We start from the raw sequence: 54,898 nt of genomic DNA on the forward strand, positions 1-54,898 counted from the left end.
CCGTTGACCACCTTCACCGTGGCGACCGTGGCGGTCAGGGCGATGATCAGCAGGTTCTTCTGCGTGTTCAGGGCGTTGAAGGCGCCGGCGGTCAGGCGGATGACGTCGCCGATCTTGAAGCCGTCGGTCAGGTACGAGCCGGCCGAGCGGGTCAGGGTCCAGTTCTGGCCCGAGGCGGCGACGCTGATCGTGGCGCCGGTGGCCGAGACGCCGGCCGTCATGTCCTTGCGCAGCAGAGAACCCAGCAGGGCGCCGTAGGTGCCCGGCGACAGCAGGCCGTCGATCTTGCCGGCCGGCTTGACCACGCCCAGGCCGACGCCCGTCGACTGCTGGTGGCTGACGATCTCGTTGCTTTCGAACGTATCCGGCGGGGCCTGGAACACCGAACTGGTGCGGCGCACGACCTGGCCGCCTGCACCCGCGGCGGCGGCGCCGAGGCCGGTCTGTTTCTTGTAGACGGTCTTCTTGTTGATGCCCTGGGCGACGGCCATGGGGATCTTCTCCTGGGAAGTTATCGGAATGGGTGGAGGGCTGGACGAAGTCCCAAAAGTCGCTTGGGCCGTCCCTTCGGGCGGAGACCGCCGTCAGCTGGTGATCGTGGCCAGGAACGGGACCTGGACGGGCATGACGTAGCGGTCGCCCTCCAGGATCGCGGCCAGGATGAGAGGGGTGCGGGCGACGGTCGTGGTCAGACCATCGGCGGTGAAGGCCGCGCCGCGATAGAAGGTCGAGCGCAGCAGCTCGACGCGGACGGTGATGTCCGCCATGCCCGCGCCCTGCGGCCAGCAAAGCGAGACGACGAACATGCCGCCCTGCTGGAAGCCTCGGCCGTACTCGGTGTTGACCGGCTCGGCGAAGATCATCGACACGCGCTGGTACGGCGCTCCGGCCGTCGGCGTGTAGGCCGTGTTCTCCCAGGCCGTGGCCAGGGGCGGACTCATCGCGGCCAGCGCCGTCTCCAGCGCCGCGCGGATCTTCGGCACGCTCATCGGCGGCTCGCCGAAGTCGGGAACGGCGGGATCGAGGCGCGCGAAGGCGATCCGAGAGCCGAACGGCTCCCGGTGGCGGGATCGAGGATCATGTCTGGGTTCCCGAACAGGCGAGACGAGAAACCCGTCCCTCGAAGGGCAGGACGGGTTCGAAAGCGACCGGCCAGGCGGCTCAAGTCGAGCGCCGGATCCGAAAGAGATCGAGGGTTTGAATTTCAGTCTCCGGAGGTCGATGGGGTCGCCAAGGACACATCTCCGAGAATGATCAGATTAGACCCTCTACCTTCCCGGCGGTCAATCATTTTGTTCACTAAACGTTCTTATTCTTGCGGTCACGGGCGATCTGCTTGGCCAGCGCCACGACAAGGTCCAGAGCCTGGGTTAGGACTTCGCGATTACGTGTGAAGACGCGGCCCGCGCCCCAGGCCGACAGGCTGGTCCCCTCCCCCGCCACCGCGCGCAGCAAGCGTAGCGCCATGGGCTTGTCGGCCAGCGCCATGGCCACGGCGCGGTCAGCGCGAGCCACGAAGTCCAGCATGCGCGCGCGCCGCAGCCGGGCGGCGACGAAGCGGTCGTTGTCGTGGCCGCCCCTATGGCCGGGCTCCAGGCTGGCGATGCGCAGGTCGCGACCTCGGGCCTCGAAGCCGGCGCGGTACAGCAGGCCGACGGCGTAGTGGGCGTCGGTGATGTGGCCGCCCTGGCGCAGGCCGCGCAGGCCGTCACGGCTGGAGATCCGCACGGGCCCAGCGACCGCCGCTTCGGGGATCTCCACGGTCTCGCCCCGCGCGGAGGCCAGGGTCAGGCTCTCGACCAAGCCGGCGGCGACCTCGGCCTGTTCGGTCCGGGCCAGTTGGGCGTCGGCGATCCGCAGCATGGCTTCGCGCGCCGCCTGGCGGGTGGCCGGACTGATAGCCAGAGCCGCCGCGCGGTCGGCGCGGGCTAGGTCGGCCAGCTCGGTCGAGGTCAGCCCCTCGGGCCGAATGACTTGCACGGAAATGGTGCGTCCCCTTCTTTCCTTCGGATGTGGTCAGCGCCCGGAGCGGACGCCGCGTCGGTTCTGGGCCAGGGCGTGGCGGCGGGCTTCGCCGGCGCAGACCTGGGTGACGACGTCGTGGCCGTCGCTCTCGGCCAGCATCCGGCCGGCGGCGCGGATGATCGCGCACAGCATCGGCTTGCGCGGTCCGCAGTCGCGGACGGCCCGGTCAATGGCGCCCTCGGCGACCTCGTCGTGCAGGCCGCTCACCCGCCCTGCTCCTCCAGGACGGCGCGGCCGGCGATGGTCAGGCTGATCCGGCAAGGACGCCCGCCCAGGCGCTCGACCAGGCCCGAGAGGCGCGCGGCCTGGGCGCGGTCGCTGCCGGCCGACAGGCTGACGGCCATCTCGTCGGCCAGGTCGGCCAGGGTCAGCGGCCCGTCGGCCAGGGCCTCCAGCACGGCCAGCACCTTGGACGGAACGACGGGCTCTTCTGGCAGGACGCCGAACAGGCGGGTGCGGATCGCCTCGGACAGCGCGTAGCGGTCGGGGCGCGGATCGCCCATCAGCAGGCCGGTGAGAATGGCGCGCGGCGGCCGGCGATCGGCCTCGGTGCGGCGGGCCGTATAGACATGAAAGGTCGCATGACCGGCCGGACCGGTCCCGTGGATCGGAATCATCTGGAGCTTCCTGCGGCTGAGCCGATGGATGGGAATTTCGGGGAGATCCCGCCCGGCTCGCGTCGCCAGGGCGGAACTCTCGGAATATCCAATTTGTACCAAATACAAATTTGCATGGCAAGCAAATTTTGTGTTTAATGGCCGGACATTCCCCATTCGCTCCCTCGTGGGATTTGCATGACACCCGACCGGCAGGCCAAGGCGAAGCGACGCGGCAAGACCTTCATCCGCGCCTGGCGCAAGCATCGCGACATGAACCTGGAACAGGCCGTCGAACGCCTGGAGCTCGAGGTCGGCTATCCGTATTCGGTGGCCCAGCTCTCGCGCGTCGAGCGCGGCGAGACCGGTTATTCCCAAGACGTGCTGGAAGCCCTGGCGACCATCTATCGCTGCGAGCCAGCCGACCTGATCATGCGCGATCCGGAGGCCTCCGAGGGGATCTGGTCGATCTGGGACCAGCTCCAGCCCGTGCAGCGGATCCAGCTCGTCGAGATAGGACAAACCCTCAAGAAGGTAGGATAATTCCCGTTCAATCCAGCGCCAGGATCTCGCCCTGGCGCTCGATCAGCCTGGGCTTTCCCCACAGACCCGACAGCGGCTCGCCGCGCACGCGATACAGCGCCACACCCGACGAGCGCCGAGCCAGGACCTCCATCTCGCGCCGCGCGTCCTCCTCGAAATAGCACTCCCTGACCTCGGTCGGCATGAGCGTTCCACCCCGCCTTCCGAAGGCCTGCACGCAGAAACGCGTCACCGCGAACACGACAACCTCCGCCTTCAACGCGACCACCTTGCACGCCTCCTGCGCGTGAGTCGATCGGTCGCGACGGCGCATGCGTCCGAGTCTGACGCATGTCAATATTTGCACAAGATGCAAATCCTGAAGGCGAGCTTGGTTTTGCATGAAACGCAAACATCGGCCCAGCCCAGCCCCACGCTTTACGCGCGAACGGCGGCGATATACAACTATGAGAAGTTATATCGCTCGATACACGAATAGAGAGCCTCGCCGCATCCGCACCCCATCCCCGTTGGAGGACAGACGATGAGCAAATGGCATCCCGTGGTCCTGAAGCTGCAGAAACTGATCAAGGACAACGGCTGGGAGGCGCGGTTCGAGAAGGCCGTCGCCCAGGCCCGCGCATGGAACATCCCCGAGCTGTCCGACCTCAAGGACCTCGAGAGCTACTACGTCTACATCAACGACTTTCTGCGCTGGGTCCCCAGCGAGAACGATCCAGGGCGCGAGGTCTACAACAAGCTCTGCAAGTTCTATTTCGTGCTCGACCAGGACGCGGTGAAGGACCTGCAAAACAAGGTCGTCCCCCACGACAAGGCCCCGCCCCTGACGCCGCTGTCGGCCTGGCTGGTGGAATACGCCGACGCCCTGGGCGCCTTCCTCGACACGCCGGAATCCCTGACGCCGGCCTCGCTGGAGACCTTTCGCAAGTCGCCGAACTACAATCTGGGCGACTACATCGAGCCGCACGGCGGTTGGAAGACCTTCAACCAGTTCTTCGCCCGCAACTTCAAACCGGGCTACCGGCCCGTGGCCGCGATCGCCGACCAAAGCGTCGTCGTCTCACCCGCCGACTCCACCTTCGCCGGCCAGTGGGAGATCCGCACCGACAGCCACGTCACGGTGAAGAACCTGCACTGGAAGATCGAGGAGCTGATGCAGGGCAGTCCCTACAAGGACCGCTTCAGGAACGGCCTCTTCATGCACGCCTTCCTGGGCCCCAACGACTATCACCGCCAGCACGCGCCGATCGGCGGCACGGTGCTGGAGTCCCGCGCCATCCCCGGTCAGGTCTATCTGGAGGTGGTGGCCGAGAAGGTCGCCGGCGACGCCAACGGCGTGCACAGGCTCAAGCCCGTCCGCGCCTTCGACGCTCCGGACGCGGCCGGCTACCAGTTCGCCCAGGCCCGCGGCCTGATCGTGCTGGACACCCCCATCGGCCTGGTCGCCGTGCTGCCGATCGGCATGTGCCAAGTCTCGTCGGTTATCGTCACCGCCGAGGTCGGCGTCACCGTCCGCAAGGGCGAGGAACTGGCCTACTTCCAGTTCGGCGGCTCGGACATCATCGTGCTGTTCGAGGCCAAAAGTAACATCAGCTTCACCGCCCAGCCGAACGTCCACTACAAGATCGGCACGAAGATCGGGGATGCTTATCCGGTTGTGTAAGCCCCCCCGGAGGCGGTGGTGGTAGGCCTGGAGGGACTCGAACCCCCAACCAGACCGTTATGAGCGGTCGGCTCTAACCATTGAGCTACAGGCCCGCGCGAATACGTGTGAGCGTACGCGAGAGCCGGCGGATTAGCATGAGCCGAACGCGGCTTAAAGCTCCGGTTCAGGTTGGGGCTGTCACCAAGGAACCATAGCGGTTCGGCGACGCTTCCTGCGCCAGACCGCCTTGGAGAAAAAAGATGACGCACATCGCTCGCCGCCCCGCCCGCGCCCTGGCCGCCCTGGCCGCCCCCGCCCTGGTCGGCGCCCTGCTGCTGGGCGCGGCCGCGCCGGCGCTGGCGCAGACCGACGCGGCCTTCAAGGCCACGACCTTCAACCTGTCGGCCTATGGCGAGACCCGCGTGGCCCCGGACATGGCCACCATCAACCTGGGCGTCCAGACCGACGCGCCGACCGCCGCCGAGGCCCTGAAGGCCAACGGCGCGCGCATGAACCAGGTGATGGCCGCGCTGAAGAAGGCCGGGATCGCCGAGCGCGACATCCAGACCTCGAACCTGAACCTGAACGCCCAGTACGCCTACGAGCAGAACCAGCCGCCCAAGCTGACCGGCTACCAGGCCTCGAACCAGGTGACGATCACGGTGCGCGACCTGGCCAAGCTGGGCGCGAGCGTCGACGCCACGGTCAATGCCGGCGCCAACACCGTCAACGGCATCAGCTTCGGCCTGGCGGACCCGCGCGCCGCCGAGGACGCCGCCCGCCTGGAAGCCGTGAAGGCCCTGCAGGCCAAGGCCGCGCTCTACGCCCGGGCCACCGGCTACAAGGACATGCGCCTGGTCAATCTGAACGAGGGCGGCGGCTACACCCCCGCTCCGCCGCCCGTGCCGATGATGGCCTTCGCGTCGAAGCGCGAGGCGGCGGACTCGACCAGCATCGCCGGCGGCGAACTGAAGGTCCGGATCGACGTCAACGCCACGTACGAAATGATGAAGTAGCGTCGGCCGAACCGATCTGAAAAAGCCGCCGCCGGGAGAGCCCGGCGGCGGCTTCGTCGTTTCAGGGCCTAGAAGCCGGCCTTCTCGAAGGCCCGCTCGACGCGATCCTTGATCTCGAGGCCCGGCAGGGCGCGATCGCCCTCCATGACCGCGACATAGGTCAGGCCGCGCGACGGCTTGCCCTCGCCGGTCGGCACCGGACCGAGGGTCCAGCCCACCGTGGCGCCGGGGGCCGAGCCGCTGGGGCAGCTGAGGAAACGCGCCGGTTTGCCGATGCTGGCCTTGAGCAGCGTCTCGGCCGTCGTCTGGCCGCCCCCGCAGTCGGGCAGGTTGCGCGAGCAGGTGATATAGCCGCCCCCGCGCCAGACCAGCTTGCCCTTGGCGTCGGCGATCACCACGCAGGTCGAGGGCGAGCCGATCGACTTGCCGACCGCCTGGGTCAGGACGCCTTCATCCACGCCTTGCGGCAGTTTCGGGGCGCAGGCCGCCAGGCCCAGGAAGGCGGGCGCCGTGACGGCCAGGACCGCGAGCGCGACCCGGCGCATCAGGCCGCCTTCTTGATGTGGTTGCCTTCTTCCAGCAGCACGACGGTGGGGGCGTAGTTACGCGCCTCCTCGGCCGGCAGCTGGCAGTAGGTGACGACGATGACGAGGTCGTTCTTCTGCACCAGGCGGGCGGCGGCGCCGTTGACGCCGATCACCTTCGAGCCGCGCGGGGCCTCGATGGCGTAGGTGGTGAAGCGCGCGCCGTTGGTGATGTTCAGCACGTCGACCTGCTCGTTCGGCAGGATGCCCGAGGCGTCCAGCAGGTCGCGGTCGATGGCGATCGAACCTTCGTAGTCGAGATCGGCCTGGGTCACCGTGGCGCGGTGCAACTTGGCCTTCAGCATGGTCAGCAGCATGGCTGGGATATCTATCCCTTTGAATGTGTTGGAGACTTCCGGGCCGCCACACACAAGGCCCGTCGATCAGGTTCCGCCATATAACACGAACCCGGACCCGTTCAATCGCACCGCAACATCGGGCCGATGTCAGAGCTTGTAGGCGCCTTCCTCGATCTTGGCGAACAGCGCCTTGGTGATCTTCGCATAGCCCTTGCCCGGAGCGCGGAAGTACAGCGGATCCTTGGTCTTGGTCGGGTCGAAGCCGTCATTGACCAGGTCGATCTTGCGGTACTTGAAGGTGCCGGTGGTCTCGATCGCCTGCTGCAGCCGCACGAAGATCGGACGGGCGTAGCTGGGCAGGTGCTCGTCGACGTACTTGCTCAGGGCGGCGATGTCGAAGCCCTCGTCGGTGACCAGCGAGACCATGCCGGCCTTGCCGTCCAGGTCGCCGATCTTCACGCCATAGACATTGACCTCCTGCACGCCCTCGAGGCCGGCGATGCGTTCGGCCACCTCGCTGGTGGCGACGTTCTCGCCCTTCCAGCGGAAGGTGTCGCCGATGCGGTCGACGAAATAGATGTAGCCGTCGCCGTCGATCTTCATCAGGTCGCCGGTGCGGAACCAGGCGTCGTTCTTCTCGAAGACGTCGTGCAGCACCTTCTTCTCGGTGGCGGCCTTGTCAGCGTAACCGACATAGTTCGAGCGCGCGTCGCCGGCGATGTGGCCGATGCACTCGCCCACCTCGCCCGGCGCGACCTCGACGCAGCAGCCGTTCACGCCGCGGATGGGCATCTCGGCCTCGACGTCGAACTTCACGATGCGGATGTTGAACTTCTTCCGCAGATAGCTCGGGATCCGGCCGATCGCGCCGCGCTTGCCGTCGAAGTTGAACAGCGAGACGTTGCCCTCGGTCGCACCGTAGAACTCCAGCACCTCGCCGACCTTGAAGCGGTCCAGCATGTCGTCCCAGACGTCCGGACGCAGGCCGTTGCCGAAGATCAGGCGGATCTTGTGGGCGCGCTCCAGCTCGTGTTCCGGCTGGTTGGCCAGGTAGCGGCACAGCTCGCCGATATAGACGAACATCGTGCAGTTCTCGTTGACGACGTCCGGCCAGAAGTGGGTCGCCGAGAACTTCTTGCGCAGCACGATCGAGCCGCCGTTCAGCAGGCCCGCGCCCAGGGCGCAGAGGCCGCCGGTGGCGTGGTACAGCGGCAGGGTCACGTAGATGCGGTCGTTCTGGTTGGCGCCGGTCGAGCCGGCGAAGCCGCGCATGTACAGCTGGGCGCGCATGTGGGTGATGCGCGCGGCCTTGGGCAGGCCGGTGGTGCCGCTGGTGAAGATGAACAGCGCCGTGTCGCGGGCGGTGATGCCGTTGCGGGCCGTCTCGCGGTCCGGACGCAGCTGGCTGCAGCTCTTCAGCGCCTTGACCAGGTCGCGCTGCTCGCCATGGGCCGGGCCCAGCACCCACTGGTGCATATGGCGGTCCAGTTGGCCCTTCACGTCCTCGAAACAGGGCGAGGTCTCTGGGTCGACGATGCAGTGCAGGGCCTGGGAGATGTTCAGGCAGTGGGCCAGCGCCGCGCCGGTCAGCTGGTTGTTGATCAGGGCCGTGGCCACGCCGACCTTGGTCAGGCCGTACCAGATGGCCAGGTATTCCAGGCGATTGGGCATGAACAGCGCCACGGTCTGGCCGCGCGTCAGCCCCTGCCCCTTGGCCCAGTGGGCGTAGCGGTTGGCGATCGCGTCCAGCTCGGCGTAGCTGATCGTCTTGCCTTCGAAGGTGATGGCCGGGCGGTCGCGCCACTTGTCGACCGCGGCCTCCAGGTCGTCGCAAATCAGGTTGGCGCTGTCGGGAGCAATGGATTTCACACGCTTGAGCGTCCGGGACAGTCCCTTCAGGAACTTGATCTCCCGCCGGATCTTCTGACGCAAACGCATGTATGGCTCTCCCTTCAAACAACCATTGGAGAGCGCCGAGCGGCCGGTCAAGCCAGTGTGTGCCGCAATGCAGCACCTATCGTCGTTCGATCAGATCGCGGGTGTCGAGGGCCGGTCGGAGATGCTGAAACGCACCTCACCGCGCCTTACGTCCAGGGCAACCGACTTGAATTTCTGCAGGACGTCCGTCCCCACCAGGATGGCCGGCTCGCCGCCCAGCCCCCAGAAGTCGAAGGTGTGGATCGGTCCCATGACGACCGGGATCCATCGGATCAGCAGGCCGCCGATCCGCAGGCTGGACAGCACCGCCACCGTGCAGGGCAGCATCTCGCCGGTGACGCTGCGCAGGTTCAGGTTCACCGTCTCGCCGACAATGGCCTTGCCTTTGCGCGCGGCTTCCAGAAGGGCCAGGTTGCCGATCGTCGTGGTCGAGCCGCTGTCGATGAAGGTCAGCAGCGCGCCGCCGGGCATGTAGGCGTCGATCAGGGTCAGGCCGTTGCGCTTGGTGCGGGCGGGCGCGATGAAGGTCAGGGAGCCGGGCGGCTCCAAGGCCGCGCCCACGACCATGCGGCCCCGGGCGTAGTCCAGGGTCAGGCTGCTGCGCCCCAGCCAGTCCAGCCCCAGAAGCCCCCGCGCGCCCAGGGTCGCCTCGGGCACCACCGAGACGGCCAGGTCGCGCTGCTCGCGATCCCCGGCCTTCAGGGAGGCGACACCGACCCGATCGACCACGGCCGAGCCGGCCACATGGTGCAGGACCGTCTGCCCCCGTCGCTCCAGCCCCAGGTCGTCGGCCAGTTCACGCGAAATCACCGAGCTGTTGGCGCCCGTATCGACCATGAAGGGGAACGGCCCCGCGCCGTTGACGTAGGTCTGGACGGTCAGGCGACGAGCCTCATCGAGGAAGCGCAACCGCTCGCTGGATGGAACGGGGTCGGGCGTGGTCAGCGCCATGGCCAGGCCAGGCGCGACGGCCAGACCGGCCGCCAGGCTGAAGGCGCGCCGACGCGAGATCGGTCCATGGCCCATCGCGCTTCCTCCGTTCCCGGAGAACGCTATACCCGTGGGTCAAACGGCGCCACTCGGCGCAAGTTTAGGATGAGCGTCGGAGCCGGCGGGGCCGGCTCCGGTTCTCGCGTCAGCCGGCGGCCAGACGACGCTGGTCGTCGCGGGCGGCCTTCAGCTTCTCGGCCACCAGGAAGGCCAGCTCCAGCGCCTGCTCGCCGTTCAGGCGCGGGTCGCAGTGCGTGTGGTAGCGGTCGGCGAGATCCGTCTCCGAGACCGCGCGGGCGCCGCCCAGGCATTCGGTGACGTTCTGGCCGGTCATCTCCAGGTGGACGCCGCCCGGATGCACGCCTTCGGCCTGGGCGATCTCCACGAAGCTCTTCACTTCCGAGAGGATGCGGTCGAACGGGCGGGTCTTGTAGCCGGTCGAGGCCTTCAGGGTGTTGCCGTGCATCGGGTCCGTGGCCCAGACCACCGAGCGGCCAGCGGCCTTGGTCGCCTTCATCAGGCGCGGCAGGCGGTCGGCGATCTTGTCCGAGCCGAAGCGGCCGTACAGGGTCAGGCGGCCCGGCTCGTTGTTGGGATTCAGGACGTCGATCAGACGCAGCAGGTCGTCGCCCTCCATGGTCGGACCGCACTTGAGGCCGATCGGGTTCTTCACGCCCTTCATGAACTCGATGTGCGCGCCGTCCAGCTGACGGGTGCGCTCACCGATCCACAGCAGGTGGGCGCTGGTGTCGTACCAGTCGCCCGAGGTGCTATCGACGCGGGTCATGGCCTCCTCGAAGCCCAGCAGCAGGGCCTCGTGGCTGGTGAAGAACTCGACCTGGTGCATGCCCGGATGGCTCTGGGGCGTGACGCCGATCGCGGCCATGAAGGCCAGGCTCTCGGTGATCTTGTCGGATAGCTCGCGATAGCGCGCGCCCTGCGGGCTGTCGCCGACGAAGCCCAGGGTCCAGCGATGGATGTTGTGGAGATCGGCATAGCCGCCACTGGCGAAGGCGCGCAGCAGGTTCAGGGTCGCGGCCGACTGGCCATAGGCCTTCAGCAGGCGGTCCGGATCCGGCACGCGCTCCTCGGAGGTGAAGTCCATGCCGTTGATGATGTCGCCGCGATAGGACGGCAGCGTCGTCCCGTCGATCGTCTCGACCGGCTCCGAGCGCGGCTTGGCGAACTGGCCGGCGATGCGGCCCACCTTCACCACCGGCTTGCCGCCGGCGAAGGTCAGCACCACCGCCATCTGCAGGATCAGGCGGAAGGTGTCGCGGATGTTGTCCGCGTGGAATTCCTTGAAGCTCTCGGCGCAGTCGCCGCCTTGCAGCAGGAAAGCCCGGCCCTCGGCCACCTCGCCCAGCAGGCTCTTCAGCCGGCGCGCCTCGCCCGCGAAGACCAGCGGCGGCATCTGGCGAAGCGTCTGCTCAACCCGTTCCACGGCGCCCATGTCCGGATAGTCGGTGGGCATGTGCTTGGCGGGTTTGGCTCTCCAGGTCGCGGGGGTCCAGCGGGTGGTCATGACAGGCTCGATAACTGAAAGGGCGGCGTAGATACCGCGAATGGAACAAAAAGGCAAAATCATGCGGCTGAACACCGCCGATCAGCCGAGACGGGAAAGTCGTTGTCGCGCTAACGGGCCGGCACGCTCGATTTTTGCGCGATGCCGCAGGCGATGACGGCGATGGCGCCCAGCGCCAGCCACCACTCCTGCCAGACGCCGAAGCTCAGTCCGCCGATGACGACATAGGCGACCAGGCTGCCGGTCGCCATGGCGCCGTCGCGGCGGTCGATCTCGGTCCAGCCCAGGATCCGGTACAGGATCCAGGCGAAAAAGGCCGCCGCCATGGCCGCGCCCAGCGCGCCCAGTTCCAGCCACAGCTGCAGGGCGGCGTTGTGGGTGTGCAGCGGAATGGCGTCGCCGAACGTGCGGGAGGCGTCGATCCCCCAGCCGCGCAGGGCGTGCTCGACGATCTGGTTGGCCGCGAAAGCCCAGATGTTCAGGCGATGATCCCAGGACGGCGGGGCCATTGCGTGCAGCCAGCCGAAGAAGCCCGAGCGCACGCCCCACAGCACCACCATCGGCGCGAAGATGAACAGCGCCGAGACCAGCGGGATCAGGGCGCGGACGAACGGCTTGCCGATGAATCGCGCGCCCAGCCATGTCAGGCCGCCCAGCATCAGGGCCGCGATCGGCGCGTCCGCGCCGCTCAGGTGCGCCGCGACGAGCGTCATCAGGGCGATCGCGGCGATCACCAGATTGCGGCCTCGGAACTTCCAGTCGTCCAGCAGGCGCGCGCAGGGCCAGAACAGCAGCACCAGCACATAGGTCCCCGAGGCGATCTTCACGATCGCCTGGTCTGGCCGGATGGTCTCGCCGGTGACCTTGTGAAGGACCATGTAGATCGACGCCTTCAGCGTCGCGTCCAGGCAGGTGACGACGGCGAGCACCATCATGCCCACCAGCATCACCCTGCCCGCCAGGCGGGCCGAGCGCCGCGACATCTCGCCCAGCGCCGCGACAGCGGTTCCGTACAGCGCCAGCTGCATCAGCAGCTTCAGGGCGGTGAACTTGTCGACGTTCTTCTTGAGGTCCGCCAGGTGAGGCGCCGCCGGGCTCCAGCTCAGGCTGGCCAGCGCCCACAGCACCAGCAGCAGCAGGGCGAACATCGGCAGCAGCGGCGGCCGCGAACGGGCCAGGCGCGGCGCGGCCAGCAGGCCGACCAGGCTGACCAGCCCCGCGAACCACAGCGGGATCGCGTAGCCGATCAGCGGGGTCATCACCATCATGAAGACGGCGAGCCCGCCCAGCCAGCGCGTGCGCCGCTCCGAGGCCGCCGGCGAGACGACCGCCTGCGTCATCCCACCCCGCCGACTTCGACCGGGACGTATTTCTCGCGCATCGTCACCAGCTCCTCGGCCAGGGTCGGGTGAACAGCGCAGGTGGAATCCCACTGCGGCTTGGTCACGCCCATCTTCACGGCGATGGCGGCCATCTGGATGATCTCGGGCGAGTCCGGCCCGACGACGTGGACGCCGACCACCTTCTGGTCGTCGGCCTTGACCACCAGCTTGATCAGGCACCGCTCCTGGCCGCCGTAGAAGGTGATCTTCATCGGACGGAACACCGAGCGGTAGATGTCGACCGTCCCGAACGCGTGGCGCGCCTCGGCCTCGGTCATGCCCACCGCGCCCACCGGCGGCTGCGAGAACACCGCCGAAGCAACCATGTCGTGATCGAAGCTGGTCGGGTTGCCATAGAACTCGGTCTGCGCGAAGGCCGCGCCCTCGCGGATCGCCACCGGCGTCAGGTTGATGCGGTCGGTGACGTCGCCGACGGCCCAGATGCTGGCCACGTTGGTCTTGGAATACTCATCGACCGCGATCGCGCCGCGCTCGTTCAGCTTCACGCCGGCCTTCTCCAGACCCAGGCCCTGGACGTAGGGCTCGCGGCCCGTGGCGAACATCACCGCCTCGGTCTCGAAGGTCAGGTCGCTGGTCAGGGTGCTGAGCAGCGTGCCGTCCTCCTGCTTCTCGATGCTGGTGTGCGAACAGCCCAGCACCACCTTGACGCCGCGCTTGCCCAGTTCGTCGGCCAGGTGCGAGCGCACGTCGTCGTCGAAGCCGCGCAGGATGTTGGCGCCGCGATAGAGCAGCGTCGTCTGCACGCCCAGGCCCGCGAAGATGCCGGCGAACTCGACGGCGATGTAGCCGCCGCCGACGATCATGATGCTCTTCGGCAGCTTGGGCAGGTGGAAGGCTTCGTCCGAGGTGATGCCGAGCTCGGCGCCCGGGAAGTCAGGCTTCACGGGGCGACCGCCCGTGGCGATCAGGATCTTCTTGGCCGTGTAGGTCCCGGCGTCCTTGCTACCGTCCTTGGGCAGGACCTCGACGGTGTGGGCGTCGACGATCTGGGCGCGGCCGTGCAGCAGGTTCGCCCCGGCCTTCTGGAGGTTGGTGACGTAGATGCCCGACAGGCGGGCGATCTCGACGTCCTTGTCGTGGATGAAGCCCTTCCAGTCGAACTTGGCCTCGCCGATCGTCCAGCCGTAGCCCTTGGCGGTCTTGAGGTGGCTGGTGACCTCGCTGGCGTAGACCATGAACTTCTTGGGCACGCAGCCGCGGATCACGCAGGTGCCGCCGACCCGATACTCCTCGGCCACGGCGACCTTGGCGCCGCTCATGGCCGCCAGCCGCGCCGCCCGCACGCCGCCCGAACCGGCGCCGATGACGAAGAGATCGAAGTCGTAGTCAGCCACGATGGCCTCCGGGAAACTCTAGCTTTGTGCGGCTCTATGTAGGACGTCAGGGAACGTGGCGCACCACACCCTGATCGGTGCCGATCAGGGCTTCGTCGGCCAGGTCCAGAAACAGGCCATGGTCGACCACGCCGGTGATGCTCTTCAAGGCCGTGGCCAGGGCCGCCGGCTCGTCGATGCGGCCCGAGGCCATGTCGTAGATCAGGTTGCCGCCATCGGTGACCACCACGCCGCGTTCGGCCGTGCGCAGGCGCGGCGGCGGCAGGTCGAACTCGGCGGCGATGTCGGCCAGTCGCCAGCTGGTGTGGACGTGGCCGAAGCGGACCACCTCGATCGGCAGCGGAAACTTGCCCAGGGCCTCGACCTTCTTGGCGGCGTCGGCGATGACGACGCAGCGGCTGGAGGCCTCCCAGACCAGCTTCTCGCGCAGCAGGGCCGCGCCGCCGCCCTTGATCAGGGAGAGGCCCGGCCCGACCTCGTCGGCGCCGTCGACGGTCAGGTCGATGGTCTTGACGTCGTCCAGCGCCGCCAGCGGGATGCCCAGTTCGCGCGCCAGGGCGGCGGTGGCGTCCGAGGTCGGCACGCCCCGGATGTCGCTCAGGTTGCGGGCGGCCAGCGCCTTGACGAACCAGGCGGCCGTCGAGCCGGTGCCCAGGCCCACCACCATGCCGTTCTCGACGAGCTCGGCGGCGGCTTCGCCCGAGATGCGCTTCTGATCGTCGGCGCTCATGTCTTCTTCCCGTCCTTCTTGGCTTGCTTGAGGGCGCGGAACTTGGTCGCCCACCCCGCCTTCGTGGTCTGTTCCGGACGTGACAGGGCCAGGGCCCCGTCCTCGACGTCCTTGGTGATCACCGAGCCCGAGCCGGTCATCGCCCCGTCGCCCACCCGCACGGGCGCGACCAGGGCGCTGTTGGAGCCGATGAAGGCGCCCTTGCCGACGTGGGTCTCGAACTTCTCGAAGCCATCGTAGTTGCAGAAGATCGTGCCGGCCCCGATGTTGGCCTTCTCGCCCACCGAGCCGTCGCCCAGGTAGCTGAGGTGGTTGGCCTTGGCGCCCGCGCCGACCTTGACCTTCTTCACTTCCACGAAGTTGCCGATGTGAGCCTCGGGACCGATCTCCGCGCCCGGACGCAGGCGGGCATAGGGCCCGATCAGCGCGCCCTCGCCCACCGTCGCGCCTTCCAGGTGGCTGAAGGCCTTGATCACGGCGCCGGCCTCGACGGTGACGCCCGGACCGAAGACCACGAACTGTTCGACCACCGCGCCGCCAGCGACCTTGGTGTCCCACGACAGGTGGATGGTGTCGGGCGCGGGCATGGTGACGCCCTCGACCATCAGGGCCTTGCGGCGCGCGCCCTGCCAGACGGCCTCGGCGGCGGCCAGCTCGCCTTGCGAATTGACGCCCTGCACCGAGGGCTCGGGCGCGAAGGCCGCGCGGGTCGAGAGCTTGCGGTCGTGGGCCAGGCCAACGACGTCGGTGAGGTAGTACTCGCCCTTGCTGTTGTCGTTGCGGACATCGGCCAGCAGGCTGAACAACGTGGCGCGGTCGGCGGCCAGCACGCCGGAATTGCAGTGCTTGACCTGCTTGGTCGCCAGGTCCGCGTCCTTCTCCTCGACGATGCGCAAGAGCACGTGGCCGGGCGCCAGGATCAGGCGGCCGTAGCCAGTGGGGTTGGCGGCCTCGAAGCCCAGCACGGCGACATCGGCGCCGTTGGCCCTCTGCTCGAACAGCGGCGCGATCACCGGCGCGGTGGTCAGCGGGCAATCGGCGTAGGTGACGACCACGTCGCCGTCGAAATCGGCCAGGGCGTCGCGGGCCGCCAGCACGGCGTGGCCGGTGCCCAGGGGCGGATCCTGGACGACCGTCGCGTTCGGGCCCAGGCGCTTGCGGGCGCTCTCGCCCACTTGCGGGCTGTGCGCGCCGACCACCACGATGATCCGCTCGCAGCCCAGCCCCTCGGCCGCGTCGATCGCGTGGTCCAGCAGGGTGCGGCCAGCCAGCCTGTGCAGCACCTTGGGGGTCGGCGACTTCATCCGCGTGCCCTGGCCAGCGGCCAGGATCACGGCGGCGCGAGGGCGGGTGGGCTTGGTGGCGGGTTCAGTCATATCCGGACGACTCCCTGGAGTGCGTTACGCGTTGCATTAGCCGTGCAATTGGCCGAAACGCCAGTCCCATGAGCCAGCTTCATGACCTGAACGGGGCGACCATCGCCTTCGACCTCGACGGCACCCTGGTCGACACCGCCCCAGACCTGGTTGGGGCGCTGAACACCATCCTCGCCCAGGAATCCCTGCCGCCCCTCCCGTTCGACGAGGTGCGGCTGATGGTCGGCCGCGGCGCCCGCGCCCTGCTGGAGCGGGGCTTCGCCGCCGCCGGCTCGCCGCTGGACGCCGAGCGCGCGCCGCCGCTGGTCGAGCGCTTCATCGCCCACTACCTGACCCGCATCGCCGACGAGAGCGCCCCCTTCCCCGGCGTGGTAGAGGTCCTGACCGACCTGAAGGCCGCCGGCGCGCGGCTGGTGGTCTGCACCAACAAGCTGACCAACCTTTCGGACGCCCTGCTGGAGGCGGTGGGGCTGCTGCCCTTCTTCGACGCGGTGATCGGGGCCGACAGCGCGCCCGCCGCCAAGCCGGACGGTCGCCACGTCGCCGCCGCCGTCGCGGCCGTGGGCGGCGACGTCGGGCGCGCGGTGATGATCGGCGACAGCATCAACGACGCCCTCGGCGCCCGCAACGCCGGGGTGCCCAGCGTGCTGGTCTCGTTCGGCTACACGGAGGAGCCGGTCGAGACGCTGGGGGCCGATCTGGTCATCCACAGCTTTTTGGACGTGCCGGAGGCCTGCATCTCGCTTTTGACCTCTTGCCCCGCGCCGAACACCGGGCTATAGGCCCCCTCCTCTCGCGGATCGGTCCCTCGCGGCCCGAACCGACAAGGCGGATGCTTAGCTCAGCGGGAGAGCACCTCGTTCACACCGAGGGGGTCGCAGGTTCAATCCCTGCAGCATCCACCATCTTCCTCCCACGGATTTGACGAACCGACACGCGCGCGACCACCACGCGGCGCGAAGCTTGGCGCGTGAGCCGGATGCGGGACGTCTCGTCTTAGCCCGACGCGCCCGCCTCAAGCGGCGCTGAAATCCGAGAGAATGGTCGAGGTCGCGCGATCGGCGGCGGGTTCGAAGCGGAGCGAGGCGTCGCTGTCGCGGCCCTGCCTGAACTCGCGGGGCGACTGGCCGTACTGCTCGCGGAAGGCGCGGCTGAAGTGAGCCGAGCCGTTGAAGCCCCAGCGGAAGCAGATCTCCGAGATCGACAGCCGCGCATGCTGCGGGCTGGCCAGGTCGATGCGGCAGCGCTCCAGGCGCCGCAGCCGCAGATAGCGGCTGAACGTCTCATTGGCCGAGGCGAACAGCTTCTGCACGTAGCGGGGCGAGACCCCCTCCTCGTTGGCGACGCGACGCAGCGACAGCTCCGGATCGGGCAACAGGGTCTCGATGGTCTGGCACAGCCGCTGCAGGTGCGAGGTGGGCGTGGCGGCGTCCAAAGCGTCGGCGTTGGCCGCGCCCTGCTCGATCAGGCACTGGGCCAGGAACTCGGTCAGGGCCAGATCCACCGGCCGCAACTGGTCGACCGACAGGTTCTCCAGCTCCTCGGCCGTGCCTCGCAGCAGGTCCGACAGAATGCGCGGCACGCCCTTGGAGCCTTCGAGCCAGCCGACCCGCAGGTTGAACGGCTTGATCAGGCGGTGGTCCAAGGCCACGCGCGGCGCGCGGACGAACAGCAGGCGCGAGCGGGTGTCCAGCCGCAGGGCGGCCGCCTGTCCGGTCGGCCCGAAGGCGATGTCGCCGGTCGCGACGCCGACGGCCAGATCGTCGGTGACCAGGGTCGCCTCGCCGTGCAGCAGCACCGCCAGCCACACGGCCGCCGGCTGCCCCGAGAGACGACCCGAGATGGTCTGGGCCCCGGCCTCGACCAGGGCGAACTCGATCCCCAAAGGCGAGGTCAGACAGATGACCGAGGCCGCGGCCGGCTCGCCGTCCGACAGCCCCTCGATCGGCAGGCCCAGGCGTCCCATCGCCTCGCGCCAGGCCTCGGCGCGTTCGGCGCGGGGGTGGCTTTCGGTGCTGAACGACCAGGCCTTCATCGCCTTACTCCTTGAGCTTGGGGAAGATGTCGCGCGGGATCCTGACGTGGCAGCCCTGGGTGCCGTCGACCACCTGGGTGACGCCGAAGTCGGCGGCCACGCTCATCAGCGAATAGGCGTCGTTCCTGGACAGCCCCACCTGATCGCTGAGCAGGCTCAGCATCTTGGTCGAGGCGTCGCGCATGGCCAGGTTCAGGTCCTCGTTGAAGCCGTGGACGATCCACCACTTGGGCGTCTCCAGCAGCGGGCCAGGCGTTTGGATGTCCTTGCGCAGCACGATCTGCATCAGGACGTTCAGCGAGGACTCGATGGCCGTGCCCGACAGCTCGCCGTCGCCCTGGCTGACGTGGGGGTCGCCAATCGAGAACAGGCCGCCGTCGACCTGCACGGTGTAATACATCGTGGCGCCTGCCCCGATGCGCCAGTTGTCGATGTTGCCGCCGTGCTCGCCCGGCGGGATGGTGCTGACGCGGCCATCGACGGCGGGCGCCACGCCGGCGGTGCCCAGGTGCGGACGCGCTGGAATCCGCACGCCCTTCAGGGCGGGCTGGCGGTCGCATTCCGGGCAGTGGGTGATCGTGCCCGGGATCAGGTACTTGCCCTCGAAGTCGTAGGCATAGAGGGCGCTGGCGGTGTTGGTGTTCGGGTCCAGCTCGTAGATGGTCACCCGCTCCTTCTCGCCGAACTCCTTGTAGAGATAGCCCCAGTTGGCCGCGAGGTTGGAGCCGTAGTTGTTGCGCGGGACCATGCGCAGGTAGCGCACTTCCAGCACGTCGCCAGGCTTGGCGCCCTCGACAAAGATTGGCCCGGTCATGATGTGGACGCCGGGGTTGCGGTCCTCCTCGGGGATCTCCTTGAAGATCCGGGTGACGCCCTCGTCCATCATCAGCTCGGGCGCGTCGCCGGCGTGGTGGGTGATGGCCTCGGCCTGGATCAGGTCCCCGCTCTTGACCCGCAAGGCGGGCGGCGTCGACGGGTCGAAATAGCCCCAGTGAACGGTCTGGGGTGTGGCCTTCAGCGTGTGCAGGGCGCCGGGAACGACGTCGGGGCGGGTCTGGCCGGGTTCGCAGATGAAGGGCATCGGGTCCTCAGACGCTGGCCAAACGGGGGGTGGAGAGCGTGACCGAGGTCATGCTCAGCGAGCCGTGCTCGATATGGTCGGGGGCGAAGGTCGGGGCGTCACCGGGCAGGCGCGCGCCCAGCACGTACAGCAGCGGCCAGTAGTGGTCCGGCGTCGGCACCGAGCGGCTGGCGTCCTGGCCCTGGCTCTGGAAGTCGACGGCCCGCTGTGGGGCGTCCTCGACGATGGCGGTCTTGATGTAGTCGTTGAAGCGCTGCGACCAGTCGTAGGGCGCGCAGTTCCTGTCACCCCAGTCCATGGCCGGCAGGTTGTGGACGATGTTGCCGGTGCCGACGATCAGCACGCCCTCGTCGCGCAGAGGCGCCAGGCGCTGGCCAATCTCGAAGTGCCAGGCCGGCGGCTTGGTGGCGTCCATGCTGAGCTGGACCACCGGCACGTCGGCTTCGGGAAAGGCCTTGCCCAGCACCGACCATGTCCCGTGGTCCAGACCCCAGCCGCCCTCGTCTAGGGCCACGGGCGTGGGGCTGAGGATCTCGCGCACCCGCGCCGCCAGTTCAGGCGAGCCGGGCGCGGGGTACTGCTGGTCGAACAGCGCCTTGGGAAACGACGCCCCGAAGTCGTGGATGGTGCGCGGCCTAGTCATGGCCGTCACCGCGATCCCGCGCGTCAGCCAGTGCGCCGAGACGCAGAGGATCGCCTTGGGCTTGCCGACGGCGTCGCCCATGGCCTTCCAGGTCCGGGTGGTGTCGTTGGTCTCCAGCGCGATCATCGGGCTGCCGTGACCGAAGAAGATGACGGGCAGGCGGCTCATGCGGCGGCCTCCGAATTGGCGGGCGCCGGCGCGCCACCGGTCTTTAGCGCCGCCCAGGCCTTCTGGTAGCGCGGCGTGAGCCAGCGATTGAACTGCACCTGCGCGCCTTCCTGCCAGGAGTAGCGCCCCCGGATGGCGAAGCGCGAGCGCAGGCCCTGCTGGACCAGCTCGTCGACATGCATGTCCTGGGCGATGATCTTTCCGGCCGAGGTCATGATCATCTCGAGCCGCTCCTCGAAGCCGGAGGTCTCGGTCGCGCCAGGGGCCACCAGGATGCCGGTGTCCTGCTCCATGGTCTCGGGGCCGGTGGGCCGCAGGATCAGGTAGATGACCATGTCGCTGGTCATCACCAGCGACAGCGTCGGCGGGATATTGGCGAAGGTCGCGCGGTTGCGGTCTTCCTCGGTCAGGTTCGGAAACAGCGGCAGCACCGCCTTCTGGGTCGGGTTGAAGCTGGCGTCGGCGTGCAGGGTGCCGTTGTAGCGCAGGAAGCCGGCGGAGCCCTCCTCGGCCTCGGGGAAGCTGCACAGCTCGCTGGGAATGAAGTCGTGCAGCGGTCCGCGATGCAGCTTGCTGGCGTGGTAGCCGTCGTTGTTGTTCTCGAACATCACCTTCCAGTTCCAGGCGAACTGGCCGGTCATCGGCGGCGACAGGCCGTCGGCGTTGGCGAGGTCGTAGTTGGCCACGGCCGCCTCGACCGCCGTCAGGCGCGGCGCCAGCGGCGCGGCCTCGGCGTCGAAGTTGATGAAGATGAAGCCCAGCCAGATCTCGACCTTGAAGGTCGGCAGCTTCACGGCCTTCTTGTCGAAGTCGCAGGTGCGCTCCATGGCCGGGGCGTTCACCAGGTCGCCGTTCAGCGAATAGACCCAGTGGTGATACGGGCAGACGAAGCCGCGCGCGTTGCCCCTGCCCTCGGCCACCAGCATGGCGCGGTGCTGGCACACGGCCGACATCGCCTTGATCTGGTTGTCGCGGTTGCGGGTGACGATGATCGGCTCGCCGATGATCCGCGTCGTGAAGAAGTCGCCGGGTTCCTTGACCCAGTCGACGCGGCCGACGCACAGCCATTCGTGATTGAACAGCGCCTCCTTCTCGAACTCGTAGAAGTCGGGGTCGACATAGCAGGCGGGCGGCAAGGTCTCGGCGGCCCCCACGTCCAGCATGGAGCGGGAGAGGCCTTCGAAGAAGGCGTCGCTGAAGAAGCCGTTCGGCGGGCGCAGGCTCATCGTGAAGCGCTCTGAGAAGTCGGAAGTCGACCATCACGCTAGGACCGCAGCGTGGGCCGGTCTTGCTCCAGCGCGCACGAAGAGTTGGTCGTCGAACGCCCTTCGCGCTCCGACGCCGCATTCGCGGGCGATCGGCGCCCGGATGGCGCGGACGGCGCCCAAGAGCGGGTCAATCGCGCGGCAGACGAGAAAGCCGTCGTGCGCGCTGATGCAAGACCATCGCCTCCCGGAGGCCTAGCTTAAGGCCATCGCACCACGGAGGACGCCATGACGCTGACCGCCGACATCGCCATTCAGGACCTGAAGCCCGGCTTCGGGGCCGAGATTTCCGGCATCGACCTGGCTTCGGCCTCGGACGCGGCCCTGGACCAGGTCGTCGACACCTTCCATCGCCACGGCGCCATCGCCCTGCGCGACCAGAAGATGACGCCCGACGACCTGATGCGCTTCATCGGTCGGTTCGGCGATCCCGAGGACCACACCCAGACCCGCTTCACCCTGCCGGGCTATCCGAAGATCTTCATTCTCTCCAACCGCGTCGTGGACGGAAAGCCGATTGGCGCCCACAACGACGGGGTCGGCTGGCACACCGACTACAGCTACAAGCCCGAGCCGGTGATGCTGACCATGCTCTACGCGGTCGAGGTGCCGGACGAGGGCTCCGACACCCTGCTGGCCGACGGCTGCGCGGCCTGGAACGCCCTGCCCGCCGACAAGCAGGCCCTGCTGGAAGGGCTGCGGCTGCACCACAGCTACAAGCACTTCATGGCCACCCGCCAGTTCGGTCAACAGCAGAACCTTTCGCCCGAGTTGGAAGCGGCCAATCCCGACGTCGAGCACCCGCTGATCCGCACCCACCCGGCCGACGGCCGCAAGGCGCTGTGGCCCTCGACCGGCACGGTCACCGAGGTGATCGGCATGCCCGGGCCGGCCGGTCTGGCCCTACTGGATGAACTCGTCGAGTTCATGACCCAGGACCAGTTCGTCTATCGCCACAAGTGGCGGGTCGGCGATCTCCTGATGTGGGACAATCGCTGCACCCTGCACACCGGCACGCTGTACGACGACACCAAGTACATCCGGACCATGCACCGCCTTTGGGTGAAGGGCGACAAGCCCTACTGATCTCCCTTTCGGTGGAGTTGGCATGACCAAGACCTGGATTATCACCGGCGTCTCCGGCGGTTTGGGCCGCGAGATCGCCCGCGCCGCCCTGGCGCGCGGCGACGTCGTCGTCGGCACGGTGCGCAAGCCGCAGGCCGTCGCTGCGTTCGAAGCCCTCGCGCCCGGCCGCGCCTACGGCGTGGTCATGGACGTCACCGACACGACCGCCGTGACCGCCGCGGTCGCCAAGGCCGAGGCGGTGACCGGGACCATCGACGTCCTGGTCAACAACGCCGGCTACGGCCTGGTCGGCGCGGTCGAGGAGGCCTCGCTGGACGAGGTCCGCGCCCAGTTCGAGACCAACGTCTTCGGTCCGCTGGCGGTGCTGAAGGCCGCCCTGCCCGCCATGCGCGCCCGCCGCGCCGGACGGATCATCAACATCACCTCGGTCTCCGGCCTGGCCGTCTGGGCCGGCACCGGCGTCTACTGCGCCAGCAAATGGGCGCTGGAAGGCCTGACCCAGACCCTGGCCCAGGAGGTCGCGGAACTCGGCATCAAGGTCGTCAACGTCGCCCCGGGCGGCCTGCGCACCGACTTCGCCCAGGGCTCCAAGACCATCGTGGCCGAGAAGTTTGCCGACTATGACGGCCTGGCGCGCGACGCCGAGCGGATCATGGCCGACCATGCCGGCCACGAACCCGGCGATCCGACCAAGGCGGCCCAGGCCATCCTGACGATCGCCGACGCCGAGAACCCGCCCCTTCACCTGCTGCTGGGTGAGGACGCCCTGAAATACGCCGGCTACGCCGCCCAGGGCCTGGCCGCCGACATCGACGCCTGGAAGGCCCTGAGCCTGTCCATCGGCTTCAACGACTGACCCGAAACGCGAGCGAGCCCTAAGTGACCAACACCCTGATCTTCGTCGACCTGGCTTCCGAGGACCCGTCCAAGGCCGGCGACTTCTACGCCAAGGTCTTCGGCTGGCAGAACGACGCCCGTCCCGAGGGCGTCTATCACCGCATGGTGCCGGGGGGCTTCTTCAAGAAATCCGACGGGACCGACAGCGAGATCGGCAACCTGCACCTGGGGATCTTCAAGGCCGCCAACGCGCGCCCCCACCCCGAGCCGGAGGGCGTCGAGCCACGAGCGCTGAGCGCCGACGGCCGCAAGCCGCGCGTCTGGGTGCTGATCAGCGACGACGACAGCGCCGAGCGCATTCTCGGAACCGCCGAGGACCTGGGCGCGACCATCCTGTGGCGAAACCACTACTGGAAGGAATTCAACGGCTACAACCACGCCTTCCGCGACCCCTGGGGCAACGAAATCGTGCTGTGGGGCAAGGCCGGCGCGGATCCGCAGGTCCCAGCGGACTTCACGCGGGAATAGCCCACTCTTGATTTAAGGGGCCACCCGGCCCGGCTCGCCGACGAAGTCCTTGGCGCAGTACCAGCCGCCCTGGAACGGGGCGGCGGCCGGGTCCTCGGGCGGGCTGGAGGCCATGACCTCCCCCGCCCAGTCCTCGGCGTTGTCGCGCGGTTCGTAGCCCAGGAACGCGGCCGCCGAATTATCCCAGAAATTCCGCGTGTTGGCCGAGACGCCGTACACGGTGGCATAGCCGAAATCCGGCGCCTCGATCCCGCAGCGGACCAGCTCGACCATGTCGCGCGGACTGACCCAGACGGCCAGTTGGCGAAGGTCCGACGGCCGCTCGCGATAGGCGCCGATGCGCAAGGACAGCACCTGCAGGCCGAACTTGTCGGCGTACATCCTGCCCATCGCCTCACCGAACACCTTGCTGACGCCGTAGTAGCTGTCCGGGCGCGGGATGAGCGTTTCGGACGTCGGCGTGTCACGGTGATGGAAGCCGGCGGCGTGGTGCGACGAGGCGAACAGCACCCGCTTCACGCCCGCGATCCGCGCGGCCTCGAACAGGTTGTGGACGCCGACGATGTTGGCCGGCAGCACCTTCTCCCAGGCGTTGGTCTCCGGCTCGACGGGCACGCCGGCCATGTGGACGACGCAGTCGATCCCAGCCATGGCGTCGGTCAGGCCCGGCAAGTCCAGGAGATCGACCTTCACGGTCTCCTCCCCCTCGCCCGCGGGCGACAGCAGCGCGATGTCGGCCAGCCGCATCAGGGCGTAGCGGCCGGCCAGGCCCGACCGGATCGCCGAGCCGATGCCGCCAGCCGCGCCCAGCAGGAGAACTCTCAAACCGGTTTGTCGCCGGCGACCGTCACCCGGTAGCCCGTGCGCGTGTCGGGGAAGTAGTCCCAGATCGCTTGGTGCCAGGTGCAGCGGTTGTCCCAGAAGGCCACCGAGTTCGGCTTCCAGCGGAAGCGGACCTGGAAGTCCGGGTTGCTGGCGTGCTGATAGAGGAACTCCAGGATCGCGCGGCTCTCGGCCTTCGACAGACCCGCGATGTGGGTCGTGTAGGACGGATTGACGAACAGGCTCTTCCTGCCGCTGACCGGATGGGTCCGCACGATCGGGTGGGTCGAGCAGTTATACTTGCGGTCGATGTCCGGGAAGATCGCCTTGTAGACCGGGTTGGCGTCGTGGACGGCGGAAAGGCCCTCCAGATAGGCCTTCATCCGGTCCGACAGGGTCTCGTAGGCCCAGTACATGCTGGCGAAGCAGGTGTCGCCGCCATCGTCGGGCAGGACCTTCATGTAGAGGATGCTGCCCAGCGGCGGCTCGGGGTCGCAGGTCAGGTCCGAGTGCCAGTTCTCGCCGGCCACGAACTTTGAGTTGGCGTCGGCATGGATGGCCACGATCTCGGGATGGTCCGGCAGGCCCGGCACGCCCGAGTGGATGGCCAGGTCGCCGAACTTGCGCCCGAAGTCCTTGTGGGCCTCGTGCGACATCTCCTGGTCGCGGAAGAAGATCACCTGATACTGGGTCAGGGCCTGGTGGATCTCCTCGAACTGGCGGTTCGAGAGCGGCTTGCCCAGGTCGACGCCGAAGATCTCCGCGCCGATGCGGCGGGTCATGGGCTTCACGTCGAGCACGTCGTAGGCCATGCGGCCGCCTCCCCTAAGCGTTCAGAAAGCCGCCGCGCACATAGACGAGCGGCGTCTTGGTTTCGTCGGTCACGACGCGCAGTACGCGTCCGACCAGGATTTCGTGATCGCCGCCGTCATGGGCGGCGCGCAGTTCGCACTCGACCGCCGCCACGCAGCCGGCCAGCAGCGGCGCGCCGCAGACCCCGGCCTCGACGGCGGTCAGGGCGAAGCGGTCGTCGGCGCCGCTCTTGGCGAAGCGGTAGGCCAGGTCGCCCTGCTCGTGCGCCAGGATGTTGACGCAGAAGGTCCGGGCCAGGCTCAGCGCCGCCAGGGTGCGGCTGTCGCGCTTGAGGCAGACCATGACCAGCGGCGGGTCCATCGACACCGAGCTGAAGGCGCTGACCGTCGTGCCGACCAGGCGGCCGTCATGACAGGCGGTGACGATGGTTACGCCGGCCGGGAAGCTGCCCATGGCCTTGCGGAAGTCCGCCGGTTCGGGCGCGTGGGGTTGAAGCGCCGCGCTCATCACTCGTTCCCGAATGGGTTGTCGGGATAGACCGCCGAGGCCGGGCGCTTGGCGCTCTCGTCGGGGCTGGCGCGCCCACAAACAGCCAGGGCCGTCAGGGCGTAGATCAGGGCGCTGTCGACCAGGTCCTTGGGCGTCGGACGCCAGCGGCGGAAGCCGGTGGTGATGGCCGGAATCCGCTGCATGTTGAAGACGTTGTGGTCGCGCCACATGCTGGAATAGACCGGATTGGCCAGCGCCACCGGATGGCCCAGGCCCAGCTGGGTGGCCATGTCGACGGCGCCGACCAGCGGCGCCACCTCGGCGGCGTCAGCCTCGAAACCATGGCGCACCACGACCGGCTCGATGTCGATGCGGCCCAGGCCCGCCTCGCGGACCATGGCCTCCAGCGAGTGCTGGACGTCGGCGACGCGCTGCTTGGGCGTCAGGCCCACCTCCAGGTAGAGGTTCACCAGCTCGGTCCCCGCCCCGAAGGCGAATGGGATGCCGCCACGCACCGAGGCGATCTGCGACTTGGGCTGGGCCACGCCGCCTGGGCTGTCGTAGCGGCTCTTCTTCTCGTACTCGCCGCTCCAGGCGTGGATCGCCTCGGTCAGCTTGCCGATCTTGTAGATCGGGTTCGGATGCTGGGCCGCCGTCGCCGGATGCTCCAGCAGCGGCGTGAAGACCCCCTCACCCCACACCTGGAAGCGGAACACCGCATAGCCGCAGCCCACCCAGGTCAGGCCGAAGTCGCAGCCCTCGGCGGCGATGGCGTAGTCCGGCGCGACGCCGCCGTGGTGGAACAGGTAGTGGGCGCCGATGTCCTTGCCCATATAGGCCACGCCCCGGTGCTCCTCGATCGGCTCGGGGCCGATCTCGCCGGGACAGGCGGTCAGGTACATCTTGCCGGCCAGCTCGTAGCCGGCCCTCTTCAGCGCCTTGGCCGCGATCAGGAAACAGCTCATCGGACCGCGATCGTTGGCGATCGGGTAGCCGTAGAGCTTGCCGTCCTCCAGCCAGCACTTCTCCCACTCGGGATTGGCCATGGTCTCGGGGCTGTACTTGTAGACGTCCAGATCCGGGTTCCAGGTCGGCGCCTCGGTGTCCAGGTGGGCGGTGAAGAGGAGGTTCTTCCCCACGCCCTTGCCGCCGTGCGTGCCGATGACGTTCGGCCGTTCCGGCGTCGCCCCGACCTTGCGCGGCGAGAAGCCCTCGCGCGCCATCCAGTCGTAGACGTAGTTGGCGACCTCCAGCTCCTTGCCGGAGGGTGCGGGGATGTTGCCCAGGGTCAAAGCCAGCTCGACGATCTCGGCCTCGTCGATGGCGGCGGCGATCGCCGCGCGATCGGCCTCGGTGACCGTGTACGGGGCGCCCGCGCCCAGGTTGGGAAATCCATCAGCCATGGTCAAACGCTCCAGGCGGCGGCGATCGCGGCCGTATCGGTCAGGATCGCGCTGTTCAGTTCCATCACCTTCAGCGAGGCCGCGTGAATGTCGGCCTCGTAGGCGGCGCACGCGTCGGCGGCGACGAACACATGGTAGTCCAGGCTGAAGGCGTCGCGCACGGTGCTGTCGACGCAGCACTCCGTGGTCAGGCCCGCCGCGATCAGGGTGTCGACGCCCAGATCCTTCAGCCGCGCGTCGAGATCGGTGCCGACGAAGCCGCTGTAGCGGGCCTTCTGGACGACGACCTCGCCGGGCAGCGGCTTGGGTCCGTAGAAGTCCGAGCCGGGGTCGCCGACGCGGCACAGGGCGCTCTCGTTGTCCGGATCGCCACCACGACGGCGCATGCGCTCCTTCCAGGACGGCGAGTCGGTCTCGGGCGCGGTGAAGAGACCCACGAAGACCACAGGCGTTCCGGCCGCGCGCGCCGCGCCGACCAGTCGTTCGGCGGCGGCCACGGCGGGCTGGACCGCAGCCATGTCGACATACTGGCCCAGCGCGCCCTCGGGCGAGGCGAAGTCGACCTGGATGTCGATCACCACCACGGCCGTACGCGACGGCGCGATCCAGACGGCCAGGCCGTCGACCACGCCGGAGGTCGTGGCCCCCTCACCTTCTAGAACTTGCGCATTCACGAGAACACCGCCCGCAGGCCGGGCAGGATCTCGGCGCCGAACATGGTCAGCCCTTCGACATAGTCGGGGAAGATCATCATCAGGCCGTCCAGCTCGCAGTAGCGCAGATATTCCTCGATCTGCGCGCCACAGGTGTTGGGCGAACCGACCACCGTGTGGGTCATGAAGGCGCCCTGCGAGGCCGCCACGGTGGACAGCTTCTCGGCCGGCACGCCCCAGCTCTCCAGCATGGCCAGGATGGCGCCCATGTCGGCGCCGCCCTTGTAGTACTCGACCTTGGCCTCGGCGTCGGCGTCGGTGTCGCCGTGGATCACCGTGCACATGGCGAAGGTCTTGATCGACTTGCCCATGCTCTCGGCGACCTTCTTGGCCCGTAGCGAGGCGTCGCGGCGCTCGTCGGGCGTGCGCCCGCCGATGAAGCAGATGTCGGCCTCGCGCACCGAGAACTGGAAGCCTCGGTCGCTCATGCCGGCGCAGACCAGGTCGGGACGCGGACGCGACAACGGCTTGGGCTTGGACTGGCAGTCCTTCATCGTGAAGTACTTGCCGGCGAAGTCGACGCTGTCCTCGGCCCACAGGCGCTTGACGATCGCCGTCCACTCCTCGGTCAGGGCGTAGCGGTCGTCGTGGGTCATAGACTCGTCCCACGCGCCCATCTGGTCGAACTCGCCCTTGTAGGCGCCGGCCACGATGTTGAGCCCCGCGCGGCCGCCGCTGATGTGATCCAGGGTAGCGATCATCTTGGCCGCCACGGCCGGGTTCTGCAGCAGCGGGTGGATGGTCGCCCAGATCTTCACGTTCTTGGTGGCCTCGGCGATGCCGGCCATCATGGTGACGGACTCCAGGGCCGTGCCCCAGTGGTCGGTCTCGCCGCCGAAGCCGCGGAACTTGCCCATCGACATGACGAAGTCCATGCCGACCTCGTCGGCCTTCACGGCCGCCGCGCGGTTCGTCTCGTACAGGCCGTCGAGGACCGGCGCGGTCTTGGAGATGATCCAGCCGCCGTTGGCGACCGGCAGGAACACCCCGAAATCCTTGTGCTGGGAAGGACGGTGGAACATGGCGTTACTCTCCTTGTTCTTTGATCTTGGTCCTTAAGCGGCGTCGCGCAGCAGGACGGGGGTGGGCGCCGGGACGGGCGCGAGCGTGCTTTCCTCGACCGTCTTGCGCGGCGGACGCATGAACAGCGCGGCCACGAAGATCACGCCGATCACGGCGGCGAAGACCTGGAAGGTCGGCGCGAAGCCGCCGAGGCGATCGCGCATGAAACCGCCGATCACCGGCCCCAGGGCCGAGACGGCGCCGACCAGGCAGACCATCGAGAAGAGCTCGAGGTTGTTCTTCCGGCCATAGTAGTTGAGCAGCAGGATGCTGATGGCCAGCACGGTCATGCCAAAACCGACCCCGACGCCCAGGGCGAAGACCACCATCATCGGCCAGGTTGTGGCATGGGCCAGGGCCATCAGGCCGGCGGCCATCATCCCCTGTGCGCCGGCCAGCAGCCAGCGTGGGTCGACGCGGTCGCCCAAGAGGCCGCCGCTCATCCGGGCCACGACCTGCATCAGGGATTCCAGGCTCAGCGCCGCGACGGCGACGGTCGAGATCACGCCCATCTCGCTGAAGTGGCTGGGCGCCAGGCTGACGGCGGTGACCCCGCCCAGCAGGTGGGCGAAATAGGCCGCGACGATCACGTAGAACTGCGGCGTGCGGATCGCTTCCTTGACCGTCCAGTCGACCTGGGTGCGGTAGACGCGGGCGTTGGCGGGCTGGGCTGCGGCCTCCTCGGCCACGGCCTTGTCGGTCTCGACCGCAGCGCTCTCCAGCCAGGCCTTGCCGGGGACCAGGGCGGTGGCCAGGACGCCGACCACCGCCGAGGCGATGGCCTGCCACGCCCAGTACGGCCGCCAGGCGCCGCTGGCGATCTCCATGCCGACCAGAGCCATCCAGGGACCGGCGACGCCGCCCAGGGAACCGATGGTGAAATAGATCCCGAACGGCAGGGCGCGCTTCTTGAACAGCATCGACAGCAGGTGCGTGCCGGGGATCAGGGCCATCATCTGATAGCCGACGCCCAGCAGGGCCGTGCCGAACAGGTAGATCGGCAGGCCGCGCGCCATCGCCAGGCAGATGAAGCCGGCGATCATCACAGCCGAGCCGACGATGATCGTCGCCCGCACGCCGATCTTGCGGATCAGCAGGGCCGGCAGCCACGAGGAGCCGCCACAGAACGCGCCCAGCAGGGTGAAGCCCAGGAAGGCCGAGGCGAAGCTCCACTGCTGGTCCTTGATCATGGCCGGCAGGACCACGCCCAGCGACGAGAACGTCGAGGCGGTGATCAGGAACAACAGAAGGGAAAGGGCGCCCAGAAGGGTCCAGGAACGCCATTGGATCGTCGACATCGCCATCGAGCCTCCATGCAAGCTCGCGGCGCGTCCCTCGCGGGGCGCGCCGCGCAGGGGAACTAGAACTTCCGAGCCAGGGTCACGCGCCACTCGCGGCCCTTGCTGGGCAGCGCACCGAGGTTGGCGTAGCTGTCCGCGTCGGGCGTGAAGTAGAGCTTGTCGAACAGGTTATCGACATTGAGCGTGGCCGTGTACGGACCGTATTCGTAGTAGACGCTGCCGCTGGCCACCCAGTAGGCGGGATAGGTCACGGCGTTCTGGACGGTGCCCGAGGTCTTGGTCACGTGCGTCACGCCGAACGTGCCGCCGACCTTGCCCCAGTCGTGGTCGTCGCTGGTGTAGGCGCCGTAGAGGCTGACCACCGACTTCGGGATCAGGGTGTAGTCGTAGTCGCCCGCGCGGCCCGGCAGGCTGCTGAACGCCCAGACGACATAGGTGCCGCCATAGGCCTGCGCGCCCGCCACGCCGGCGGTGTAGGCCGGGATGTACTGGAACGAGTTGTCGGGGCCCTTCACCGTCGTGTGCTGGGTGTTGCCCGAGAAGGTGAAGCTGAGGTTCTCGCTGGCCAGCCAGCGCACTTCCAGCTCCACGCCCTTGGCCCGCGTGCCGGTCGGCGTGCCGGTGATGCCGGTCAGTTGGGTGCGGTTCTGGCGATAGCCCGCCAGCGAGCCGACCAGCGTGCCGCGCAGCCACTGGAACTTGAAGCCGGCCTCGGCCAGGTCGCTGTTGGACAGCCACGCATCGCTGGCGTCAGCCACCAGGCCTGGCGCGATATCGCCCGCCTGGCTCATCTCCAGGGCCGAGGCCTTGGCGTAGGTGATGTAGGGCATCACGCCTGCCGGGGCCTTGTAGGTCGCGCTGGCGCTGTAGGTGAACTTGCCCTTGCTGGCCTTCTGCTTGCCGGCGATCTGGTAGCTGAGGAAGCCGGTGTCCTGCGAGGTGACGTCGTAGTCGTCGTAGCGGCCGCCCAGCATCAGGTTCAGGCGCTCGCCGACCTTGATGTCGGTCATCGCGAAGACGCCGGTCTGGGTCCATTCGCTCTTGTTGTCGTTCTCCCACTGCAGGCCCTGCACGCCGGCGCCGGTCTCGGTCGAGAACGGGCTGTCGATGATGTCGGTGGGCGTGGCGCCGAAGCTGATGTCGCGGCGGTCCAGCGCGATCATGCCGCTGTTGTAGCTCTCGCGACGACGGCCATCGAAGCTGCGATAGGACGCGCCGATGAAAGACTTGGAGCTGATGATCCCCGTGTCGTAGGCGAAGTTGTAGGTGAGGCGGGCTTCCCACACCGAGCTGTCGAACCAGGCCGGGTAGCCGTAGCTGACGAAGCGCTTGTTCTCCTGGTCGTCGTAGAACAGCTGCAGCTTGATGGCGCTGTCGGGCGACAGTTCCTTGGCCAGGTCGTAATAGAGCGTGTTGGTGCGGGTCTTCGAGAAGTCGGCGCCGCTGATGTAGACCGTACGGGGATCCAGCTTGGTCGTACCGACGCCGGTGTCCAGGGTGTGCAGACCGTTGCTGTCCGGATAGCCGTAGTAGGCCAGGTACATGGCGCTGCCGTACGGATAGAAGCCGACCTCGTTCGGCGTCAGGCGGCCGTTGCCGTCGGTGTCCTTCAGCGTGGTGTCGCGGCCGGTGACATAGGTCTGATTGTCGATCAGGCTTTGGGTCAGGCGGTTCCAGCCGGGCGTCTGAACGTCGCCGTCCGAGTGGTAGTACATGCCGCCGAACGCGGTGGTCCAACCGTTGCCCAAGTCGAAGTCGGACGACGCCTCAAGCGTCTGGCGACGCGGATAGATGCCCTTGTAGTAGCTGTGGCTGTCCTCGACCTCGCCGTACAGGTAGACGCCGCCGGTGACCGAACCGAAGTTCGCCGGCAGGCCTACCTGGGCCGTGGCGTTCTTCTTGTTGTACGAGCCGTAGGTCACGGTGACCTCGCCGGTCGGCTCGGTCAGGTAGCCGCCCTCGTTCTTGCCCGACTTCGGGATGAAGTTGAGCATGCCGCCCACCTTGCCCGAGCCGTAGATCGGGGTCGGCGGACCGCGCACGATCTGGATCTGGTCGGCCGCGCCGATCGGGGTCGAATAGGTTCCCCGGTTCTCGATGCGCTTGAAGCCGCGGAAATAGTTCTCGGCCAGGGTGCCGCGGATGTTAAGCGCGCCGGGCACGCCATAGAAGCTGGCCGTGTAGGTGCCGGGCGAGACGGCGGTCAGGCCGTCGATCGTCTCGATGCCATAGCGCTGCAGCGTCACGTCGCTGACGAAGCTGGCCGAGCGCGGCGTCTCCAACAGCGGCTTGTCGATGCCGAAGACGGTGTTGCTGGGCTGCTTCTCCAACAGGCCCGCCTTGTCGCGCGCCTTGACCACGACTTCGTCGACGGTGTCGGACGGCGCGGTGGTCTCGTCCGCGAAAGCGGCCTGCGTGTGCGCCAGCAGGACAAGGGCGGAACAGCCCGCCATCAGTAGCCGGTAGTTCGACATGCGGTCCTCAATGCGAGGCCGTCGCGCCCACCGCCTGCGGCGGTTATCCCCAAGGTCGACGCCTCGGAGCAATCATCGGTCGGTCTGGTCCGGCGGCGAGGCGCGACGACTGACATTTCACTCAAAATGTCCCTGCCGCATGCATGTTGAGCCGCCGGCGACCGCGAAAGCGGCGCGATGATCACGAAACTTGCTTCAACGCGAACCAGAGGCCGCTCAAACGCGTCCACCACCGAAGGCTGCGCGCATGGGATTTGCCCCGCCAGGATGCGTCCACAGACTCGTACCATGTGGGCCACACCCAAGGTTTGACCCGCGCCGCCAGCCGTCCCAATGTCCGGCGGCATGCCCCAACACGGCGAACAGATCGGACCGACGCCGGACTGGCTTCCGCACGAGCGCCCCCTGTTGCCGGGGTCGCCGTCGACGCCGTATTTCCCGACCAGCTTCCGCATCGTCCACGGCCTGATCAGCCTGCTGATCGGCGTCACCGGCTCGCTGGGCGCGGCCCTGGTCCAGGTCAATCTGCCGGCCATCCAGGGATCGCTGGGCCTGACCCCGACCCAAGGCGCCTGGCTGACCACGATCTACGTGATGACCAACATCTCGATGAACCTCTTGCTGGTGAAGTACCGCCAGCAGTTCGGCATCCGCCGGTTCGCCCTGGTGTTCCTCTCGATCTACACGTTGGCCGCCTTCGCGCACCTGGCGCTGGACAATTTCCCCATGGCCCTGGCCTTGCGGGCGATCAGCGGGGTCGGCGCGGCGGCGCTGACCGCCCTGGCCATGTTCTACATGCTGCAGGCCTTCCCGGCCTCGTTCCGCATGGGCGCGCTGGTGCTGGGCGTCGGCGTCTCGCAGTTGGGGGCGCCCCTGGCCCGGGTGATCTCGACGGGCCTGCTCGACGCGGCCTACTGGCACGGTCTCTACGCGCTGGAGGCCTGCCTGGCCGCCGCCTGCCTGGCCGCCGTCGCTCTGTTCCGCCTGCCCCAGGGTGTGCGCATCCACGTCTTCGAAGGGACGGACGCCCTGACCTTCGCCCTGCTGGGCGGCGGTCTTGGCCTGATCGTCGCCGTGCTGGGCCTGGGCCGCATCGTCTGGTGGTTCGAGGCGCCCTGGCTGGGTTGGTGCCTGGCCGCCGCCATCATCCTGCTGGCGGCCGGGGTGCTGGTCGAGCATCGGCGCGCGCATCCGCTGATCGACACTCGCTGGGTGGCTACGGGCGCCTTCCTGCGCTTCTGCCTCAACGTCGCCCTGGTGCGGGTCATCCTCGCCGAACAGAGCGTCGGCGCCGCCGGCCTGATGTCGGCCCTGGGCCTGGCGCAGGAGCAGCAGCGGCTGCTGTACGCCATCGTGCTGGCCGCCACCGCCGCGGGCATCGTGATCAGCGCCATGACCCTGAACCAGAAGACCCTGGCGCCGCAGTTCCTGCTGTCGGTTTTGCTGATCGCCGTCGGCTCGTTCCTCGACGCCGGCGCCACGCCGCAGATCGGGCCGGTCAACCTGTTCGTCAGCCAGGCGCTGCTGGCCTTCGCCGCCGCGATGTTCCTGGGCCCGTCCTTCATGTTCGGCATCGGCCAGCTGCTGACGCGGGGCCTGGGCTCGATCATCACCTTCTCGGTGATGTTCGGCGTCGCCCAGAACCTGGGCGGCCTGTTCGGCGCGGCCATGCTGGGCACCTTCCAGACCGTGCGCACCCAGGTCCACGCGGTGGGTCTGGCCGAGCGCTTGACCGGCGCCGATCCGAGCGTCGCGGCCACGCTGCAGGGCTATGCTGGCGTCTATGCCTCGACCCAGGCCGACCCGGCCTTCCGCGCCGCGGACGCCAGCGCGCTCCTTACCCAGCAGCTGACCCAGCAGGCCAATGTACTGGCCTTCAACGACGTGTTCCTGGTCGTCGGCGTCGTCGCCCTGCTGCAGTTCTTCTACGCCGGCTTCCTGTTCTTCCTCCTGGCCCGACGCATGGCGGCCGCCGCACCGCCGACCACCCTCCCCGCTCGAGAGACCGCATGACCGACGCGCCCTCGCCGCCGCCCTCGCCCCAATCCGCCCCCCAGCCGGAGGACCGCGCCGCCGCCGCCGCGCCGCCGCCCGCCCGGCCCGCGCCCCCCACCGCCCGCGCCATCGTGCTGACGATCGGGGGCGCTTTCGTGCTGGTGCTGCTGGTCCTCTATGTCTGGAAACTGCCGCCCTTCGCCCGTTCGGTGCAGCGCACGGACAACGCCTATGTCCGTGGCCAGGTGACGGTGATCGCGCCCCAGCTCAGCGGCTATGTCGCCAAGGTCATGGCCAGGGACTTCCAGACCGTCCGCGCCGGCCAGCCGCTGTTCGAGATCGACCAGCGCATCTACGCCCAGCGGCTGGACCAGGCCCGCGCCACCCTGGCCGCGCGCGAGGCGGACCTGGCCAATTCGAGCCAGGCCCGCGCCTCGCGCGAGGCGGCCCTGCTCAGCCGCCAGGCCGACATCGGCTCGGCCCAGGCTCAGGTCGAGCGGGCCCGCGCCGACATGGCCCGCGTCGCCGAACTGGCCACCGACGGCTCGGTCTCGCTGCGCGAGCGCGATCAGGCCCGCGCCGCCCTGCGCGCGGCCGAGGCGACCCTGACCTCGGCCCGCGCCGGCCAGGAGATCGCCCGCCAGGACGTCCGTTCGGTCGGCGTCTCGCGCCAAGGCCTGGAAGCCGCCGTAGCGGCCGCCAAGGCCGCCCTGCGCCTGGCCGAGATCGACATGACCAACACCATCGTCGTCGCGCCCGCCGACGGCCAGTTGGGCCAGGTGGGCGTGCGCCTGGGCCAGTACGTCACGGCCGGCAGCCAGCTGGTGACTCTGGTGCCGCCGCAGCGCTGGGTGATCGCCAACTTCAAGGAACGCCAGTCGGGCCGCATGCGACCGGGACAGAAGGCGGTGATCACCGTCGACGCCCTGGGGGACCAGCGCTTCACCGGCCGGGTCGAGCAGGTCTCGCCGGCCACGGGCTCGGAATTCAGCATCCTTCCGCCCCAGAACGCGACCGGCAACTTCACCAAGATCGCCCAGCGCCTGCCCGTGCGCATCGTGCTCGACGCCGACCAGCCCGACCTCGCCCGTCTGCGACCGGGCATGTCGGTCGAGGCCGAGGTCGACGCGAAGGGCCGCCGCTGATGCGCCGCGCCCTCCCCGCCCTGGCCTGTCTGGGCCTGATGGCGGCCTGCGCGACGCCGGGTCCCCGGACCGCGCCGCCGCGCCAGGCCGCTGTGACCCCGCCAGCCGCCTGGCGCGCGCCGAGCGAGACCGGCGACGCCACCCTGGCCGCCGACTGGTGGAACGCCTTCGGCGACCCGCGCCTCTCCGACCTGATCGCCGCCGCCCTGGCCCGCAGCACCGACCTCGGCGTCGCCGAAGCCCGGGTGCGCGAGGCCGAGGCCCAGAGCCGCCTGGCCCGCGCGGCGCTGCTGCCCTCGGTCAACCTGACGGCCGGGGCGCAGAAGACCCGCGATCTCAACGCCTTCGGCATTCCCACCATCACCACCGCCGCCGAACCCGAGTTGCAGGTCGCCTACGAGATCGATCTCTGGGGCCGCATCCGGCAAGCCGACGCCGCCGCTCGCGCCAGCCTGCAGACCAGCGGCTACGCCCGCGACGCCGCGCGCCTTTCGGTGGCCGCCGCCGTGGCCCGCGCCTACGTCGCCCTGGTCTCGCTGGACGCCCAGATGGCCACCGCCCGCGCCACCCTAGGCTCTCGCCAGGAGGCCGCCGCCCGGGCGCGTCGGCGGGCCCGCGAGGGCGTGACCTCGGATCTGGAACTGCGGCAGGCCGAGGGCGAGTTGGAGGCCGCCGCCCAGCGCGTCCCCGCCCTGGAGCTGGCCATCCGCCGGCAGGAGAACGCCTTGACGCTGCTGGTCGGCGACACGCCCGGCGCGGTGGTTCGCGGCCCCTTGGACGCCCTCGCGATCCCGCGGCCGGCCGCGCCCCTGCCCTCGACGCTGCTGGCGCGCCGCCCGGACATCGCCCAGGCCGAGGCCAGCGTGGTCGCCGCCGACGCCAGCCTGGCCTCGGCTCGCGCCGCCTTCCTGCCGCAGGTCCGGTTGTCGGCGGCCGGCGGCGGCCTCTTCGTCGAGCATCTGGATCCGGTCACGGTCTGGAGCCTGGGCGCCAGCGCGCTGGCGCCGATCTTCGACGGCGGTCGCCTGCGCGCCCAGTCGGACGCCGCCGCCGCCCGGCGCGACCAGGCCGCCTTCGGCTATCGCAAGACCGTGCTGACCGCCTTCGGAGAGGTAGAGAACGCGCTGGAGGGAACCGGCCGCCTGGCCGAGCAGGAAGAGGCGGCCGTCCGCCAGCGCGCCGCCGCCGCCTCGGCCCTCGACCACGCCCGCAAGCGGTACCAGGCCGGCTACGTCGCCTATCTGGAGGAGTTGGACGCCCAGCGCGGCCTGCTGGCCACCGAGTTGGCGCTGTCGCAGGTGCGCGAGGCCCGACTGCAGAACGCCATCGCGCTCTATCAGGCCCTGGGCGGCGGCTGGGCGACGACCACGCCATAAAAAACGGCCGGACGCGCTTGCGGCGTCCGGCCGAGCAAACCAGGCGCGCGGTGAACGCGCGCCTGGCCCGGGGGTCTTGGGTCTATTCGGCCGCGACCGGGGTCGTGGCTTCCTTCATGGCCGGGCGGCGGATGCCCAGCACCAGCTTGGCGGCGAACACCGCCAGGGTCAGGGCACCGCCGGCGAAGACGATGTCTCCGGGCACCCGCATCCAGACCAGGGTCTGGACCAACGGCGAGTGGATCACCGCCGGCGAGCGGGCGAACCACAGGCCGTGCTCGATGCTGGCGATCGCCTGGATCACCCCCACCGGCAGCAGCGACAGGAAGATCATCATCGCCAGGCCGCCGTTCAGCAGCCAGAAGGTCATGGCCAGCAGGCGGTCGTCCCAGGCTTCGCGACGCGCCAGACCTCGGAAGCAGAACAGCAGCAGGCCGATGCCCAGCATGCCGTAGACCCCGAAGAGCGCGGCATGGCCGTGGGTGGCCGTCGTGTTCAGGCCCTGGATGAAGTACAGGCTGACCGGCGGGTTGATCATGAAGCCGAAGACGCCCGCGCCCAGCAGGTTCCAGAACGAAACCGCGACGAAGAACAGGATCGGCCAGCGATAGGTCGCGACCCAGGGCGCGGCCTTGGTGTGGCTGAAGGTCTCGAAGGCCTCTGCGCCGATCAGGGCCAGCGGCACGACCTCGAGGGCCGAGAACACCGAACCGATGGCGATGACCGAGACCGGCGTGCCGGCGAAGTACCAGTGGTGGGCCGTGCCCAGCACGCCGCCGAACAGGAACACGATGGTCCCGAACAGCACCGCGCCATTGGCGGACTTGGCGCGAACCAGGCCCAGCTTGACCATCAGCAGGCTGATGACGGCGGTGGCGAACACCTCGAAGAAGCCTTCGACCCACAGGTGGACCACCCACCAGCGCCAGTACTCGACCAGGCTGATGTGGGTATGCTTACCCCACATGAAGCCCGCGCCGTAGAACAGGCCAATGGCGACGGTCGACAGGAACAGGATCATGATGACCGGCTTGCTCTCGGACGGCGCCTTCAGGGCCGGCCACAGGGCGCGGCCGACCAGGACCAGCCACTTCATCAGGCCGACGAACAGCAGGATCTGCCAGAAGCGGCCCAGATCGACATATTCCCAGCCCTGATGGCCGAACCACCAGTTGGTGTTCAGGTCGAACACCTGCTGGACGCCCAGCCACTCGCCGGCCATCGAGCCCAGCACGACGACGACCAGGGCGACCCACAGCAGGTCCACGCCCAGCTTCTGACCCTTGGGCTCGTGGCCCGAGATCATCGGCGCGACATAGAGACCAGTGGCCAGCCAGGCGGTGGCGATCCAGAAGACGGCCAGCTGAGTGTGCCAGGTGCGGGTCACCGCGTAGGGAATGATGTCCGATATGGGCACGCCAAAGAAGGCGTGGCCCTCCACCGAGTAGTGGGCCGTGACCGCGCCCAGACCCACCTGCAGCAGGAACAGGCCGATGACGGTCAGGAAGTACTTGCCCGTGGCCTTCATCGACGGCGTGGGCTTCAGCGCCGCCAGCGGATCCTTGGCCGGAGCGACCAGGTGGTCCTCGGTCTTGGTCTTGGCGTGCCAGAAGGCCAGGGCGCCGACGGCGGCGATCAGCAGGATGACGCTGGCCACCGACCAGACGATCGTGGCAGTGGTCGGCCTGTTGCCGATCAGCTCCTCGTGCGGCCAGTTGGCGGTGTAGGTGATGTCCGAACCGGGACGGTCGGTGCTGGCCGCCCAGCCGGTCCACCAGTAGAAGGCGGCGATGGCCGTGCGTCGCGACGGGTCCTTCACCGCGCCGTTGGCGATGGCGTACTGCTCGCGCAGCTTTTCCAGCGCCGGGTCCGAGCCCAGCAGGGTCTCGTAGTGCGTCCGCACCTGGCGCATGGCCAGGGCGCGGTCGGCGCTGACCGTGATCGCGCCGCTCTTGGTATCGTAGGTGTTGGTGCGAACCTCGCCCTTCAGGCGCTCGCGCAGAGCGGCCTGCCGCTCGGCCGGCAAGGCGTCGTACGGCGCCTTGAAGTCGCGCTTGGCCCAGATGTCCAGCAGCGCCGTCGCCTCGCGGTGGACCTGGTCGGCCGACCAGTCGGGCGCGACATAGCCGCCGTGGCCCCAGATCGAGCCGACCTGCTGGCCGCCCATCGATTGCCAGGCCAGTTGACCCGTCTCGATCTCGGCCTTGGTGATCAGCACCTGCCCGCTCGCGTCGACCACACGGGTCGGGATCGGCGGCGCCTGCCGGTGGATTTCACGTCCCATCAGCCCCAGGACGGTGAACGACACCGCCATGACCAGGGCGAGGACGAACCATAGTCTTCGCGTGTTCATCTCGCTTCCCCTCGCCGGTCGGGACTCTCCCATTCGGCGGTTTCGGGGATCACGATGCGCGCCGGAGCGCCCCGCGACGTTGTCGGGGCGCAACCTTCGCCGGTCAGACGGCCTTGGCGTGGCGCGTCGCGGCCTGCGGCAGGCGCGCGTCGAAGGCGGCGGCGACCACGCGCATCAGGCGGCGCGCGGGCTCCGGGATCGACACCACCGCGCCGTCCCGCTGGCACAGGCCGGCCAGTTGCAGCGCGTCGGTCGCCTCCAGGCTCTCGGCCAGATGGTCGTCGGCGAAACCATGGGCCCGGCAGACGGCCGCGACATCGACGCGCATGTCACACATCAGCCGCTCGATCACGGTGGCGCGGACGCGGTCCTCGTCGTCGACGGCCAGGGCGCGGTTCAGCGGCAGTTCCCCCCGGGCGATCGCCGCCGACCACTGGTCGGTCGGGACGTGGTTGCCGACGAAGCCCTCGCGGAACTGACCGATCGACGAGGGGCCGATCGGAACCAGCACCGGGGCCGGGTCGTCGGTATAGCCCTGGAAGTTCCGCCGTAGCCGTCCCTCGGCCAGGGCACGGCTCAGCGCGTCTTCCGGCAGGGCGTAGTGATCGAGGCCGATGCGGACATAGCCCGCCTCGACCAGGGCCGCGTCGGCCGCTTCGGCCTGGGCCCAGCGGCCGTCGAGATCGGCCAGATCGGCCTCGCGGATCATCGTCTGGTGCTTCTTCATCCACGGCACGTGGGCGTAGCCGAACACGGCCACCCGGTCGGGACGCAGCTGGACCGCTTGGCGGGCCGACTCGTAGACGTTCTCGGGGTTCTGGCCCGGCAGGCCGTACATCAGGTCGAAGTTCAGCCCCGCCACGCCGACCTTGCGCAGGCGCTCGGCGGCGCGCGCCACGTGGTCGTAGGGCTGGATGCGATTGACCAGGGCCTGGACGGTCGGATCGAAGGTCTGGACGCCCAGACTGACGCGGTTGACGCCGACCTCACCGGCCGCGTCGACGAAGGCCTCCGACAGCATGCCGGGATCGAGCTCGGCGGCGATCTCCGCGCCCGGGCGCGGGCGGAAGGCGGTCTTCAGCTGGGTGACCAGGGCCGCGAAATCCTCGGGGTTCAGCGCATTGGGGCTGCCGCCGCCGAAGTGCAGATGCGCCAGGCCGTCATGCTCGCCCAGCCGCGCGGCGACCAGGTCGACCTCGCGCGTCAGCGTCTCGAAGAAGGTCCCGACCCGCTCGTAGGTGTGGGCGATCGAGGTGTGGCACCCGCAGTACCAGCAAAGCCGCCGGCAGAACGGCACGTGCACATAGACCGAAAGCTTGTCCTCGGGCTTCGTGCCCGCGATCCAGGCGTGCGCCTCGGACGCTTGCTGGGCGTCAAAAGCTAGAGCCGTCGGATAGCTGGTGTAGCGCGGCAGGTTGCGTTCGGCGTGGACGCGCTGGGCGGGGGTCAGGGCCGAAGGAGTCATGCGCAAAGTCCTAGAAGCTCGTCCTGCCGGCGCAGGCGCACACGGCGCGAGGCGCGGGCGTCGATCAGGCCCTGGTCCTGCAATTGGGACAGGGTCCGGGAAACGGTGTGGATGGTCAGGCCCAGATAGTCGGCGATGTCCTGGCGGGTCATCGGCAGGTCCAGCTCGTCGTCGGCGTCGAAGCGGCGGGCGAAGTCGACCAGGAAGGCGGCGACGCGTTCGACCGCGCCCAGGCGGGCCAGCATCGAGGCGTGGTTCTGGCTGCGCTGCATCCCGCCCGTCGCGATCGCCAGCAGCCGTTGACCCAGGAGCGGATCCTCGGTCGTCAGGCGCCGAAGGGCCTTCAGCGGAATGGCGTGCAGGATGACGTCGGTCATCCCCTCGGCCGAGCAGCAGTATTCGTCGGTGGTCTCCAGACCCAGCAGGTCGCCAGGGGTGTGAAAGTCGCAGACATGGCGGCGACCGTCGCCCAGCAGGCGGTAGGTGCGCACCGTGCCCGACATCACCTGATAGACGGTGTCGACCGGCTCGCCCTGGGCGAAGATCTCCTCGCCCGGCGCCCGGCGAATGGTCACGCCGACCGGAACAAGCGTCTGGCCCAGCATGGTGGGCGGCGGCGCGATCGGATGCGGCAGAGTGGTGAAGGCGAGGTTCATGGTCGGCGCGGCTCCCCGGGCTTGCGTCGACCATTGGATTAGCAACAGGCGTCGGCCCGCCGACATTCGGGAGTTCGCCCTAGGTAGAATACCGGGATTCAGCTGGACCGCCCACGCGCCTAGTCCTGATGGCCTGATTCCATCGAAGGCTCGCCTATGGCCATGACTGCCGCGATCGACCCTCAAATTCTTCGCGGCGGCGACATGTTCCGCAGCCTCGACGCCCAAGCCCTCTCGGCCATCCTGGCCGCCGGGACCGTGCGCAGCCTGCCCGCCGGGCGGGTGATCTTCGCCCAGGGCGACGACGGCGTGACCTGCCATTCGCTGCTGGACGGGCGGGTGAAGATCGTCCAGGCCCGCCCCGACGGCAACCAGTCGGTGATCCGCTTCATCGGCCCGGGCGAGATGTACGGCACGGTGGCCGCGCTGATGGGCAAGCCCTTCCCGGCCGACGCCGTCGCGGTGGTCGACAGCGTCGAGGTCTACTGGACCGTGGCGACCATGCGCCAGCTGATGGGCCGCTATCCCGAGGTGGCCATGGGTTCGGCGGCCTCGGCCGGGGCCCGCCTGTTCGAGATGCAGGACCGGGTCGGCGAAATGGCCGGCGAGAAGGTCGAGCAACGCATCGCCCGCACCCTGATGCGCCTGGTCCAGCAGGCCGGACGCAAGACCCCCAACGGCATCGAGATCGACTTCCCGATCACCCGCCAGGAACTGGCCGAGATGGCGGGCTCGACGCTGCATACCGTCAGCCGCACCCTCGCGGCCTGGGACGACCGCGGGATCACCGGCAGCGCGCGGCGCCGGATCATCGTTCGCAAACTGGACGCGCTGGTCGATCTGGCCGATCCCGCCTAAGGCCGTCGCGCCGCCGCCCGAAGGCGACGGCGCTGGCGCTTTTCCTACTTGATCGCGGCGAACTCGGCCGTCAGGCGCTTCTTGGCCAACGACGGAGCCTTGGCGATCGCGGCCTCGGCCTCGGCGGCGTTCGGCTTGCCGTCGCCGACCTTGGCCACGAACGTCATGCCCATGGTCCAGTGCGGCGTGCACTTGAAGCCGTAAACGCCGGTCTTGGTGAGCTTCACCACGACTTCCTTGCCGAGCACGCCCTTCACCTCGGCGGCGCCCGCCGGCCACATCTCCTTGATGGACTCGACGTTGTGGCCCGAATCCGTCGGGATGAAGCGGACCGTGTCGCCCGCCTTCAACTTCGCCGTCGCCGGTTCGAAAACCATCATGCCCTGCGAGCCAGAATTCAGCATCTTGACCTGCAGTTCCGCCGCGCCAGCCGCGCCGGCGACGGCCAGCGCGCCCACGACGACACCGGCCAGGAGAACGGATTTAAACATCTTGGATCACCTTAAATTGCGGGCGGAAGAACCCGCTCGCTTGCCTTTATCGATAGGCCGATCGGGATTGATCGACGTTGCGCCAGCGCAAGCGGTCACGAGGATTCACGGATAAAACGCCGCCTCCTCCAGCCGCATGAGCTCGCGACAATCACCGTCATAGCGGGCCAGGATTCCCAGCAGTTCGCGGGCGACGTCGCTGTCGCCGGGCAGCTGGGCGACGAGGGCGGCCAGCTGCTCCAGCCGAAACCGCACCAGGTCATGTTCGGCGCCGAGCCGGATCAGGGCGTCGGCCAGCGCCTCGGTGTCGGGAAAGTCGCCTTCCAGCAGGTCGGCCTCGGCCGTCTGGCGATCGCAGATCTCGGTGAGCAGGCCCACCAGCGTGTCGACGAGCGCCCCGGCCACGCCGCCGACGCGATCACGGGCCTCGTCATGCCTCGCCAGCCGCCGCGCCAGGCCCAGGGCCCGCGTCAGCTCGTCGACGCGCCAGCGATAACCGCCGGGGTCATGATCGATCGATTGAGGGACGGACTGCGCCATGGCGGAACCTCCTGTTCCCACTCTTGCGCGGGCTGTCCGCCAGGCTCCTTGTTCTTCGACAATTTCGGCCGCGGTCGAATCCGTCAGCCTCTCCTGCCCTTTGGTGACGGAGCAGGATCATGGCCTTCGACATTCCCCTCGCAGCGGAGATATGGGCCGCGAAGTACCGGTTCACGCCAGATGACGGCGGCGGCGACGCCGGCGTCGAGGACAGCTGGCGACGGGTCTCCGAGGCCATCGCCCTGGCCGAGCCCGAGGAGACGCGCGAGCGCTGGCGCGAACGGTTCCTAGAGGCGCTGACCGACTTCCAGTTCCTGCCCGCCGGCCGGATCTTCGCCGGCGCCGGCACGGCCCGGGCCGTGACCCTGTTCAACTGCTTCGTCATGGGCACGTTGCCCGACGACCTGCCGGGCATTTTCGAGCATCTGCGCGAGGCGGCCGTCACCCTGCAGCAGGGCGGCGGCGTGGGCATGGACTTCTCGACCATCCGCCCGACCGGCGCGCCCGTGCGCGGGGTCGGCGCCGACGCCTCGGGGCCCTTGAGCTTCATGGACGTCTGGGACTCGATGTGCCGCACCATCCTGTCGGCCGGCCAGCGGCGCGGGGCGATGATGGGCTGCCTGCGCATCGACCATCCCGATATCGAGGCCTTTATCGACGCCAAGCGCGACCCGGCCCGCCTGCGGAACTTCAACCTGTCGGCGCTGGTCACCGACGCCTTCCTGGAAGCCCTGCAGAACGACGCCGAGTGGCCGCTAGTCTTCAATGGCGAGGTGTTCCGGACCGTTCGCGCGGCCGATCTATGGACCCGGCTGATGACGGCGACCTACGCCTATGCCGAGCCGGGCGTGATCTTCGTCGACCGGGTGAACGCTCGCAACAACCTGGCCGCCTGCGAGACCATCAGCGCCTCCAACCCCTGCGGCGAGCAGATGCTGCCGCCCTATGGCGCATGCCTGCTGGGCTCGATCAACCTGGCCCGCCTGGTGGCCACGCCGTTCGCCGAGGGCGCCGGCCTGGACGAGGAGCGACTGGCCGAGCTGACCCACATCGCGGTGCGCTTCCTCGACAACGTCATCGATGTCTCGCGCTTCCCGCTGGAGGCCCAGGCCAACGAGGCCCGCGCCAAGCGCCGGCTGGGCCTGGGCGTCACCGGCCTGGCCGACGCCCTGATCTTCTGCGGCCAGCGGTATGGCTCGGAGGAGGCGGCGGAGACCACCAAGCGCTGGCTGGGGATCATCAAGCGTGAGGCCTATCGCGCCTCGGCCCTGCTGGCGGCGGAGAAAGGCCCCTACCCCGCCTATGACCCGGACGTCCTGACCCGGCCGAACCTGCTGGACCTCGACGACGCGACCCGCGCCCTGATCGCCGAGCACGGACTGCGCAACGGCTGCCTGACCTCGATCGCCCCGACCGGCACCACCTCGCTGGTCGCCGGCAACGTCTCATCGGGCATCGAACCGGTTTTCGCCTATGCCTACAACCGCAAGGTCCGCCAGCCGGACGGATCGACGCGGCAGGAGGCGGTCGAGGATTACGCCCTCACGGTCTGGAAGCGCCTGCACGGCGACGCGCAGCCGCCCGAGGACGTCTTCGTCTCGGCTCAGACCCTGTCGCCGCGCGAGCACCTAGTCATGCAAGCCGCGGCCCAGTCGATGATCGACAGCTCGATCTCCAAGACCGTCAACTGCCCGGCCGACATCCCCTTCGACGCCTTCTGCGACGTCTATCTCGAAGGCTGGCGTTCGGGCTGCAAAGGGCTGACGACCTATCGGCCGAACGCGGTGACGGGCTCGGTGCTGTCGGTGGATACGCCGCCGCCCGCCGAGGAGCCCGCCCCCGACCTGCCGCTGGCCGCGCGCGACGAGGCCCTGGCGGGCGTGACCTACAAGATCAAGTGGCCCCATAGCGCCCACGCGGTCTACGTGACCGTCAACGACGCCGAGATCGACGGCCAGCGCCGGCCGTTCGAGATCTTTGTCAACTCCAAGAACATGGAGCACTACGCCTGGACCCTGGCCCTGACCCGGATGATCTCGGCGGTGTTCCGGCGCGGCGGTGACGTCGGCTTCGTGGCCGACGAACTGAAGGCGGTGTTCGACCCGCAGGGCGGCGCCTGGCTGTCGGGACGCTATGTCCCCTCGCTACCGGCAGCAATCGGCGGGGTGGTCGAGCGGCACCTGCGCCACGACTTCGTCGCCGCGACGCCTCGGGTCGCCGAGGCCGTCGAACCGGACAACCACACGCATCAGGCCGACGCCCCTCGCCCGGCCGTTTGCCCGCGTTGCGCCAGCACCGGCCTGATCCGCAAGGAAGGCTGCGACACCTGCACCGACTGCGGCTACTCCAAGTGCGGGTGATCCGCCGCGCTGCGGGTTGATCCCACGAAAAAGGGCCCGCCTAGGCGGGCCCTTCCTTTTTGCGCCTGTCGGTCGGGTCAGAGCTTGAAGTCGAGGCTGGCCCAGGCCCGCGTGGCGTCGGGATAAGTCTTGGACTGGGTCTCGAACCGCGCGACGCCCAGTTCGATCGTCCAGCCCTTGGCCACCGGGGTCGACACGGTGGCGTCGACCTCACGGCCCAGGTTCTGCCCGCCGACCGTCGTGTCGAAATCATGGGCCTCGCCCGTCAGTTTCAGCGGCTGCTTGGCCCCGAACGCCTTGGTGTCGAAGGTCCGCGCGCCACGCAGGAAGACGTCGCGAACGCCCTTGGCCGGCGTGGCGCCGATCACGTCGGACAGGCCCTGGAAGCCGTGCAGCGAAGCCAGCGGCGTCTGGAAGGCATGGACGCCGTCGCCCTCCAGCCGCTCCAGGTTCAGCGACACCGTCGACTTGGCGGTCTTGAGCCCGGCCGAGGCCAGGTCGTAGTCCACCGAATAGCGCTGCGGATTGGCGCCGTAGTCCTTCTGGTTGGCGTGCTCCAGCTCCCAGGTCCCGCTGAGACCCGGCTTCAGGGCGTGGGCGCCGGCCAGCCGCACGCCGAAGGTCTTGTTCGACTGGGACGCGGCGTTGTCGAAGTCCATCAGGAAGGCGTAGGCGGTGGCCTTGCCGATCGCGCCCAGGTCGCCTTCGGCCTGGACCAGATGCACGTCACCGCGCCAGACGCCCTGTGTCGACTTGTGGCCCAGCGGGCGGCGCACCCGGTCGATATAGGCATAGGTCACGGTGACCGCCTTGGTCGGCTTGGCGGTCAGCTTGATCGCGTCGAAGGTCTGCTCGTTCTGCCGCCAGCCGCTGTTGCCGATGAAGCGGGCGTTGCCGAGGATGATCCGCTGACGGCCCACGTCGACGCCGCCCCTGGCGTTCGGCCGCCACTCGACCACCGCGCGGTTCAGCTCGACCGTCTCGGGATCCTGGATGATGGCCTTGCCCGGATGGGCGTGCACGCCGTCGGCGTAGGCGTCGTCGATCGCGCCGATGGCCTCCATCTCGATCAGGCCGGTCAGGGTCTTGGCGATCGGTTGTCGCCAGCCCAGGCGCAGGCGGGTGGTGATCGCCTCGGCGTCGGCGCCGTCGGGATCATAGAGCTCGTAGCGCGTTCGCGCCTCGAGCAGGAGCTGACCGGAATTGGAAGGGGCGTCGGCGGCGATCGCGGGCGCGCCGAAGGCAAGCGCGCTCGCGCCCGCGAGCGCCAGCAGGACATGCTGTCTCATGGGATAAACCTGACTAACTGTCGGAAAGAAAAGGGGCGGCGATCGCTCGCCGCCCCGGTAGACGCGTCCGCTTAGTGACCGCCACCCTTGTGCGGGTTCGGCGGGGCGGTGAACACGTCGGGATTGGCCGGGCCCTCGACGGTCAGGATGCCGGCGCCGCCGCGTTCCAGGCGGCTCAGCGCATGGTCGACCATGATGTAGTTGCCCGGGACCTCGAGCTTGAAGTCGACGATGGTGGCGCCGCCAGGCGCGACCGTGACGGTCTGCACGTCCTTGATGGTTGGGCTGGTGGCCGAACCGTACGGATAGACGTGGTCGAAGATCTCGCCGATCACGTGGAAGCTCGAGGTCTTGTTGGGACCGCCGACCCCGAAGAAGATCCGGACGGTCTCACCGACCTTGGCGTGCAGGGCCTTGTCGCCCGTCAGGGCTTTGAAGCCGCCATTGAAGACGTAGTACTCGGGCTGTTCGTTGAGCAGCTTTTCGATGCTCTCGTTCAGCAGGCCCTTCGAGCCGATGGCCTCGTCGGTATAGATCTCGCCCTGCACGACGTAGAACTCGTGGTCGACCTTGGGCAGGCCTTCCTCGGGCTCGACCAGGATGGCGCCGTACATGCCGTTGGCGATGTGCTGGGCGACCATCGGGGTGGCGCAGTGATAGATATAGAGACCGGGTTGCAGGGCCTTGAAGGTGAAGGTCTTGGTCTCGCCGGGGTCTGCCATGGTGGCGACCGCGCCGCCGCCGGGACCGGTCACGGCGTGGAAGTCGACATTGTGCATGTGTTCGCTGTCGGCGGCGTTCTTCAGCGTGACCTCGACGGTGTCGCCGACCCGGACGCGGACCATCGGGCCGGGCACCTTGCCGTTGAAGGTCCAGAACTTGTAGTTGGCCCCGTCGGCCAGCTTGCCGACGATCTCCTGGGTGACGAGGTCGACCTTGACGGTCGCGGGCGCGCGGCGGGCGATCGGCGGCGGCAGGTCGGTGGCGGGCCGAACGATGTCGGCGACGGCGGGGGCCGGAGCGTCCGGCGTCGCGGCGACGGCGCCAGCGGCCCCCGTCAGGGCGAGGGTCGCAGCGGTGGCGAAGAGAGCGAGGGCTTTCATTTTCCTATCCTCGGGCGCCCGAGCGGCGCCGATGGCCTGATGGGTAGACCTCCCCTCGCGGCGTTCTTTGTGCATGCGCAAACTGCTCAGGACAGCTTGTCGCGGTCGCCCGTCAGGCGGCGGTCCTCGATCTGCACGCGACGACGGACGTTGCGGTCCAAGGCTCGCCAAACCCCAGCCAGCACGGCTCCGGCGGCTCCCAGAGCGCCTAGAGAGGCCGGCGCGCCCAGCCAGTGGGCCATATGGTCGAGCTTTTCCTTAAGTAACCGGTGATCGTCGATCAGACGGGCGATCAAGGTCGGATCGGGGTTCGAACCGGCCGTACGTTCGACGGCGTCGTGACGCGCGAAGGAGTCGGCGAGGTCCTGCATGGCGCTGGCCAGGCCGTTGGGACAGCCAGGCTGATGGGCGAAGCGCGCCTCCAGCCCTCGGGCCAGCCTGACGCCCTCCGCGAAGAGCAAGCCCTGCGCCTCGGCGCACGCATCGGGATCGCTATCCTCCCCCTCGTCGGACAGCGCCCACGCATGCGCGTCCAGGCGCGCCAGCAAGGCTTCCAGCGGAACGCGTCGCGCGCGCGCGGCCTCCGCCAGGCTCGGCTGGTCGCCGGCCTGGAAGTTGATGCCCGCCGCGCGCAGGATCGCCGAGGCGCCCGGCAGCACGATGGCCAGTGTCACGACGTCGATGCGATCATCCATGCCGCCATCGAAAACGATGACCGCGCCGGTCGTCATTGCGCCCCGTCAAAACGTCCGCGGACTTGATCTGGCGCATGGCGCGACGCATCCGCGCACGCTGGAGTGTGCGGCGAAAGGCGTCCTCGGCGTCAACACGGAGATTTCGCCTTGCGCCTGACCGAACGCGCTCTTCTGGGATTGCGGATCGTCGCGCTGCTGGATGCGACGGAGCATCCCCTGACGGTCGGCGCGATCGCCGAAAGAACCCGCTCGCCGCGCGACCACGTGAGCAAGGTCGTCCACACCCTGGCCTGCGAGGGGCTAATCGCCACGATCCGCGGTCGCCGCGGCGGCGTCCGCGCCCGCGACGGCCTTCCGGTCAAGCCTTCCAGCGTCGTCGTGGTCCTGGAAGCCTGCCTGCCGCGTCGCGACTGCGCGCCCTGCCCACTGGCGCCGAACTGCGTCCTGCCCGGCCTGCTGGGCCCGGCCACGGAGGCCTTTCTGGAAACGCTGGACGCCGCCGGCCTGAAGCCCTTCCGCGACGCCCCGCCGACGATGCTCAAAGCCTGCCGATGATCTCGGTCATCACCTCGGCGCTGACCTTGCGCGCCACCGCCCGCGGATTCTCGAACACGGCGCTGTTGGCGCCGTGTTCGTGGCACGTCACCGACTCCACCCAGCAACGCCCCTGCGTGGCGACCTCGATGATCTGCTGGGCGTGATCGAACACGAAGGCGGCCAGGCCCTCGCAGCTGACGCTCGGCGTCAGCCGCACCTGGGCCAAGCCCAGGTCGGCCAGGCGCTGGAACTCGACCCGCGCCGGATCGTCCGTCGCCACCAGCAGGGTGTGGTCGAACATCTCGTGCAGCCACGTGCGGATCTTGCCGAAGCCGCCGGCGCCGAAATCGACCACCCAGCCCCGCGCATCCAGCCGCTCGGCGGCGAAGGTGAACGTGAAACCCAGGGAATAGCCGTGCAGCAGCGCGCAATGGCTGGACGCGGCCCACTGCCGATAGGCGCAGGTAAGGCCGCGCTCGGGCCCGTAGGTCTTGATCGAGCGATAAGCCATCAGAAGCGGTCCGACTCCGCCTGCCCATAGCTGCGGCGTTCGCGATCCGCCCGTCCCATGACCTGCTCGTCCCCCTCGGCGTGATCGTCGATCAAGGCGTCGGGCTTGGCCAGGCGGGCCAGCGCGGCCGGACGGTTGATCGTCACATTGGCCCCGTCGACTTGGACGCCATGGCTGCCCAGGGTAGCGAAGGCGCGCGACAGGTTCTCCGGCGTCATGCCCAGCAGCGAGGCCAGGACCCGCTTCTGGCAAGGCAGCCGCAGGGTCGGTCCGCCGCCCTGCCGACGCTGCTGCACCAGCAGATAGTTGGCCAGGCGCTCCAGCGCCCCGCGCAGCTTGTAGTTCTTGAGGACCCGGACGACGCCGCTGTAGCAGCCCGACAACTCCTCGGCGACGGCGAAGGACAGCGCCGCGTCCTCGCGCACCGCCTGGCGGAAGGTCTCACCGGGGATCATCAGCACCTGGCTGCGCGCGATCGTGCGCGCGGTCATCAGGGCCGGCACGTCCAGGATCACCGAGGCCAGTACGAAGGTCGACAGCGGCCGCAGCAGGGCCAGGGTCGAGTCCCGGTCGTTCCAGGTGCCCTCCAGCTCGACCGCGCCTTCCATCAGCACGTAGAGGAAGTCGTTGACCTCGCCCTCGGCCGTCAGCTGGGCGTCGCGCGGGAAGCGCTGCAGGAACGCGCTGCGCGTCAGCCGCGCGAAGGTCTCGGCGGAGGCGCTCTGCAGCAGGGGCAGTTGCCGGATACGCAGCAGATCGGCGGGCTTGAGAGTCATGCGAAGGGCTTTCAACAATGGCGCCGGTCCATCGCTATAGGCCCTTAGGCCACCCTCGAACCTTGATGGCCATCAATGTTCCAGCCGATTTCGGTCAAGACGCCAGTCGCGCGGGCGCGTAGCGCTGGGGGTCGACACCGTGGCCGCTCAGGGCCGCCGGCGGTTCCTCGCCCAGGATCAGGCTGGCCGCCAGCTGGCTGACCGCGGGCGAGGTCTGGACGCCGAAGCCGCCCAGCCCCGCCAGCCAGAAGAACCCCTCGGCGTCGGGCGCCCAGCCGATCGCCGGCGCCTGGTCCGAGGCGAAGGTCCGCAGACCCGCCCACGCGCGCTCGACCCGTGACACGCGATGGTCGCACATGGTCTCGAACCGCAGCACCGCCCGCGCGATGTCGACCTTCTCGGGCGCCGCGTCGCAAGGTCGCGAAGGCTGGGCGTCGGCCGGCGTGATCAGCAGCGCGCCGTGATAGGGCCGGAAATAGAACCGCTCGCGCACGTCCTTGACGATCGGCCAGGCCGAGAACCCCGCGCGCTCGACCGGCGGCGTCAGGACGACCGTGCGACGCAGCGGCGTCAGGCCCAGCGGCGCGACGCCGGCGGCCTTCGCCAGGGTATCGGCCCACGGACCGGCGGCGTTGACCAGGATCTTCGCCTCCAGCGTCCCCTTCTCGCCGGTCAGCCGCCACTCCTCGCCGCGCCGTTCGATCCTGGGCTCGCCCGAGTCGACGATCAGGTGAGCGCCCGCGTCGAGCGCCATGCGGCGGAAAAGGTCCAGCAGCGCCGCGACGTCGATGTCCCCAGCCTCGGCCTCCAGCCAGGCGCCGTCGATCACGTCCTCGCGCAGGATCGGGAACAGGCTCACGGCCTGGCGCGGCGACAGCGCCTGCAACGGCACGTCGGCCGCCTGGGCCAGGCCGAACGGCGCCAGATGCGGCAGGCGACCGACATGCAGCGCCTGGCGCGGCCGGAAGATCACGCCGATCGGGTCGAGGGCCGCCGTCAGGAACGCGTGACTGGCGCGGGTCAGCGGGCCGACGGCCGCACCGCCGTACGAGGGCAGGAACATCGCCGCCGACCGCGCCGTCGTCATGCTGCCCAGGGCGGGCTCGCGCTCGACCAGGGCCACCTTCAGACGGGGCGCCAGCCGCGCGGCCAGAGCGACGCCGGCGATCCCTCCGCCCACGATGGCGACATCGACCCGCACCTCAGAGGGTCTCCATCGACAGCATGCCGGCCTGGCCGTGCAGATAGCCGTTGATCAGCGGTCCCGGCGGCCGGGTCGCCGCCACCGCCGCCCGCAGTCCGGCGCCGTCGAACTCGCCGCGCACGAAGGCGCCGAACGCCGCCAGCACGGCCCGGACGTCGCCGGTGTGCGGCGAGATCCGCAACGCCTTCACGCCCGCCGCCACCAGGCGTTCGACGTCGGCGTCAGCCAGATGGACGCCGTGCGACATGGTCTGGATGCCGTTGACCGCCAGGAACGGCTCGCCGTCGACGGTGCGGACGGTCATCCCGTCGGGATCGGTCTCGCAGACGAACAGGCAGCCGTCCTTGTGCGCCTTGTGGGCCCGCGCGTGATAGCAGCGCCCCGACAGCGCCAGCGGCAGCCGGCCATAGGCGAAGAGCTCGATCTCGACCTGGGGACACGCCCGGGCGATCGCGGCGACGGCGTCCAGCGACAGCTCGACATTGGCGCAGATCCGCTGGCAGCCCCGCGCCGCCAGGGCCGTCACGGCGCTCTCGTTATAGAGGTTCAGCATGGGACCGGCGACGAAGGCCGCGCCCTTCGGCAGGCAGGCCAGGGCCGCGACGTCGTTGACCTCCAGGAGCGTGCTGGCCTCGGCCAGTTCGCGCACCGCCCTCGCCTCGCGCGGCGTGGCGGGCAGCGCCTGGCTGGCCCAGACCACCGACTTGCCGGCGCGGGTCAGCGCCTCCTCGGCCAACAGCAGCGACTCCACGGTCAGCGGCGAGCGCTTGCCGCAGACCACCTCGCCCAGATAGACGCGCGACACCTCTGGCGCGGCGGCGACCTGGGCGTAGTAGTCGGTGATACGCTCCGGCGACCACAGGAACATCAGCGGACCGACGGTCAGCTCCAGGTCGCTCATCGCCATTTCCTCTTGTACGCGCCCTCGGTCTCGCGCCCGCCCTCGGCCAGGTCGGTCAGCATGCGGGCGAACGGCTCGCAGTCGCGGCCGGCGTCCAAGGCGTCGATCGCGCCCCGGAAAGCCTCGGTCACGCGCCGGACATAGGTCTTGCCCCGCTGACGCCCCTCGACCTTGATCGCCTTGACCCCGGCCGCGCGCAGGTCGCGCAGGACGGTCATGGCGTTCAGGCTGACCGGATCCTCGAACAGGTACGAGGTGTCGCCCATGGCCTCGAAGCGCCCCTTGCACAGGGTCGGATAGCCGGCCGACTCGCCCGCCCCGAAACGGTCGATCGCCACCCCGGCCAGGCGCGGCGTCAGGCCGTTCGCGTCGGTCTCGAAGCTCACCGCCTCGGGCGGCGAGCAGACGCCCGACAGGTTGGGCGAGCGGCCCGTGGCATAGGACGACAGCGCGCAGCGACCCTCGGCCATCACGCAAAGACCGCCGAACACGAAGGCCTCCAGCTCGACGCTGGTCGCCTTGGCCAGGGTGGCGATCTCGGGCGCCGTCATGACGCGCGGCAGCACCACCCGGCGGACGCCGAAGGACTCGGCGTAGAAGGCGATCGCCTCGGCCGAGTTGGCGGCCGCCTGCACGGACAGATGCAGCCGCAGGTCCGGATAGGCCTGACGGGCGTAGGACAGCACGCCGATGTCGGCGACGATCACCGCGTGCGCCCCGGCCGCGACCGCTGTGTCGACCGAGCGCCGCCAGGTCTCGTCGGCCCCGGCGCGGGCGAAGGTGTTGATGGCCACCAGCACCTTGGCCCCATGGCCTCGGGCGAAGGCGACGGCCTCCGTCATCTCGGCGGGCGAGAAGTTCAGGCCCGGGAAGTTGCGGGCGTTCGTCTCGTCGCGCAGACCGCAATAGACGCTGTCGGCGCCGGCCTCGACGGCGGCGCGCAGCATCGGCGGCGAGCCGGCGGGACAGACCAGTTCGATCGATCCCACGCTCAGGCGCTCCGCCAGCGCTGGGTCGTCCAGTTCAGGCCGCGATTGACAAGATCGCGGGCCGGCCTGGGCGCGCCGATCAGGTCGGCCAGGGTCAGATCGGCCGCCTCCAGCGCGTTGTGCAGGGCGACCACCGCGCTGGTGTCGCCCTCCACCTGGATCCGCCGCGAGAAGAAGGCGGCGTCGGCGTCCATCGTGCCGTCGAACAGTTGCAGGAGATCCAGCAGGGCGCCGCGGATCCGCACCGCCGCCTCGGGCGCAGCCCCAGCCGCGACCAGACGAATCTCGCCCTCGATTCCGGCAGGGCGAAGACAGAAGGCCACCGGGAGGTCGGTCGGCGCGATCAGGTACAGCCGCCGAGCATGCTCGCCCAGCCGGACGAAAGCCTCCGGATGGGCCCGCGCCAGGCGACGCAGGCTGAACGTCAGGAAGGCGCTGGGCGGCAGCAGCAACGGACGCGCCAGCAGCGCCTCCCAGCGGCCCTTGCCGCCCTGTCGTCGAGCACCAGTCATGTCGCCTCCAAAGTTGGGGCCGCGACCCTAGGCTTGGTCGACGCGCGGACAATGACGCCGTTCAAGGCCCGGCTTGACGCTCATCAAGACGCCCGAAACGCGCCTTTGAGCGTCCGCAACGTTCCGCGCGCGGCGAGGCGCTAACCGTTCTCGGCGATGGAGGACGGATCATGAGCGATTGGGCGAAGGACGCGGTGGTGGCCCGCGCCAGGACGCGCGGTGTCTTCTATGTCAGCCAGGTTCCGGGAACCTCGGGCCTGCGCGCGCTGTGCGCCGAGCTGGTCCGCGAGGGCCTGCTGGCCCCGGCGGGCCGCCGCGGCGCCATGCTGGCCTACTACCCGACCGGCGACACGAATTTGGCGGCGCGCAACGTCCAGGATCGGCCGGCGTCGTAGTCGGAATGGCAGAGGAGATCATC

Annotated in this window: 55 protein-coding genes and 2 tRNA genes (1 of these 57 running past the window's edge); 15 read left to right on the forward strand and 42 right to left on the reverse strand. The window is 68.9% G+C overall.

Annotation, left to right across the window (positions count from 1 at the left end; translation table 11 throughout):
* The 5 genes from K8940_RS15095 to K8940_RS15115 form a co-directional block, all read right to left on the reverse strand.
* On the reverse strand, positions 1-491 hold the 5' end (the start) of the coding sequence (locus tag K8940_RS15095; protein ID WP_223390809.1) for a phage tail tube protein. The gene continues 724 nt to the left of window position 1, outside the view; 491 of the gene's 1,215 nt are visible here — the first part of the coding sequence; the start codon lies at positions 489-491; the stop codon falls past the left edge of the window.
* A 93-nt stretch (positions 492-584) separates the two neighbouring features.
* Positions 585-989: a phage tail terminator-like protein gene (locus tag K8940_RS15100; RefSeq protein ID WP_223390810.1), complete on the reverse strand. Its 405-nt coding sequence runs from the start codon at positions 987-989 to the stop codon at positions 585-587.
* A 310-nt stretch (positions 990-1,299) separates the two neighbouring features.
* On the reverse strand, positions 1,300-1,980 hold the full coding sequence (locus K8940_RS15105) for a hypothetical protein (protein WP_223390811.1): 681 nt from the start codon (positions 1,978-1,980) through the stop codon (positions 1,300-1,302).
* Between the two features lie 36 nt (positions 1,981-2,016).
* Complete coding sequence (locus K8940_RS15110) at positions 2,017-2,232, reverse strand: hypothetical protein (RefSeq protein ID WP_223390812.1); 216 nt, start codon at positions 2,230-2,232, stop codon at positions 2,017-2,019.
* Positions 2,229-2,642, reverse strand: coding sequence for a hypothetical protein (locus K8940_RS15115; RefSeq protein ID WP_223390813.1), 414 nt, complete (start codon positions 2,640-2,642; stop codon positions 2,229-2,231). The genes K8940_RS15110 and K8940_RS15115 overlap by 4 nt, the downstream gene beginning before the upstream one ends.
* A gap of 177 nt (positions 2,643-2,819) precedes the next feature.
* Between K8940_RS15115 and K8940_RS15120 the strand changes: the two genes are divergently transcribed.
* Complete coding sequence (locus tag K8940_RS15120; RefSeq protein WP_223390815.1) at positions 2,820-3,164, forward strand: helix-turn-helix domain-containing protein; 345 nt, start codon at positions 2,820-2,822, stop codon at positions 3,162-3,164.
* Positions 3,165-3,171: 7 nt separating this feature from the next.
* Here K8940_RS15120 and K8940_RS15125 read toward each other — a convergent pair whose 3' ends face one another.
* Entirely contained in the window at positions 3,172-3,348 is a 177-nt protein-coding gene (locus K8940_RS15125) for a hypothetical protein (RefSeq protein ID WP_223390816.1), read from the reverse strand.
* A gap of 339 nt (positions 3,349-3,687) precedes the next feature.
* Between K8940_RS15125 and K8940_RS15130 the strand changes: the two genes are divergently transcribed.
* Positions 3,688-4,827, forward strand: a complete 1,140-nt coding sequence (locus K8940_RS15130) for a phosphatidylserine decarboxylase (RefSeq protein ID WP_223390817.1) — start codon at positions 3,688-3,690, stop codon at positions 4,825-4,827.
* A 19-nt stretch (positions 4,828-4,846) separates the two neighbouring features.
* On the opposite strand, the gene K8940_RS15135 is transcribed toward K8940_RS15130, so the two are convergent.
* A tRNA-Ile gene (locus K8940_RS15135) sits at positions 4,847-4,922 on the reverse strand.
* Positions 4,923-5,069: 147 nt separating this feature from the next.
* On the opposite strand from K8940_RS15135, the gene K8940_RS15140 reads away from it, so the two are divergent.
* Positions 5,070-5,825, forward strand: a complete 756-nt coding sequence (locus K8940_RS15140; RefSeq protein ID WP_223390818.1) for an SIMPL domain-containing protein — start codon at positions 5,070-5,072, stop codon at positions 5,823-5,825.
* Positions 5,826-5,893: 68 nt separating this feature from the next.
* Here the strand turns inward: K8940_RS15140 and K8940_RS15145 are convergent, their stop codons facing one another.
* The 9 genes from K8940_RS15145 to glmU all read right to left on the reverse strand — a co-directional run bounded on the left by K8940_RS15145 (position 5,894) and on the right by glmU (position 16,004).
* Entirely contained in the window at positions 5,894-6,370 is a 477-nt protein-coding gene (locus K8940_RS15145) for a hypothetical protein (protein ID WP_223390819.1), read from the reverse strand.
* A complete protein-coding gene (gene panD, locus K8940_RS15150) occupies positions 6,370-6,726 on the reverse strand; it encodes an aspartate 1-decarboxylase (protein WP_223390820.1) in 357 nt (118 codons plus the stop codon). Before panD ends, K8940_RS15145 begins: the two co-directional genes overlap by 1 nt.
* Positions 6,727-6,855: 129 nt before the next feature.
* Positions 6,856-8,646 (reverse strand): long-chain-acyl-CoA synthetase, encoded by a 1,791-nt coding sequence (locus K8940_RS15155; RefSeq protein ID WP_223390821.1) that lies wholly within the window; start codon positions 8,644-8,646, stop codon positions 6,856-6,858.
* A 90-nt stretch (positions 8,647-8,736) separates the two neighbouring features.
* A complete protein-coding gene (locus K8940_RS15160; protein ID WP_223390822.1) occupies positions 8,737-9,672 on the reverse strand; it encodes a retropepsin-like aspartic protease in 936 nt (311 codons plus the stop codon).
* A 109-nt stretch (positions 9,673-9,781) separates the two neighbouring features.
* A complete protein-coding gene (locus K8940_RS15165) occupies positions 9,782-11,161 on the reverse strand; it encodes a class II 3-deoxy-7-phosphoheptulonate synthase (protein WP_223390823.1) in 1,380 nt (459 codons plus the stop codon).
* A 110-nt stretch (positions 11,162-11,271) separates the two neighbouring features.
* A complete protein-coding gene (locus K8940_RS15170) occupies positions 11,272-12,501 on the reverse strand; it encodes an O-antigen ligase family protein (RefSeq protein WP_223390824.1) in 1,230 nt (409 codons plus the stop codon).
* Positions 12,498-13,898 carry a glutathione-disulfide reductase gene (gene gor, locus K8940_RS15175; protein WP_223390825.1) on the reverse strand — a complete coding sequence of 467 codons (1,401 nt, stop codon included), beginning with the start codon at positions 13,896-13,898 and terminating at the stop codon, positions 12,498-12,500. Before gor ends, K8940_RS15170 begins: the two co-directional genes overlap by 4 nt.
* Before the next feature lie 46 nt (positions 13,899-13,944).
* A complete protein-coding gene (gene rpiA / locus K8940_RS15180; RefSeq protein WP_223390827.1) occupies positions 13,945-14,628 on the reverse strand; it encodes a ribose-5-phosphate isomerase RpiA in 684 nt (227 codons plus the stop codon).
* The gene (gene glmU / locus K8940_RS15185) at positions 14,625-16,004 is read right to left on the reverse strand and encodes a bifunctional UDP-N-acetylglucosamine diphosphorylase/glucosamine-1-phosphate N-acetyltransferase GlmU (protein WP_223390828.1); all 1,380 of its coding nucleotides are present in this window, start codon (positions 16,002-16,004) and stop codon (positions 14,625-14,627) included. The genes rpiA and glmU overlap by 4 nt, the downstream gene beginning before the upstream one ends.
* Before the next feature lie 68 nt (positions 16,005-16,072).
* On the opposite strand from glmU, the gene K8940_RS15190 reads away from it, so the two are divergent.
* Entirely contained in the window at positions 16,073-16,786 is a 714-nt protein-coding gene (locus K8940_RS15190) for a phosphoglycolate phosphatase (protein ID WP_223390830.1), read from the forward strand.
* A 48-nt stretch (positions 16,787-16,834) separates the two neighbouring features.
* A tRNA-Val gene (locus tag K8940_RS15195) sits at positions 16,835-16,909 on the forward strand.
* A gap of 110 nt (positions 16,910-17,019) precedes the next feature.
* Here K8940_RS15195 and K8940_RS15200 read toward each other — a convergent pair.
* The 4 genes from K8940_RS15200 to K8940_RS15215 are packed head-to-tail and all read right to left on the reverse strand — an operon-like array spanning position 17,020 to position 21,157.
* A complete protein-coding gene (locus K8940_RS15200; protein WP_223390832.1) occupies positions 17,020-18,039 on the reverse strand; it encodes an AraC family transcriptional regulator in 1,020 nt (339 codons plus the stop codon).
* Between the two features lie 4 nt (positions 18,040-18,043).
* Positions 18,044-19,120: an acetamidase/formamidase family protein gene (locus tag K8940_RS15205; protein ID WP_223390833.1), complete on the reverse strand. Its 1,077-nt coding sequence runs from the start codon at positions 19,118-19,120 to the stop codon at positions 18,044-18,046.
* 7 nt (positions 19,121-19,127) lie between these two features.
* Positions 19,128-19,931, reverse strand: a complete 804-nt coding sequence (gene ygiD, locus K8940_RS15210) for a 4,5-DOPA dioxygenase extradiol (protein ID WP_223390834.1) — start codon at positions 19,929-19,931, stop codon at positions 19,128-19,130.
* Complete coding sequence (locus K8940_RS15215; RefSeq protein WP_223390836.1) at positions 19,928-21,157, reverse strand: aromatic ring-hydroxylating oxygenase subunit alpha; 1,230 nt, start codon at positions 21,155-21,157, stop codon at positions 19,928-19,930. Before K8940_RS15215 ends, ygiD begins: the two co-directional genes overlap by 4 nt.
* Before the next feature lie 267 nt (positions 21,158-21,424).
* On the opposite strand from K8940_RS15215, the gene K8940_RS15220 reads away from it, so the two are divergent.
* From K8940_RS15220 to K8940_RS15230, 3 genes are read left to right on the forward strand one after another with little or no spacing between them, the layout of a single operon-like run.
* Positions 21,425-22,282 carry a TauD/TfdA dioxygenase family protein gene (locus K8940_RS15220; protein WP_223390837.1) on the forward strand — a complete coding sequence of 286 codons (858 nt, stop codon included), beginning with the start codon at positions 21,425-21,427 and terminating at the stop codon, positions 22,280-22,282.
* Between the two features lie 22 nt (positions 22,283-22,304).
* Positions 22,305-23,138, forward strand: coding sequence for an oxidoreductase (locus K8940_RS15225; protein ID WP_223390838.1), 834 nt, complete (start codon positions 22,305-22,307; stop codon positions 23,136-23,138).
* A 23-nt stretch (positions 23,139-23,161) separates the two neighbouring features.
* Positions 23,162-23,647 carry a VOC family protein gene (locus K8940_RS15230; RefSeq protein ID WP_223390839.1) on the forward strand — a complete coding sequence of 162 codons (486 nt, stop codon included), beginning with the start codon at positions 23,162-23,164 and terminating at the stop codon, positions 23,645-23,647.
* Positions 23,648-23,659: 12 nt separating this feature from the next.
* On the opposite strand, the gene K8940_RS15235 is transcribed toward K8940_RS15230, so the two are convergent.
* The 8 genes from K8940_RS15235 to K8940_RS15270 all read right to left on the reverse strand — a co-directional run bounded on the left by K8940_RS15235 (position 23,660) and on the right by K8940_RS15270 (position 32,724).
* Positions 23,660-24,472: an NAD-dependent epimerase/dehydratase family protein gene (locus tag K8940_RS15235; RefSeq protein ID WP_223390841.1), complete on the reverse strand. Its 813-nt coding sequence runs from the start codon at positions 24,470-24,472 to the stop codon at positions 23,660-23,662.
* Positions 24,469-25,281, reverse strand: a complete 813-nt coding sequence (locus K8940_RS15240; protein ID WP_223390843.1) for a TauD/TfdA dioxygenase family protein — start codon at positions 25,279-25,281, stop codon at positions 24,469-24,471. The genes K8940_RS15235 and K8940_RS15240 overlap by 4 nt, the downstream gene beginning before the upstream one ends.
* A 13-nt stretch (positions 25,282-25,294) precedes the next feature.
* Positions 25,295-25,789 carry a flavin reductase family protein gene (locus K8940_RS15245; RefSeq protein WP_223390845.1) on the reverse strand — a complete coding sequence of 165 codons (495 nt, stop codon included), beginning with the start codon at positions 25,787-25,789 and terminating at the stop codon, positions 25,295-25,297.
* The gene (locus K8940_RS15250; protein ID WP_223390847.1) at positions 25,789-27,174 is read right to left on the reverse strand and encodes a peptidase M20; all 1,386 of its coding nucleotides are present in this window, start codon (positions 27,172-27,174) and stop codon (positions 25,789-25,791) included. The genes K8940_RS15245 and K8940_RS15250 overlap by 1 nt, the downstream gene beginning before the upstream one ends.
* Positions 27,175-27,176: 2 nt before the next feature.
* On the reverse strand, positions 27,177-27,848 hold the full coding sequence (locus K8940_RS15255; protein WP_411675558.1) for a cysteine hydrolase: 672 nt from the start codon (positions 27,846-27,848) through the stop codon (positions 27,177-27,179).
* Positions 27,845-28,909: an LLM class flavin-dependent oxidoreductase gene (locus K8940_RS15260; protein ID WP_223390850.1), complete on the reverse strand. Its 1,065-nt coding sequence runs from the start codon at positions 28,907-28,909 to the stop codon at positions 27,845-27,847. The genes K8940_RS15255 and K8940_RS15260 overlap by 4 nt, the downstream gene beginning before the upstream one ends.
* A 33-nt stretch (positions 28,910-28,942) precedes the next feature.
* Positions 28,943-30,247 carry a CynX/NimT family MFS transporter gene (locus K8940_RS15265; RefSeq protein WP_223390851.1) on the reverse strand — a complete coding sequence of 435 codons (1,305 nt, stop codon included), beginning with the start codon at positions 30,245-30,247 and terminating at the stop codon, positions 28,943-28,945.
* 62 nt (positions 30,248-30,309) lie between these two features.
* Entirely contained in the window at positions 30,310-32,724 is a 2,415-nt protein-coding gene (locus tag K8940_RS15270) for a TonB-dependent siderophore receptor (RefSeq protein WP_223390852.1), read from the reverse strand.
* Positions 32,725-33,069: 345 nt separating this feature from the next.
* Between K8940_RS15270 and K8940_RS15275 the strand changes: the two genes are divergently transcribed.
* Genes K8940_RS15275 through K8940_RS15285 form a run of 3 tightly spaced genes read left to right on the forward strand, consistent with a single transcriptional unit; the run spans position 33,070 to position 37,240 of the window.
* A complete protein-coding gene (locus K8940_RS15275; protein ID WP_223390853.1) occupies positions 33,070-34,737 on the forward strand; it encodes an MFS transporter in 1,668 nt (555 codons plus the stop codon).
* Positions 34,734-35,864 carry an HlyD family secretion protein gene (locus tag K8940_RS15280; RefSeq protein WP_223390854.1) on the forward strand — a complete coding sequence of 377 codons (1,131 nt, stop codon included), beginning with the start codon at positions 34,734-34,736 and terminating at the stop codon, positions 35,862-35,864. The genes K8940_RS15275 and K8940_RS15280 overlap by 4 nt, the downstream gene beginning before the upstream one ends.
* Complete coding sequence (locus K8940_RS15285; protein WP_223390855.1) at positions 35,864-37,240, forward strand: efflux transporter outer membrane subunit; 1,377 nt, start codon at positions 35,864-35,866, stop codon at positions 37,238-37,240. Before K8940_RS15280 ends, K8940_RS15285 begins: the two co-directional genes overlap by 1 nt.
* 82 nt (positions 37,241-37,322) lie before the next feature.
* Here the strand turns inward: K8940_RS15285 and K8940_RS15290 are convergent, their stop codons facing one another.
* The 3 genes from K8940_RS15290 to K8940_RS15300 all read right to left on the reverse strand — a co-directional run bounded on the left by K8940_RS15290 (position 37,323) and on the right by K8940_RS15300 (position 41,714).
* A complete protein-coding gene (locus tag K8940_RS15290; protein ID WP_223390856.1) occupies positions 37,323-39,593 on the reverse strand; it encodes a nitric-oxide reductase large subunit in 2,271 nt (756 codons plus the stop codon).
* Between the two features lie 103 nt (positions 39,594-39,696).
* A complete protein-coding gene (gene hemN / locus K8940_RS15295; RefSeq protein ID WP_223390857.1) occupies positions 39,697-41,058 on the reverse strand; it encodes an oxygen-independent coproporphyrinogen III oxidase in 1,362 nt (453 codons plus the stop codon).
* Positions 41,055-41,714, reverse strand: coding sequence for a helix-turn-helix domain-containing protein (locus K8940_RS15300; RefSeq protein ID WP_223390858.1), 660 nt, complete (start codon positions 41,712-41,714; stop codon positions 41,055-41,057). The genes hemN and K8940_RS15300 overlap by 4 nt, the downstream gene beginning before the upstream one ends.
* Before the next feature lie 156 nt (positions 41,715-41,870).
* Between K8940_RS15300 and K8940_RS15305 the strand changes: the two genes are divergently transcribed.
* A complete protein-coding gene (locus tag K8940_RS15305; protein ID WP_223390859.1) occupies positions 41,871-42,572 on the forward strand; it encodes a Crp/Fnr family transcriptional regulator in 702 nt (233 codons plus the stop codon).
* Positions 42,573-42,616: 44 nt separating this feature from the next.
* Here K8940_RS15305 and K8940_RS15310 read toward each other — a convergent pair whose 3' ends face one another.
* A complete protein-coding gene (locus K8940_RS15310) occupies positions 42,617-43,063 on the reverse strand; it encodes a pseudoazurin (RefSeq protein WP_223390861.1) in 447 nt (148 codons plus the stop codon).
* Between the two features lie 105 nt (positions 43,064-43,168).
* Positions 43,169-43,603 (reverse strand): hypothetical protein, encoded by a 435-nt coding sequence (locus K8940_RS15315; protein ID WP_223390863.1) that lies wholly within the window; start codon positions 43,601-43,603, stop codon positions 43,169-43,171.
* A gap of 119 nt (positions 43,604-43,722) precedes the next feature.
* On the opposite strand from K8940_RS15315, the gene K8940_RS15320 reads away from it, so the two are divergent.
* The gene (locus tag K8940_RS15320) at positions 43,723-45,963 is read left to right on the forward strand and encodes an adenosylcobalamin-dependent ribonucleoside-diphosphate reductase (protein WP_223390864.1); all 2,241 of its coding nucleotides are present in this window, start codon (positions 43,723-43,725) and stop codon (positions 45,961-45,963) included.
* Between the two features lie 77 nt (positions 45,964-46,040).
* On the opposite strand, the gene K8940_RS15325 is transcribed toward K8940_RS15320, so the two are convergent.
* The 3 genes from K8940_RS15325 to K8940_RS15335 all read right to left on the reverse strand — a co-directional run bounded on the left by K8940_RS15325 (position 46,041) and on the right by K8940_RS15335 (position 49,086).
* Positions 46,041-47,252, reverse strand: a complete 1,212-nt coding sequence (locus K8940_RS15325; protein WP_223390865.1) for an alginate export family protein — start codon at positions 47,250-47,252, stop codon at positions 46,041-46,043.
* Between the two features lie 71 nt (positions 47,253-47,323).
* Complete coding sequence (gene nirK / locus K8940_RS15330) at positions 47,324-48,355, reverse strand: copper-containing nitrite reductase (protein ID WP_223390866.1); 1,032 nt, start codon at positions 48,353-48,355, stop codon at positions 47,324-47,326.
* 86 nt (positions 48,356-48,441) lie between these two features.
* Positions 48,442-49,086 carry a hypothetical protein gene (locus K8940_RS15335; RefSeq protein ID WP_223390867.1) on the reverse strand — a complete coding sequence of 215 codons (645 nt, stop codon included), beginning with the start codon at positions 49,084-49,086 and terminating at the stop codon, positions 48,442-48,444.
* 111 nt (positions 49,087-49,197) lie between these two features.
* Here K8940_RS15335 and K8940_RS15340 point away from each other — a divergent pair, with 111 nt between their 5' ends.
* The gene (locus tag K8940_RS15340) at positions 49,198-49,605 is read left to right on the forward strand and encodes an Rrf2 family transcriptional regulator (RefSeq protein ID WP_223390868.1); all 408 of its coding nucleotides are present in this window, start codon (positions 49,198-49,200) and stop codon (positions 49,603-49,605) included.
* Here the strand turns inward: K8940_RS15340 and K8940_RS15345 are convergent.
* From K8940_RS15345 to K8940_RS15370, 6 genes are all read right to left on the reverse strand, one after another.
* Positions 49,589-50,098: a 6-pyruvoyl trahydropterin synthase family protein gene (locus tag K8940_RS15345; RefSeq protein WP_223390869.1), complete on the reverse strand. Its 510-nt coding sequence runs from the start codon at positions 50,096-50,098 to the stop codon at positions 49,589-49,591. The genes K8940_RS15340 and K8940_RS15345 overlap by 17 nt on opposite strands.
* A complete protein-coding gene (locus K8940_RS15350; protein WP_317846998.1) occupies positions 50,098-50,874 on the reverse strand; it encodes a helix-turn-helix domain-containing protein in 777 nt (258 codons plus the stop codon). The genes K8940_RS15345 and K8940_RS15350 overlap by 1 nt, the downstream gene beginning before the upstream one ends.
* A 94-nt stretch (positions 50,875-50,968) precedes the next feature.
* The gene (locus K8940_RS15355) at positions 50,969-52,075 is read right to left on the reverse strand and encodes an NAD(P)/FAD-dependent oxidoreductase (RefSeq protein ID WP_223390871.1); all 1,107 of its coding nucleotides are present in this window, start codon (positions 52,073-52,075) and stop codon (positions 50,969-50,971) included.
* A 1-nt stretch (position 52,076) separates the two neighbouring features.
* The gene (locus tag K8940_RS15360; RefSeq protein ID WP_223390873.1) at positions 52,077-52,979 is read right to left on the reverse strand and encodes a U32 family peptidase; all 903 of its coding nucleotides are present in this window, start codon (positions 52,977-52,979) and stop codon (positions 52,077-52,079) included.
* On the reverse strand, positions 52,976-53,968 hold the full coding sequence (locus K8940_RS15365) for a peptidase U32 family protein (protein WP_223390875.1): 993 nt from the start codon (positions 53,966-53,968) through the stop codon (positions 52,976-52,978). The genes K8940_RS15360 and K8940_RS15365 overlap by 4 nt, the downstream gene beginning before the upstream one ends.
* A 2-nt stretch (positions 53,969-53,970) precedes the next feature.
* Positions 53,971-54,480 carry an SCP2 domain-containing protein gene (locus K8940_RS15370; RefSeq protein WP_223390876.1) on the reverse strand — a complete coding sequence of 170 codons (510 nt, stop codon included), beginning with the start codon at positions 54,478-54,480 and terminating at the stop codon, positions 53,971-53,973.
* 170 nt (positions 54,481-54,650) lie between these two features.
* Here K8940_RS15370 and K8940_RS15375 point away from each other — a divergent pair, with 170 nt between their 5' ends.
* On the forward strand, positions 54,651-54,875 hold the full coding sequence (locus K8940_RS15375) for a hypothetical protein (RefSeq protein WP_223390877.1): 225 nt from the start codon (positions 54,651-54,653) through the stop codon (positions 54,873-54,875).
* The last annotated feature ends 23 nt before the right edge of the window (positions 54,876-54,898 follow it).

It is taken from the genome of Caulobacter segnis, from assembly GCF_019931575.1.
GTDB lineage: Bacteria > Pseudomonadota > Alphaproteobacteria > Caulobacterales > Caulobacteraceae > Caulobacter > Caulobacter segnis_C.

What these genes read in the sequence shown, in the direction of transcription:
- K8940_RS15100 (WP_223390810.1), bottom strand. Translation starts at nt 989, where the DNA reads ATGAGCGTGCCGAAGATCCGCGCGGCGCTGGAGACGGCGCTGGCCGCG.
- K8940_RS15115 (WP_223390813.1), bottom strand. Translation starts at nt 2,642, where the DNA reads ATGATTCCGATCCACGGGACCGGTCCGGCCGGTCATGCGACCTTTCAT.
- K8940_RS15120 (WP_223390815.1), top strand. Translation starts at nt 2,820, where the DNA reads ATGACACCCGACCGGCAGGCCAAGGCGAAGCGACGCGGCAAGACCTTC.
- K8940_RS15125 (WP_223390816.1), bottom strand. Translation starts at nt 3,348, where the DNA reads ATGCCGACCGAGGTCAGGGAGTGCTATTTCGAGGAGGACGCGCGGCGC.
- K8940_RS15130 (WP_223390817.1), top strand. Translation starts at nt 3,688, where the DNA reads ATGAGCAAATGGCATCCCGTGGTCCTGAAGCTGCAGAAACTGATCAAG.
- K8940_RS15140 (WP_223390818.1), top strand. Translation starts at nt 5,070, where the DNA reads ATGACGCACATCGCTCGCCGCCCCGCCCGCGCCCTGGCCGCCCTGGCC.
- K8940_RS15145 (WP_223390819.1), bottom strand. Translation starts at nt 6,370, where the DNA reads ATGCGCCGGGTCGCGCTCGCGGTCCTGGCCGTCACGGCGCCCGCCTTC.
- panD (WP_223390820.1), bottom strand. Translation starts at nt 6,726, where the DNA reads ATGCTGCTGACCATGCTGAAGGCCAAGTTGCACCGCGCCACGGTGACC.
- K8940_RS15155 (WP_223390821.1), bottom strand. Translation starts at nt 8,646, where the DNA reads ATGCGTTTGCGTCAGAAGATCCGGCGGGAGATCAAGTTCCTGAAGGGA.
- K8940_RS15160 (WP_223390822.1), bottom strand. Translation starts at nt 9,672, where the DNA reads ATGGGCCATGGACCGATCTCGCGTCGGCGCGCCTTCAGCCTGGCGGCC.
- K8940_RS15165 (WP_223390823.1), bottom strand. Translation starts at nt 11,161, where the DNA reads ATGACCACCCGCTGGACCCCCGCGACCTGGAGAGCCAAACCCGCCAAG.
- K8940_RS15170 (WP_223390824.1), bottom strand. Translation starts at nt 12,501, where the DNA reads ATGACGCAGGCGGTCGTCTCGCCGGCGGCCTCGGAGCGGCGCACGCGC.
- rpiA (WP_223390827.1), bottom strand. Translation starts at nt 14,628, where the DNA reads ATGAGCGCCGACGATCAGAAGCGCATCTCGGGCGAAGCCGCCGCCGAG.
- glmU (WP_223390828.1), bottom strand. Translation starts at nt 16,004, where the DNA reads ATGACTGAACCCGCCACCAAGCCCACCCGCCCTCGCGCCGCCGTGATC.
- K8940_RS15190 (WP_223390830.1), top strand. Translation starts at nt 16,073, where the DNA reads ATGAGCCAGCTTCATGACCTGAACGGGGCGACCATCGCCTTCGACCTC.
- K8940_RS15200 (WP_223390832.1), bottom strand. Translation starts at nt 18,039, where the DNA reads ATGAAGGCCTGGTCGTTCAGCACCGAAAGCCACCCCCGCGCCGAACGC.
- K8940_RS15205 (WP_223390833.1), bottom strand. Translation starts at nt 19,120, where the DNA reads ATGCCCTTCATCTGCGAACCCGGCCAGACCCGCCCCGACGTCGTTCCC.
- ygiD (WP_223390834.1), bottom strand. Translation starts at nt 19,931, where the DNA reads ATGAGCCGCCTGCCCGTCATCTTCTTCGGTCACGGCAGCCCGATGATC.
- K8940_RS15215 (WP_223390836.1), bottom strand. Translation starts at nt 21,157, where the DNA reads ATGAGCCTGCGCCCGCCGAACGGCTTCTTCAGCGACGCCTTCTTCGAA.
- K8940_RS15220 (WP_223390837.1), top strand. Translation starts at nt 21,425, where the DNA reads ATGACGCTGACCGCCGACATCGCCATTCAGGACCTGAAGCCCGGCTTC.
- K8940_RS15225 (WP_223390838.1), top strand. Translation starts at nt 22,305, where the DNA reads ATGACCAAGACCTGGATTATCACCGGCGTCTCCGGCGGTTTGGGCCGC.
- K8940_RS15240 (WP_223390843.1), bottom strand. Translation starts at nt 25,281, where the DNA reads ATGGCCTACGACGTGCTCGACGTGAAGCCCATGACCCGCCGCATCGGC.
- K8940_RS15245 (WP_223390845.1), bottom strand. Translation starts at nt 25,789, where the DNA reads ATGAGCGCGGCGCTTCAACCCCACGCGCCCGAACCGGCGGACTTCCGC.
- K8940_RS15250 (WP_223390847.1), bottom strand. Translation starts at nt 27,174, where the DNA reads ATGGCTGATGGATTTCCCAACCTGGGCGCGGGCGCCCCGTACACGGTC.
- K8940_RS15260 (WP_223390850.1), bottom strand. Translation starts at nt 28,909, where the DNA reads ATGTTCCACCGTCCTTCCCAGCACAAGGATTTCGGGGTGTTCCTGCCG.
- K8940_RS15265 (WP_223390851.1), bottom strand. Translation starts at nt 30,247, where the DNA reads ATGTCGACGATCCAATGGCGTTCCTGGACCCTTCTGGGCGCCCTTTCC.
- K8940_RS15270 (WP_223390852.1), bottom strand. Translation starts at nt 32,724, where the DNA reads ATGTCGAACTACCGGCTACTGATGGCGGGCTGTTCCGCCCTTGTCCTG.
- K8940_RS15275 (WP_223390853.1), top strand. Translation starts at nt 33,070, where the DNA reads ATGCCCCAACACGGCGAACAGATCGGACCGACGCCGGACTGGCTTCCG.
- K8940_RS15280 (WP_223390854.1), top strand. Translation starts at nt 34,734, where the DNA reads ATGACCGACGCGCCCTCGCCGCCGCCCTCGCCCCAATCCGCCCCCCAG.
- K8940_RS15285 (WP_223390855.1), top strand. Translation starts at nt 35,864, where the DNA reads ATGCGCCGCGCCCTCCCCGCCCTGGCCTGTCTGGGCCTGATGGCGGCC.
- K8940_RS15290 (WP_223390856.1), bottom strand. Translation starts at nt 39,593, where the DNA reads ATGAACACGCGAAGACTATGGTTCGTCCTCGCCCTGGTCATGGCGGTG.
- hemN (WP_223390857.1), bottom strand. Translation starts at nt 41,058, where the DNA reads ATGACTCCTTCGGCCCTGACCCCCGCCCAGCGCGTCCACGCCGAACGC.
- K8940_RS15300 (WP_223390858.1), bottom strand. Translation starts at nt 41,714, where the DNA reads ATGAACCTCGCCTTCACCACTCTGCCGCATCCGATCGCGCCGCCGCCC.
- K8940_RS15305 (WP_223390859.1), top strand. Translation starts at nt 41,871, where the DNA reads ATGGCCATGACTGCCGCGATCGACCCTCAAATTCTTCGCGGCGGCGAC.
- K8940_RS15310 (WP_223390861.1), bottom strand. Translation starts at nt 43,063, where the DNA reads ATGTTTAAATCCGTTCTCCTGGCCGGTGTCGTCGTGGGCGCGCTGGCC.
- K8940_RS15315 (WP_223390863.1), bottom strand. Translation starts at nt 43,603, where the DNA reads ATGGCGCAGTCCGTCCCTCAATCGATCGATCATGACCCCGGCGGTTAT.
- K8940_RS15320 (WP_223390864.1), top strand. Translation starts at nt 43,723, where the DNA reads ATGGCCTTCGACATTCCCCTCGCAGCGGAGATATGGGCCGCGAAGTAC.
- K8940_RS15325 (WP_223390865.1), bottom strand. Translation starts at nt 47,252, where the DNA reads ATGAGACAGCATGTCCTGCTGGCGCTCGCGGGCGCGAGCGCGCTTGCC.
- nirK (WP_223390866.1), bottom strand. Translation starts at nt 48,355, where the DNA reads ATGAAAGCCCTCGCTCTCTTCGCCACCGCTGCGACCCTCGCCCTGACG.
- K8940_RS15335 (WP_223390867.1), bottom strand. Translation starts at nt 49,086, where the DNA reads ATGACGACCGGCGCGGTCATCGTTTTCGATGGCGGCATGGATGATCGC.
- K8940_RS15345 (WP_223390869.1), bottom strand. Translation starts at nt 50,098, where the DNA reads ATGGCTTATCGCTCGATCAAGACCTACGGGCCCGAGCGCGGCCTTACC.
- K8940_RS15350 (WP_317846998.1), bottom strand. Translation starts at nt 50,874, where the DNA reads ATGACTCTCAAGCCCGCCGATCTGCTGCGTATCCGGCAACTGCCCCTG.
- K8940_RS15360 (WP_223390873.1), bottom strand. Translation starts at nt 52,979, where the DNA reads ATGAGCGACCTGGAGCTGACCGTCGGTCCGCTGATGTTCCTGTGGTCG.
- K8940_RS15370 (WP_223390876.1), bottom strand. Translation starts at nt 54,480, where the DNA reads ATGACTGGTGCTCGACGACAGGGCGGCAAGGGCCGCTGGGAGGCGCTG.
- K8940_RS15375 (WP_223390877.1), top strand. Translation starts at nt 54,651, where the DNA reads ATGAGCGATTGGGCGAAGGACGCGGTGGTGGCCCGCGCCAGGACGCGC.